Genomic DNA, 57,671 nt, shown 5'->3' on the forward strand with positions numbered 1-57,671 from the left:
AACTGCCCGACAAGGACCCGGGTGAAGCGCGGGATCTCCCGCAACTCGGGCATCGCGACGCGCTGGCAGACCTTGTTCGACGGGCAGCGCTGGCGTTCGTCCTTGAGGTCGGCTTCGATCCCCATATGAACGTCCTGGTAGAGGATCCGCGAAACGCTATGCTGCACGGTGACAAAGATCAGCAGGCCGAGAAGCGTGACCAGGGTGTCGATGCTGCGATCGCCGATACCGAGAGTCTGGTTCAGAAACGGCTGATAGACCGCGTGTGTGAGGAAAACCACGATAACCAGCACGGTTGCTGCTGCAAGGCCGGTGATCAGCGTGCGCTGGCGATACTGGTGATACTGTTTGCCAAGAGTTTTGGCCATGTTGAGACTTCTCCTATGTACAGCACACTCTGTGCGGGCAATTGCCCGAAGAATCTGCCAGGGAGAAGACTAGCGAGGCGCGCGCCAAGGCGCTATCCGGAAATCCACCCGGGACTCAGTATTACTACAGAAGTTCAAGGCGGGAGAGTAAGGGGAAGGAGTGCGCTTACTTTATGAAGCTGGCGACCATGCCGACCAGTTCGATGACGTTGCCGGCGCCGGACTTGGCCATGATGTGCGCGCGGTGGGTCTCGACCGTGCGCTCGCTGATGCCCAGGTCGGCGGCGATGACCTTGTTGCGCTTGCCGGTGACGATCGCGGCCAGAATTTCCTGCTCGCGCGGGGTCAAGGATTTTTGCCAGTCGTCACCCGCCGCCGGCACTGCTGCCGATGTCGCTGCCGCTTTCCTTTCGTCGGCCAGGTGCAGGGCGGCGTTGATCCGTTCGATCAGGTGCTGGACGTTGAAGGGTTTTTCGAGGAAGTCGAAAGCGCCAAGGCGCATGGCCCGCACTGCGGTCGGCACGTCGGCATAGCCGGAAAGAAAGATCACCGGGATCTCGGGATTGCGCTGACGCAACCATTCATGGACTTCCGGCCCGGTGATGCGCGGCATGCGGATGTCGAGCAGCACGCAGTCGGTATGGCCGGGTCGCCAGCGGCGCATGAAGTCCTCGCCGGACGAGTATTCCTCGGCGACCAGCCCGACGCTGGCCAGTACCTCCAGCAGAAAACGGCGAACTTGCGCATCGTCATCGACGATGCAGATGTACGGGTTCGAGATCTTTGCGTCCATGGGCGTGATCTACGGATTTCCAGGTGCAATGGCGGTAGACTGCGCTATTCTACCGAGGATTGGCAATCCTGCAGAGAATGACGAGAAAATGAGTGTGACTGCAAGTGTTGGAAGGGTCCGATACGGTGTGGACGCTTCACCATCGAACGGAGTACTTCGACTCACAATTTCATTCGCACCCGAAAAAATGGCTTTATCGATGGATCAGAGCCGCAGAACACGGCCGGTCGACCCTGTGGTCTGTCGTGTCTGCCGGCAGGGCGGCGCCTGATGAGTGTGTTCCTGGCGCGACGAGACGGCATGGAGTGGTGCTTGCTGACCGTTGCCTTGCTACTGTTCGGTGGCTCGAACGCCTGGTTGCTGCAGCAGCAGTATCGATATGTCGAGCAGGAAGAAGGAAATCGCCTGCAGGTCGCGGCACATCAGCTCGCTGACCTGATGGGACGGCGTCTGCCTGCGGAGGATTTCCGCGCCTTGATGGCCTCGGTGCGTTACGCGCCGGACCTGCGGGTGTCGGCGCAAGTGGATGGCGAATGGTTCGAGTGGGGGGCGGCCGGGTCCGATGGCGAGGGATGGAAGGTCGCGGGCGCGACGGCGTTCCTGCCGAGCCGCCACGAGAGCGGGCAGACGGCCTCGTTGCTGAGTGGTGTGTACGATACGGATGGTGAAGAGCTGCTGGTGGCGGTGCGCGCGCTGCCGGCCGGCAGCATCGATGCGACCCGGCTGGTCGGCATCGCCCGGCGGCGGGCCGTGATTCATGCCAACTGGTGCGGCATGGCGACCTGGCATCTCGGGCTGTTTCTGGCCACGCTACTGTCGTCGGTCTTTGCCCTGTTTGCGCTGCAGCGCCGGCAACGGCGTCTAGATACCCTGCGCGCGGAGCGCCATGTCGAGCAGCGGGCGGCTGCCGAGCGTTTGCGACTGGCGACCGACCTGGCCGGTCTGGGAGTGTGGGAATATGATCCGGTCAGCGGGCGCCTGCGCTGGGATGCGTCGATCTACGCGCTGTACGGGATCGACCCTGCCGTCTCGACCGTGACCACCTGCGAGGACTGGTCGAAGCACGTTCTGCCCGAGGATCTGCCGGCCGCGGAAGCGGCGCTGCATGCGTCGGTCCGCGATCGCCATCAGTTCCGGATGAATTTCCGGATTCGCCGGGGTGATGGGCAGATCCGCCTGATCAGGGCTCTGGCGCAGCCGCTTTTCGCCGTCGATGGTTCGCCGCTGTCGGTCATCGGCATCAACCAGGACATGACCGATTGCGTCGAGGCCGAGCGCGAGCAGGAGGAACTCAGGAACCGCCTCGCCAGGGCAGCACGCATGGAGATTCTGGGGGCGATGGCTGCCAGCATTGCCCATGACTTCAATAATATTCTGGTCGCCATCCTTGGTTTTTCCGGATTGGGCAGGGCGGTGGTACGCGCTGCCGGGGGTTCCGGGCGCGTGGCCTCGTATTTCAAGGAGATCGAGACCGCCGGTGAACGCGCCAGGGAGCTGGTGCAGCAGTTGCTGGTCTTCTCGCGTGGCGGCACCCTGCATGTCTCGGTGGTGTCGGTGGCCGACGGCGCGCGCGCGGTGGTCGATCTGCTCGCTTCGTCCTTCCCGATGGACGTGACCTTGTCGATGCGCATCGACGACGATCTGCCGACGCTCGACATCGATCGCTCGCACCTGTCTCGAATTCTGGTCAATCTCTGCCTGAACGCCCGCAATGCGATGGCCGGGCCGGGCGAGGTATGCATTTCGGCGCAGCGTGTAGGCGTCGATCCGGTCGAGGTCTGCGCTTCCTGCCATGCCGAGTTTGCCGGCGAGTTCGTGCGCATTGCGGTCAGCGACGAGGGCTGTGGTATCCCTCAGGCCATTCACGACCGCATTTTCGAGCCTTTCTTCACCACCCGCGAGCCGGGCATGGGAGCGGGCATGGGGCTGGCCGTCGTGCACGGTCTGGTGCACCTCTATCAAGGGCATGTGCAGATGCAGAGCGTAGCGGGTCAGGGAAGCACCCTGGCGATCCTGTTGCCGCGCAGCGTGTGGCACGCCGGGGCGGCGAGCGAAGGATCGCCCGCAGGCGCCGCTACCGACTGAAGGCCCTCATTCGCCAGGCGACGGTCGCAGCCAGCGCGTGACGACTTCGAGCAGCGCCGCCATTCGGAAAGGTTTGGCGATGAAGTCGTTCATTCCGACGGCCCGGCAGCGATCCTGTACTTCCTTGACGACGTTGCCGGTGAGGCCCAGGATCGGCACCTGCGCGTGTTTCGGCTGTTGGCGAATCCGGCGCGTCGCCTCGAATCCGTCCATGATCGGCATCTGCAGGTCCATCAGGATCAGATCGTAAACCCCCTTGCCGGCCAGCTCGACCGCTGTCGCGCCATTGGCCGCGCAGTCGGCGCGCAGGTCCCTGCTTCCCAGAATCGAAACGATCACTTCGCGGTTGATCGGCTCGTCGTCGACGATCAGGATACGTCCTTCCGCGGGTGCCTGCTGCGCCGCCGTATCCACGCTCGCGCTGGTGCCGCCGCCGGCCCGCTCGGGCGCCCTCCGCAGGCAGGCTGTGAACCAGAAGGTGCTGCCAATCCCCTCGGTACTGTCAACCCCGACGCCGCCCCCCATCTTCTCGGCGATCTGTTTGACGATGGCGAGGCCTAGACCGGTCCCGCCATGCACTCGGGTCATCGAATCATCGGCTTGTTCGAAGTGCCGGAAGAGCCGCCCGAGCGAGCTGGGGGCAATGCCGATGCCGGTATCGCGGACCTCGAAGCGCAGCATCAGATGGTCCTTTTGTTCCTCCTGGCGGCGGACGCTGATCCGGATGCTGCCCTGTGGGGTGAACCGGATCGCGTTGCTGACGTAGTTGAGCAGGGCCTGCCGAAGGCGTGTCGGGTCGCCGAGCAGTGGGTCGGGCAGGCTCTCGCAATCGCTCGATAGCGTGAGGCCCTGTTGCCGGGCGCGATCCGTGCTCATTTCAACGACACTGCTGACAATCCCGGCCACATCGCAAGGGACTTGTTCGAGAACCAGCTTGCCAGCCTCGATCTTCGAGAAGTCGAGTACGTCGTCGATGAGGCTCAGCAGGTGTTGTGCAGCGCCTTGCAACTTGTCAAGCCGCTCCGCCTGGCGGGGGCTGGGACTGTCCAGTTTGATCAAGTCGGCGAGGCCGAGAATGGCGGTCATCGGGGTGCGGATCTCGTGACTCATGTTGGCCAGGAATGCGCTCTTCGCCCGGCTGGCGGACCTGGCGATCTGCGTCGTGATGGCCAGTTGCCGGGTGCGTTCGGCGACACGTGCCTCGTGGCTCTCGTTCAGTTCACGCAGCCTGGCTTCTGCCTCCTTGCTTTCGGTGATGTCGAGATGGGTGCCGAACATGTGCAGTGGCCGGCCGTCGGCACTCCACTCCATGACCTTGCCACGGTCGCGGACCCATACCCAGTAGCCGTCCCGGTGGCGCATCCGGCACTCGCAGTCGTAAGCGGGCAACTCGCCGGCAAAGTGCCGGCGCAGCAGGGCGTTGGATTTTTCGAGGTCGTCCGGATGCGCGAAGCGCAACCAGGTGGCGATGCTCAGCGGCGCAATCTCCGCCAGCGTGTAGCCGATGATCCCGGCCCAGCGTTCGTTGAAGAGCACTGCGCCGGTCTCGACGTTCCACTCCCAGGTGCCGACGTCGGTGCCCGCGATGATGTTGGCCAGGCGCTGGCGCTCGGTGTGCAAGGTGTCGGCCAGGTTCCGGCTGCTGCTGATGTCTTCGTGCGCCACGACGACACCGCCGCGCTCGGATCGCAAGGGATCGACGCGCATCCGGAACCAGCGTTTCTGGTTGGCTGAGTGGCAGGGGTATTCCAGTTCGAAGTAATCGCGGTGCCCGGCCAGTACCGTGGCAATGCCGGCCCAGGCGGCCAGACCTTCGGCAGTGGCGAGACAGACCGCACGGTAATCGGCGCCGATCGGGTCAGCGAGCGACATCTCGCCGCCGTTTTCTGCGGCGAATCGCAACCACGCCTGATTGACTGCCAGGATTTTCCCGTCGCCGTCGAGGACCGCGACGTGTGCGCTCAAGGAATCGAGGATGGCGGCATTGAATGCTTCACTCGCGCGTAGCGCCGCCTCGGTCTGGCATCGCGCGGTGGTATCGCGCAGCGTTGCCGTGAATAGCTTCTGACCCTGCACTTCGACCAGCGAAATCGACGCTTCGAGCGGAAATTCCTCGCCATTGCCACGGCGGCCAAGAACCTGATGGGTTCTTCCCATCGGTCGCGAGGTGACCGAACTGGCGGCGAACTCCCCGACATGAATGCGATGGGCTGTATGGAAACGTTCGGGAATGAAACGGTCGAGCAGGCTTCCGAGGGCCTCGGCAACCGGACACGCAAACATTTTTTCGGCGGCATCGTTGAACAGGATGATCCGGTAAGATTCGTCGATGGTCACGATTGCATCGAGGGCCGAGTCGACGATCCTGGCCAGTATTTCTTCCCCGTCAATCATGGTGTGCTCCCGTACCCGCTCTGCTGCGAAGCGCTGTTCCCGATCGGCAAAGCATTGAATCTCCTCTCCCCCTAGCGGCAGGTTGGGGTTCACTACTCGAAGTGACAACGGTGTGTCACTTGCGATGTGTCCAGTAGCCAGGACGCCGCCTATGATGGGCAACGGCCAGGATTCGAAGCGCCTCTCCGGCTACTTGACAGATGATGCTGTATGGGAACCGACGGAAGAGATGTCGTCGACGAGTACCACCAAACACAGCGCCAAGCAGAGGATTGGATAGAACGAGATTGGCCGTTCTTGCAAATTCGGCCACAAACGCGAGCCCAAGCTCGACATTCCCTTCATGAGGATAGAAAGCGGCTGCGTCGTGTAGTTCGGTGAGTGCAGGTGGCGCAACATCGAGCTTCACTTCAAGGCTGCACGGACCTGAGCAAGTGCCTCGGCAAGGGGTATGACCTGTCCTGCCCCACTCTTGATGTCAGCAATCCTGCGCTCTGTTTCAACGGCCCAAGCTTCCTCAATGTCGGCATCCTCGTCGAGTAAGACCTGTGCGAACGCAGCGTGCTCGCAGGCCGTCAGCTTCAGTGCCTCAGCTTCGAGCAATTCGAGTTGATTTCCCATGGCTAATGCCTGCGTAGATATGGTCATGATTTTACTGCGAGTCCGGGGCCAAGTGATAAGCTCAATACTTTCATTCGCGCTCCACTTGACCTTGGTGTCGATGCCACTACACTCGCCGATATATGTTGGCTTGTCGTCGGTGACGGTGGAGGGTGGAGGATGTGGTTTGACTCTGGGTCAGCAAGCGGTTTCTCGCTGAATCCTTGCGCAGTGTCCTGCGTGCTTCCGGCACTTCGATCCGGCAGCGCAGCGCCTGGCCGTCGGATGCGGCGATGAACCCGCCGCGTCGCCGCGCCTTGCTCGCCACGCTCGCCGGCGGCGGCCTGCTTGCCTTGTCGGGCGTCGTTGCGCAGCCCTGGCGAGCCTGGTTCAATCGCTGTCAGGCGCAACTGCCGACAGCCGTTGCGGGTGGCGAGTGGGTGCGCAGCGCGTGGGACGGAGTCGATCCTGCGCAATTTCTGGATGGCCATGTGCACCTGGTCGGTACCGGCGATTCGGACAGCGGCATCGAGGTGAATCCGCAGATGGACAGCCTCCTGCATCCGCTGCAGTATGCGCAGCGCCTGTTCTACCTGAATGCCGGCTGCGTCCATGATGCACCGGGGCGAGTGGATGAGAGCTACGTCGACCGCCTGCAGAATCTCGTCGAAGGATTGCGGCCGGGGGCGAAGCTGCTGCTCTTCGCTTTCGACCGCTTCCACGACCTCGATGGTCGAGCCGACCCGCAGCGCAGTTCTTTCTACACACCCAACGCTTACGCACAGGCCGTGGCCGCCCGCCATCCGCAGTATTTTCAGTGGGCGGCGTCGGTTCATCCGTATCGCGGCGACTGCGTCGAGGCGCTGGCCATCGCCGTCGAAGGAGGGGCGCGGGCGGTGAAATGGTTGCCGCCGGCCATGGGTATCGATCCGTCCTCGAAACGTTGCGACCGCTTCTATGCCGCATTGGCGAAACATGGCTTGCCGTTGATCAGCCATGCCGGCGAGGAAAAAGCGGCCCCCGGTGGCGACCAGCCGGCCTTTGGCAATCCGCTCCTGCTGCGGCGGGCGATGGACCATGGTGTCCGGGTGGTGGTGGCGCATTGCGCCTCGCTCGGCAGCGCCGTCGATGTGGACCGGGGTGCGAACGCGGTGCCGCTTTCCTGTTTCGAACTGTTCGCCCGCATGATGGGCGAAGCGCGTTATGAAAAGCTGCTGTTTGGCGATATTTCGGCGCTGACGCTCAGAAACCGCAGCGAGGAAGTGCTGCGCACGCTGCTCGAACGCAGCGAATGGCATGCGCGTTTGCTGAACGGTTCCGACTATCCCTTGCCGGGCATCGTGCCGCTGATCCTGCCTGCCGAGTTCGCCGCGCGGGGCATGCTGCCGCAGTCGGCGGTCGCGGAGCTGGACGTGATCCGCCACCACAATCCCTTGCTTTTCGATTTCGTCCTCAAGCGACATCTGTCTTCGCGTGGACAGGGCTTTGCATCCACCATCTTCGAGACACGCGCCTTCTTCGCCACAAGGCCTGCTGGCTGAAGAGCCTGGCGACGGTTTTCATGCCGGCAATGGCGCCGGCATGAAGGGAGCCCGGCCGGTGGCAAGGTAGGCCTCGCAGCGTTCTGTATATTCGCGGGTACTCTTGGGCATCGGCGTGCGTGCACGAGCGATGTAGAACACCAGGTCGCGGCCGTTGCGGATCAACTGGAGGCCATCGGAAACGCGGTACAGCAGCCTGCCGGTTCGTTCTCCGAGCGGTTTGGGGACAGGTTTCGGCGTGAAGTTGGCCAGCCGCTCGCCAGCGGTCACCAGTTGCGACCAGACATCGAAAATATCCCGGTCGGTGCGCAGGGTTTCCGTCTTGATTCTGGCGGCGCAGGCAAAATCCCGTACCGGGACTTCGATGGCGGCGAAAGCGGGAATACGGCTGAAGGTGGCGATCATCACCTCGGCGATCCGGTCGATGTCGCGCATGCTCTGACCGATCTTGATGTAGCGGTTTTCGTAGAATTCCTCGATTGGTACCGAAAAGGCGCGGAAGGGTTCGCCCCAGAGCTCGTCGATACCTTCCTCGCCGCTGCGGTGAAGGACGACATGCCCGAGGTCCATCGCGTCGAGCAGGCATTGGCCGCATTCGCGCATCAGCGCGTCGTCGCTGTGGATCTCGATGCCGTCTGCCTGCAACTCGACCAGCTTCCGGAAGATGTCGGTGGCGCGGTTGAACAGGGCGCCGGCGAGCATGGCGGCCTTGACCCGACGCCGGCCGGGGTCGCTCTCCGCCTGGTAACTCTGTCGAGCCTCGCCAAGCCGGCAGCCCGGAATGTTGAGTCCATGTTCGGTATGGTTGAACAGGCGTCGGGTCAGTGCTTCGATCAGTTGCTTCTTGGCCTGCAAGGAATCGCCGGGAACCGGATAAGTCTTGATCCAGTAACCATCGTAGAGCACCCGTTCGGTATCGTTGATGATTCTGCGCGTTCCTTCGGGAGGGAAGGTGTCGTGATTAGAGACCGGTTCGAGTCGGTGGACATTGCTCATTGCTGTCAATCATGTGAAAGTCGCGTAAGAGATACACGACTCTTCCCTCTCCGCTTGCGGGGGAGGGTTTGGAAGAGAGGGAAACGGTCATGACGTTCATGATCGGGGGCTGCCTGGAAAAGTCCTGACCGTGTGTGCTGAAAAACGCCTGAACCAAAGCAAGAAACGTGCTTGCTCAAGATTGCTTCTGCAAGCCGCTGATTTCAATTTGATCCGACCGTATCGACCTTGGCTTTGCTGATCGGTACGCTTCATCACGGTGCATACAGGTCTCGCGGGGGCACTCTGCCGGTGCGCAGGATGGTCATCCGGGGTGCTGATCGCAGCATGAAAAAGGGCCATCGTTGCCGATGGCCCCTAGCTGACTCAAGAAGCAGTTCGTTCAGCCGATCTTGAACATCAACGCGTCGGCCCCGGAGTTTAGCGCGACGCTGATCGGCAGCTGATCCGTCGTTGGTCCCCAGAACTGGCGTGGACCCGGCGACGCGAAGAGATCACTGGCCGCCCAGGCCTCACGCCGTGAGACGAAGTACTGCATGGCCGGTGAATCCATCTTGACCAGCGCTTTCTCGATCACGAACTCATTCTTGCCGTGACGGCGTTCGATGTTGAGCAGGCCTGCGAGCGGGATGGCCTGTGGGGTGCCGCCGCTGGCGAGTCCGGTGATCGTCGCCATGTAGCCGGTACGGCCGTCGAGGATCAGCGAGCCGGCGGTCAGGCCGAGGTTGTAGGTATAGGCGGCATCGAACAGCGTTGGTGCGCCGCAGCGGCCTTCGTAGCCCAGGAAGTGGCTGTGCGCGGCGAAGGGGACATTGGCATCGAGTTCCCTGACGCGCTGTCTGGCCATGTCGATCAGCAACTGCTCGGTGGGAATCAGCGAGACCTGCAGGTTGCCGTGCGAGTCGCGTTCGGCGAGCAGCATGTTCACGATGTAATGCGGCAGCGAGGCCAGCAGGCTGGCATTCTCGGGGCTGAGCCGGCTGCCGACGAAAGCCGGTTTGGCGTCGTCAGCCTGGGCGGCGAAATCGGCGGCGTGGTGCGCGAGGACATCGTTGAGTTCGGCGATCATGGCGTTCATTTCCGGGATGAACTCGATCAGGCCTTCCGGCGCCAGCAGGACGCCGTAGTTCATTCCCCGGTGCGAACGTTCGACGATGACCCGCGCGACGCGGTCGATGATGCTCGCCAGCGACTCCTGGTTGGCGGCGATTTCTTCGGAGATCAGGGTGATCGCCGGCTTGGTCTGCAGTGCGACTTCGAGTGCGACATGCGAAGCCGATCGGCCCATGAGCTTGACGAAGTGCCAGTACTTGAGCGATGAGCTGGTGTCCTGCAGGATGTTGCCGACCATCTCGCTGTAGATCCGTGTCGCGGTATCGAAGCCGAACGAAATCGAGAGCAGATCGCCGATCTGCAGGTCGCCGTCGATGGTTTTCGGCACGCCGATGACCTGCACGCCGGAGCCGTCGGCCTTGACGCCGGTAAACAGCGATTCGGCGAGGACCGCGGCATTGGTGTTGGAATCGTCACCGCCGACGACGACGATGGCGTCGAGCTGGTGTTTGATGCAGGTCTCTCGGACCTGTGCAAACTGCTCGTCGCTCTTGATCTTGGTGCGGTCCGAGCCGAGAAAGTCGAAGCCGCCGGTATTGAGAATGAAGTCGACGTTGGCTTCGGTGATTTCGAACAGCGAGCCCTTGAGCAGGCCCTTCGGACCCGCCCGGACGCCAAGGAGCGTGTTGCCGGCGCCCAGCACCCGCTTGAGTCCGCAGACCACGTTGTGACCGCCCGCGGCCGGACCACCCGAGAACAGCACGGCGACGCGCTTTCCCTGCACGGTCGCGGGATTGCTGCCGGAGGAGGTGAGGACGATATTGTTGGAGGCGGCGACGCTCTGCGGAAACTGCGCGCGTACGGCGTCACTGTCCTTGGTGCTCAGGACGCGCCCGGTGTTCTTGAAGCTGACCGGCTGCGGGCTGCTCGACGAGCCAAATGCGGCGCAGACCGGCAGGGGGAGCTGGCGCACGGCCGATTCGAAGATCGATTGGTGCGCTTCTGTCTGGATGAGCTGCTCTACCAGGGTACTCATGGTTTGATCCTCGGTGTACTGTTGTACTTACGGTGTATTGATGGAAAGGTGATCTCCGGCAGGCACAAAAAAGGGCCAGCCCAGACCTGGACCAGCCCGTTTGCATGCGCCGGGAATCGCTTAGCCCAGCGTGCCGATGTTGTTCAGGTCGGCAAAAGCCTGCTTGAGTCGGGCCCGGAAGGCGTCTTCACCCTTGCGCAGCCAGGCACGCGGGTCATAGTACTTCTTGTTCGGTTTTTCATCGCCTTCGGGGTTGCCGATCTGACCCTGCAGATAGCCTTCGTTCTTCTTGTAGAAGCCCATCACGCCATCCCAGAACGCCCACTGCAGGTCGGTGTCGATGTTCATCTTGATGACCCCGTAGGAAATTGCCTCGCGGATTTCTTCGAGGGTCGATCCCGATCCGCCATGGAAGACGAAGTTGACCGGGAGGTTCTTGGTGCCGAATTTCTTCTGCACGTAATCCTGCGAGTTTTTCAGGATGATCGGCTGCAGCTTGACGTTGCCCGGCTTGTAGACGCCGTGCACATTGCCGAAAGCCGCGGCGATGGTGAAGCGGTCGCTGACCTGCGAGAGCGCTTCGTAGGCCATCGCCACGTCTTCCGGCTGAGTGTAGAGCCTGGAGCTGTCGACACCGCTGTTGTCGACGCCGTCTTCCTCACCGCCGGTGACGCCGAGCTCGATTTCGAGGGTCATTCCCATCTTGCTCATCCGTTCGAGATAGCGCTTGCAGATCTCGATGTTTTCCTCGATCGGTTCTTCCGACAGGTCGAGCATGTGCGAGCTGTAGAGCGGTTTGCCGTGCGTCTTGAAGTATTGTTCGCCGGCGTCGAGCAGGCCGTCGATCCACGGCAGCAGCTTCTTGGCCGCGTGGTCGGTATGCAGGATGACCGTCGCGCCGTAGAGTTCGGCCATTAGATGGATGTGCTGGGCGCCGGAGATTCCGCCGGCGATGCACGAACGCTGGTTGGTATTGTCGAGGCCCTTGCCGGCGAAGAACTGCGCGCCGCCGTTGGAGAACTGGATGATCGCCGGAGCATTGAGCTCCTTGGCGGTTTCCATGACCGAGTTCACCGTGCTGGTGTTGATGACATTCACCGCCGGCAGCGCGAACTGCTTGGCCTTGGCCAGTTCGAAAATGGCCTGCAACTCGTCGCCAGTGGCGACGCCGGGTTTGATTTGTGTTGCACTCATGATTGGCTTATTCCAGAGTCGGTTGATCAAAAAAGTCGGGAAGGTCGAGAAACGAGTCGAGAAACGAGGACAGAACGGACGCCCAAAACGCCCGCTTCGGTGGAAGTATCTCCGGCGTGCAGCGACTCGTCAAGCACCGTCTGCTGGGTCCTTGCAAAGACGCTGCGAGGCACCCGAAATGCACCGAAACAGTGCTCCCAACGGGTTCCGAACGGCTCTCGCGTCAGGCGTTTCAGCCGGCACGGGAGTCCAGATGTTCGATCAGCAATTGCGGCGTCTGGACACCGTTGTAGTCGTTGATCGCCAGCCGGTAAGCGGCGTGGATGGTGTTGCCGGGTGCCCGGTCGAAGTTGAACTGGATCGCTTCAAGGCATTGTGTTCCCTTGCGCAGGCGCAGCTTGAGGTGTTTGTCCTTGAGGATGCGCTGGCTCTCGACGACGAATTCATCCTGGAACAGCGGCGCCGGAAAGCCCTGTCCCCAGACTTCGGCCTCGAGCAGCCGCGCCGTGGCGATCGAGAAATAGGCGGCTTCGAGGCCGCCGTCGGTTTCCAGGGTGCGTGTGCGGTCGGCGGGCGACAGCAACTCATCGACGACGGCTGCGAACAGTTCGCGAAAACAGGCAAAGTCGCTTTCGCGCATCGTCACCCCGGCGGCCATGGCGTGCCCGCCGAAGCGCAGCAGTAGGCCAGGTGCGCGCCTGGAAAGCAGATCGAGGGCATCGCGCAGGTGCAGGCCGGCGATCGAACGGCCCGATCCCTTGATCTCGCCGCCACCCCCACGCGCGAAGGCGAATACCGGACGGTGCAGCCTTTCCTTGATGCGTGCGGCGACGATGCCGACGACGCCCTGGTGCCAGTCGGAGTCGAACAGCGAGACCGCTGCCGCGGCGTTCTCTTCCAGGTCGGGAATGGCCTTGGCGATCTGGGACAGCGCCTGCTCCTGCATGCCGGATTCGATCTCGCGGCGTTCGCGGTTGAGTGCGTCGAGTCGTTGTGCGATGTTCAGCGCGCGTCCTTCGTCGTCGGTGAGCAGGCATTCGATTCCCAGGGACATGTCGGCGAGGCGGCCGGCGGCGTTGACGCGCGGGCCGATCATGAAGCCGAGATCGTTGCCCGAGGCCTGCGCCGGATCGCGTCCGGCCGCGCGGAAAATGGCGCGCAGGCCGGGAGTGAGCTGGCCCTGGCGAATGCGTTTGAGACCCTGGCTGACGAGCACCCGGTTGTTGTGGTCGAGCCTGACGACGTCGGCGATCGTGCCGAGGGCGACCAGGTCGAGCAGGACGGCGAGCCGGGGCTCGCTGCGCGTCGAGAACCAGTGGCGCTCGCGCAATTCGGCACGTAGCGCCAGCATCACGTAGAAAATCACGCCGACGCCGGCCAGATGCTTGCTCGGGAAGCTGCAGCCGGGAAGGTTGGGATTGACGATGCAGTCGGCGGCTGGCAATTCGTCGCCTGGCAGGTGGTGATCGGTGATCAGCGTGGCGATGCCGAGCTGCCTGGCGCGGGCAACGCCGTCGATGCTGGCGATGCCGTTGTCAACGGTGACGATAAGCTTCGGCTTCTTCGTCGCGGCAAGCTCGACGATGTCGGGGGAGAGTCCGTAGCCGTAGGTGAAGCGATTCGGTACCAGATAATCCACATCTGCGCCGAAAGCCCGTAGTGCCCGGACACCCAGCGCGCAGGCGGTAGCGCCGTCGCAATCGTAGTCGGCGACGATGAGGATTTTCTGTTGTCCGGCGATGCAATCGGCGAGCAGGACGGCGGCTTCGGCGGCGTGCGTCAACCGGGCGGGTGACAGCAGCGACGTGAATTCGTAATCGAGTTCGCTGCGCAAGACGACGCCGCGCCCGGCGTAGATGCGCGCCAGCAGCGGGTGTACGCCCTGCTGTTCGAGCTGCCACTGGATGCGCGGCGAGACGCTGCGGCTACAGATTCGGGTCATGGCTCGTCCTGGTCATGACCCTTGGCCAGGGTCTGCACCGTGGCCGCCAGCGACTGTGGGCGGCGCCACAGCCGCCACTGCCCGCTACGGCTGCTTTCCCAGACCAGCATGGCGTAGGCGGTCGTGGCTGCGAGGCGCAGGTGCCGGATTCTGCCCAGCACAAGCGCCCTCTGCAGCGGCGCGAACCAGCGAGCTTCGAGTGCGAGCAGTTGCGCGCGGTAGGCTTCGCCATCTTCGTACTGTACCGGAGCTTGCAGCGAATCGAGGACGAGCAGTGGGCGGCTGCCGGGGCGGGTCTGCGCCAGCAAGGCGGCAGCATCGTCGGGGACGGCCTGCACCGGTACGCCGAAAGCGCGCCCCAGGCCACGCGCCAGCGGGTGGTCGCTCCAGACGGCGGTGCAGTCCTGCGCGCGGCCTGCCGGCAGGACCCCGGCACCCCACAACCACAGGCTGTTAATCGTCGACTGACCTGCGTCCTCTCGTCTGGTGTTGGCCGGGTGCTGATGCAGCACCATCTGCACTTCGTTGAGCCATTGGCGCAGCCAGCGCAACTCGGCGCTTTCCGGCAATTGCCGGCCGACGCTGCGGCCGGCGACGGCCGACAGCGGCAGCACGTCGAAGCGGCCGAGTTCGATATTGCCGGCAAGCTGCAGGTACCAGCGATCGGGCGTGCCGATGTGGAAGGTGCCGAGATCCGGGAACTGACGATTGAGTTCGTCAACGATGGCCGTCGCTTCGGTGGCGTTGATGTCGAGACGGCTACCGTCGGCAAGGATCAGACGTTCCTGGTGCAGGCGCAGATGCACCGGGTCGGCGCACAGCCAGCAGTCGCCGGCCACGGCCGGTCCGGCGACTTCACCGAGAGCCCGGAAGGCGGCGTAAGCGACATTCCCGGCAAGACCGAAAACATCGCAGAGCGTCGCTTCGAGCGACTGCGGCGGCCGACGCGTCCGCTGGCTGCGCGCGATCAGCGTGTTCAGGGCGTCGCAGCGAAGCGCGTCGAAACTTTCGCGGTCGTCGGGTTCGGGCCAGAGGAGTTCGGGTACGACCAGGGTGAGCTGCATGGGGGGTGTGGTGAGTGTGTGCCGGGGAGGGCAGCCACAGTCGAAAAAAGTGTAGCATAGCGCCTTTTGCCGTTTCGGCGCTTCGAACGGTTTCTTGAGACGAGTTTCCGCCGCTGATGGCCCTGCCCTACGAGTTGCTGGTCGGCCTGCGCTATACGCGCGCCAAGAAGCACAACCACTTCATTTCCTTCATCTCGCTGATCTCGATGTGCGGTATCGCGCTGGGTGTCGCGGCACTGATCGTCGTGCTGTCGGTGATGAATGGTTTTCAGACCGAATTGCGGTCGCGCATTCTCGCCGTCGTCTCGCATGTCGAGATTACCGGCGCCAGTGGCGAAATGGCCGGCTGGGAAGCAGTCGCGAAGCAGGCGGCCGAGCAGCCGCAGGTGCTTGCCGCCGCACCCTTCGTACAGGCGCAGGGCATGCTGGCCTATGGGCAATCGGTACGCGGCGCGGTGGTGCGCGGCATCCTGCCGGATCTCGAGGACCGGGTCGCAGACTTTCGCACGCACATGAAAAATGGCCGCTTCGACGCCTTGCAGCCGGATCACTTCAACATCATCCTCGGTTCGGAGCTGGCGCGCGCGCTCGGTGTTTTCATCGGCGACCGGGTGACGCTGATCGCACCGCAGGGCGTGGTGACCCCGGCTGGCGTGGTGCCGCGTCTGAAGACCTTTCATGTCGTCGGTCTGTTCGAGGTCGGGATGTACGAGTACGACAGCGGGCTGGCACTGATCCACCTCGCCGACGCGCAGCGCCTGTACCGCATGGATGACCGGGTGTCCGGCGTGCGCCTGAAACTCGACGACCTCTTTGTCGCGCCAAGGGTGGCGCGTTCGCTGGCCGGCAAGCTCGATACCCATGCCTTCATCAGCGACTGGACGCGCAGCCACGCCAATTTCTTTCGCGCCGTGCAGATCGAGAAGAACATGATGTTCATCATCCTGTCGCTGATCGTCGCCGTGGCCGCGTTCAACATCGTTTCGACGCTGGTCATGGCGGTCACCGACAAACAGTCGGATATTGCCATCCTGCGCACGCTCGGTGCCAGCCCGGCGAGCATCATGGCGGTGTTCATCGTGCAGGGAGCACTGATCGGCTGCATCGGCCTCGGCCTCGGCGTTGCCGGCGGTGTCGCCCTGGCGCTCAACGTCGATGTCGTGGTGCCGTTCATCGAGCGCCTGCTCGGCACGCAGTTCCTGGCCAAGGAGGTCTATTACATTTCCAATCTGCCTTCGGAACTGCAATGGAGCGATGTGACGACGATTACCGGCGTTGCTTTCCTGCTGGCGCTCGTGGCTACCATTTATCCCAGCTGGCGCGCGGCACGCGTCAATCCGGCGGAAGCGCTGCGTTATGAGTGAACGGGTTCTGGTCTGTCAGGGCTTACGCAAGATCTATCTGCAGGGCGACAGCAAAGTCCCGGTGCTGCTCGGTGTCGATCTCGAAATCCGGGCCGGCGAGCGGGTGGCGATCGTCGGTGCTTCGGGTTCGGGCAAGAGCACGCTGCTGCATCTGCTCGGTGGTCTCGATGCCGCCGACGCTGGCGAGGTGCAGTTGATGGGAAACGATCTGAACCGCATCGACGAGGCACAGCGCGGCAAGCTGCGCAATCGCCACCTGGGTTTCGTCTATCAGTTTCATCACCTGCTCGCCGAGTTCTCCGCGCTGGAGAACGTCGCCATGCCGTTGTACATCCGGCGCATGCCCAAAGCCGAAGCGGAAGCGCGCGCGGCGGCCGTGCTCGGCGAGGTCGGACTCGGGCATCGCTTGCGGCACACGCCGTCGGAGTTGTCGGGCGGTGAACGGCAGCGGGCAGCGATCGCTCGCGCACTGGTCACCGAGCCGGCCTGCGTGCTCGCCGACGAACCGACCGGCAATCTCGATCGGCAGACCGCTGCCGGCGTTTTCGAGCTGATGCTGGCGCTCAACCGTTCGCGGCAGACGAGTTTCGTGATCGTCACGCATGACCCGGTGCTCGCCGAGCGTGCCGGGCGCATACTGACGTTGCGCGACGGCTACCTGCATTCCGCCCGCCGTGCCCCGCAAGTTCCGGTACCGGTTGCCGATGACGGGAACTTATAGAATGAGAATGTAATAACCTGGAGGTGGCTGCCCATGAAAAGCTTGTTTACCCCGGCCATCGTGCTGCTCAACCGCGTCGGCTACACGCGAAAATTCGTCATCATGGGAGCGTTGGCGTTGGTGGCGATCGGCGTTCTATTGGTCAACCTTTACCAGAGCCTGCACCAGGTGATCGACAGTTCGCGGCAGGAATTGGCCGGTATCGAGGTGCAGAAGCCGATCAACCTTCTGATACAGCACCTGCAAATCCATCGTGGCCTCTCGTCCGGCGTGTTGAGTGGCAATGACGGAATGAAGGCCCCCCGTGCGGTGCGGCAAGAGGAAGTGAACAAAACGTTGAAGATCGTCGAAGGCAAGTTGCCAGCAGAGCTGACCGCCAGCGACTCGTGGAAGAAGGTCGTCGACAACTGGGCGAGCATCGAGCGTGACGGCCTGGATCTGATTCCAAGAGAAAATTTCCTGACCCATAACCGAACGATCGCCGAACTGCTGGACTTGCAGCGGGGTGTCGGCGATCACTTCTCGCAGTCCAACGATCCCGACATCGATCTGGTGAATTTGATCAACGGGATCATCGACCACTTGCCGAAGGCCATCGAGCACATGGGCCAGTTGCGGGCGCTGGGTACGGGAGCGCTTACCAAGAAACAGACGCTGACCCTGCAGCAAACAGTCGAAATGACGGTGCTCCTGAGCGGGCTCATCGACAACGTCGACGAAATACAGCATCACTTGGAGGCTGCCGCACGCCAAAACCCTGGTCTGAAACCAGTCATCGCCAAGGTGACGAAGGAACTGGCGGAAGCCACTGAAAAGCTGAGCGTGCTGGTAAACCAGGATGTACTCTCCGGTGCCTATGCAACCCCCCCGGGCGAGTACTTTGCGTTGACCACCGCGGCGATCGACACCGGTTACAAGGAACTCTTCGAAAGCCTCTTTCCGGCACTCGAGCAGCAACTGCAACGGCGGATCGACCGGATGGAACGCGACTTGATCTTCAGCTTCGCCGTATCGCTTCTCATGCTGATTTTATTTACCTACATTTCGATTGGCTTCTACTACGCAACGGTCGGCTGTATCCAGCAACTGGTCGACAACGCGCGAACGCTGGCGACCGGCGATCTTAGCGTACGCGTGGAACTCGGCACCCGCGATGAGCTGAAACTGGTCGGCGACGGTGTCAACGAAATGGCTGAGGCGTTTCGCCACCTTCTCCAGAACGTCCATCGCAGCGCGGGCGAAGTTCTTCAAGCGACGCAAAGGTTGTCCACGTCGGCAGCACAGGTAAAGCATGGCAGCGAGCAGCAGAGCGAGGCGGCGTCTACCATGGCCGCGGCAGTCGAGGAAATGACGGCCGGGATCGAACACCTGTCGAGCAATGCGCAGGACGCCGACCGGATTGCGGCGCTCGCCGATGGTCTGTCTTCCGATGGTGGCCGGGTCGTCGGCAACGTCATCGAAGCGATCGAAAGAATTGCCGAGGTGGTCAATCACTCGGCGTCGATTATCTCCGAGCTGGGCGGTCGGTCGGAACGGATCTCGTTAATCGTCAATGTGATCAAGGACATTGCCGACCAGACCAACCTGCTGGCATTGAACGCGGCCATCGAGGCGGCGCGCGCCGGAGAATCGGGTCGTGGCTTCGCGGTAGTCGCCGACGAGGTTCGCAAACTGGCGGAGCGCACCAGCCGCTCGACGCAGGAGATCACGGAAACCATTTCCGCCATCCAGGCGGGCACCAGCGACGCCGTGGCGAGCATGAAGATTGGCGTCAGCCGCGTTACCGAAGGCGTCACGCTGGCTCGGCAGGCGGGCAGCTCGCTCGCCGAAATCGGCGGCAATGCGCGGCAGGTCGTGCAAAGAGTGGCCGACATCTCCAACGCCCTGCGTGAGCAAAGTGTAGCCAACAACGAGATCGCCCACAGCGTCGAGCGGGTCGCCCGCATGGCGGAAGAGAACTCCTCCGCCGTTGCCGGCAACGCCGCCACGGCGGCACAGCTCGAACGTCTCTCGGAAAGTCTCGAAGCCGAGGTGCGGCGCTTCAGACTGAGCTGAGATCCCTCAGGGTCACGCACGCCGGGACCTTGACGGCAGCACCACCGGAAATCCCGATCGCGGGGGGTCGCCGGATGTCAGACGCACGGATGGCTGCCTGACGAGAGCAGAATCTGCTTTAATTCGTCATGCGCGGCAACATTCTTGCTTTTGCTCTCGGTGTCGGCTGCCTGCAGCTTCAGGAGACGCTGCCGGCGTTGTCGCTGGTCGCTGGCCTGCTGATCGGCGGGGCATTGCTGTTGCTCTGCTGCGGCCGCTGGCGGCACGCCCTGGGACGAATCGCCACGGCAATCGCCTGTGCCATGCTGGGTCTGGCCTGGGCGGCACTGCTCGCCGGGCAGCGACTGCTGGATCAGCTCCCGGCCGAGTGGGAGGGGCGTGATGTGCAGGTCGTCGGCGTCGTCGCGGCGCTGCCGCATGCCTTCGAGCGTGGTGAACGCTGCGCATTCGATGTCGAGGCGGTGGCAACGCCCGGCGCGCGTCTGCCGCGGCGGATCATGCTTTCCTGGTATCACGGCTGGCGCGAAGACGAGTGGCGTGATGCTCCGCTGATCCGCCCGGCCGAGCGCTGGCGCTTCACCGTTCGTCTCAAACGCCCGCATGGCAACGCCAACCCGCATGGCTTCGATTACGAGGCCTGGCTCTTCGAGCGTGGCCTGCGCGCCACCGGCTATGTGCGTCCGCTCGCCGAGGCACAGCGTCTCGACGACTTCGTGCTGCGGCCTGCCTACGTCATCGAGCGTTGGCGTGAGCACATTCGCAGTGCCTTTTTCAGGGTTTTGCCCGAGGCCCCGTATGTGGGCATTCTCGCTGCGCTGGCGATCGGCGACGAGCAGGCGATCCCGGCAGCGCAGTGGCGCTTGTTCCGGCAAACCGGAGTGACGCACCTGATGTCGATCTCCGGCCTGCATGTGACGATGGTGGCGGCGCTGTTTGGCGGTCTGGTTGGTTGGTTGTGGCGGCGCAGCGAGCGGCTGATGCTTTTTCTGCCGGCGCAGAAAGCGGCGATCGCGGCCGGCTGGTTCACGGCTTTCGGCTATGCCCTGCTCGCCGGTTTTGCCGTGCCGGCGCAGCGGACGGTCTACATGCTGAGCGTCGTCGCTCTGGCGCTGTACTCGGGCCGCAATCTCGGCGCCAGCCGCAGCCTGCTGCTGGCATTGCTGGCGGTGCTGCTGCTCGACCCCTGGGCGGTGCTGGCGCCGGGATTCTGGCTTTCCTTCGCGGCCGTCGGGCTGCTCTTCTTTGTCGGTACGGCCCGTCTGGGGGCTTCCCGTGGCTGGCGAGCAGCGCTTGCCAACTGGGGTGCAACGCAGTGGGCGGTGACCCTCGGGACGCTGCCGCTGCTGCTGCTGATGTTTCAGCAGTTCTCGCTGGTGTCGCCACTCGCCAACGCATTCGCGATCCCGCTGATCAGCTTCATGATCACGCCGCTGGCGCTGCTCTTCACCGTCCTTCCCTGGCCGCCGCTGCTCTACTTTGATCACTGGCTGCTGTCCGGTTTGATGGGCTTTCTCGAATGGCTGGCGATCTGGCCGGTCTGGGAACAGCCGGCACCGCCGCTGGCGGCGACGCTGGTGGCGGTGCTCGGAGTGATCTGGTTACTTCTACCACGCGGTTTTCCTGCACGCTGGCTGGGCCTGTGTCTGCTGCTGCCGGTGCTGTTCTCTCCCGCCGAGAGGCCCTTGGTGGGAGAGGCCTGGGTCGATGTCCTCGATGTCGGTCAGGGACTGGCGGTTGTCGTGCGTACCGCCGGACACAATCTCCTCTACGACACCGGGCCGCTGTACAGCGCCGAGTCGGACGCCGGCCAACGCATCATCGTCCCCTACCTGCGCGCCAGCGGGATCGGGCGACTCGATTCGCTGATCGTGACCCATCGCGACAAGGACCACTCGGGTGGCATCGTTGCCGTGCAGGAGGCCGTACCAATAGCGCGGACCTTGTCGTCGCTTCCCGAACTGCCCGGCGAACGTTGCCAGGCCGGGCAGGTCTGGGAGTGGGACGGCATTCGCTTCACGATCCTTCATCCCGATGCCGCTGCCTACGGGCATCAGGCCGCCAGAACCAACCACATGAGTTGCGTGCTGCGGATCGAGAATGCCTTCGCCAGCATCCTGCTCACCTCCGACATCGAGGCGCGCGACGAGCAGGCCCTGCTCGATCGGGCCGCTCCCCTGTTGCGCAGCGACGTGCTGCTGGTGCCGCATCACGGCAGCGCCACTTCGTCGACGCCCGACTTCGTGGCTGCCGTCGGTGCCCGTGAGGCGATCATTCCCGTCGGCTACCGCAACCGTTTCCAGCATCCCCGTCCAGAGGTCGTTGAACGTTATTCAGGCAGTCGGGTGTGGCGCACCGATCGGGATGGCGCGGTGCGCATCAGGCTGGCCAGCGGGCTGACTCTCTCCGCGTATCGGGCCGAGTATCACCGTTACTGGCACGGGCAGTGAAAGAGCCGGTATGCGATTCATCGCCGTCAGCCCCTGCCGATCCAGCTGGCCATCAGGGGCACCAGCAGGGCGGTCAGTCCGCCATTGAGGCCCATGGCGAGTGCCGCAAAGGCGCCGCTCTGCTCATTGACCTGAAAGGCTCTTGCCGTGCCGATCCCGTGCGAAGCCACGCCGATGGCAAAGCCGCGGATGGCCGGGTCGCGGACCTTCATGGCATCGAAAATGGTGCGGGCGCCAACCGCGCCCAGCACGCCGGTGATGATCACCAGTACGGCCGTCAGCGAGGGAATGCCGCCGATCCGTTCAGCGATGGCCATGGCAATGGGCGTGGTCACCGATTTCGGCGCCAGTGACAGCTGCGTCGGCAGGCTAGCGCCAAACCAGCGGCCGATCAGTACGGCCGATAGCACGGCCGTCAGGCTGCCTGCCAGCAGACCGGCAATCACGGGTAGCAGCATCGTCCTGATCCGTTTGAACTGGGTGTAGAGAGGAATGGCGAGCGCCACTGTGGCCGGTCCGAGCAGGAAATGGACGAACTGGGCGCCAGCGAAGTAGGTTTCATAGCGTGTCGCGGTCAAGGTCAAGAACAGCACCAGCAGCGATACCGCGATCAGTACCGGGTTGGCCAGAGGGTTCTGGCCTGAGCGCTGGTATAGCCAGAACGCACCCTGGTAGGCCAGCAGGGTCATGCTCAGGCCGAGCAGGGGCGAGGCCGACAGGTAGACCCAGATTTCGCTGAATTGCGGGTTCATGGGGTTTCTTCGGTGGATGGCGCCCGGCGCTGACAAAGGCGCATCACCAGCGCTGTGACGACAAGGGTGGCAGCGGTGCTGATCAGCAGGGATAGCAGCAGGGGCAGCCACTCATCGGAAACACGGTGCAAATGCACCATGATGCCGGTGCCAGCCGGCACAAAGAGCAGTGAGAGATGTTGCAGCAGGTTCTGGCCGGTCGACTGCAGTTCCTGGCCAGGGCCGCCGCGCAGCATGAGCGCGAGGAAGAGCAAAAGCATTCCGAGTACCGGACCGGGAAGTGGCAGGTTGATGCCTCGGGCGATGACTTCGCCGACGAGCTGAAAAAGCAGCAATTGGGTCAGGGCGGCGAGCATGGCGTCCTCCTTGAATGGTGGTCCGAAGAGTCTATTCGGTATTGGACCCGATCCGAGCGGGAGGTCTTTATTGCAGGGGGTGCGTCAAGACGACCGGACGCAGCCACACTTCCCTGTCCGGACTCGGCAATTTGGCCTACACTGCTGGCTATCCGTTGCTTTGCCTGAGCGGTGTCGGCCTGATGTCGTACGCTGCTCGGGAAATGGCTGGAATCATATTTTGTCGTTATGCAATGAGGTGAGGAATGGATGCCTTTCTGCTCCTGTCGGGACGTGTCGCCGGCATCGGTGGCCTGCTGTTGTGCATCACCGCCGCAGTACTGCGTCTGGCGGGCAATTACTACCTGGGAACGTTTCAACTCGCGACCGTCCTGCAGGGCGGCATGGCCGCGACCGTCGTTGGCTGTTTCCTGCTGTTGCTGTCACTGACAACGCCGGGGAAAGCCAGTCGTTCGCTGCGATCGCGTGAATGAGGCGTTGCGATAATGTCAGAGTCGCGTCGGTGATTCACCCATCGCCTCTCGCCCGCAAACGGGAGAGGAAACAGCGTCGGGTAGGGCAGAGAGATCCTTGATCTCGCCATCGGGTGTCTCGGGAATCCGTTCTCGCACCTGTCCGAAGCGGTTGCACCACAGGACTCGCAGGCCACTAGCCTTGGCCGAATAGGCATCCCAGGCATTCGACGACAGGAAACAGATCGCCGTCGGGGCGAGTTGCAGGCGTTCGCAGGCTAGCGCGTAGACTGCCGGGTGTGGCTTGAAGACGCCCACTTCCTCGACCGACAGCACGGCATCGAAGACATTCTCGAGGCCGCTGTGGCGGACCACCGCCGCGAGCATCGCCGGCGTGCCGTTCGAGAGGATCGCCAGCCGCATTCCCTCTGCCTGTAGCCGGTGCAGCGTTTCGGGAACCTCGGGGTAGCATCCGAGATGAAGATAAAGGTCCATCAGTCGTTCGCGCAGGCCGGGCCGGTCGATACCGAGGGTGTTCAGGGCAAAATCGAGCGCCTCGCCGGTGACTTGCCAGAAGTCTGCATGTCGGCTGGCGAGTCCGCGCAGCCAGGTGTATTGCAATTGCTTCTGGCGCCACAGTTCGGAAAGGCGCTGCCAGTTCTCGCCGATCTCGTCGCTGGCCGCGAGCGCTGCACTGTTGAAGTCGAAGAGCGTGCCGTAGGCGTCGAATACACACGCCTTGATACCGTCGAGGTGCTGGGTGCTCATGGTTCTGATCTCCTCCGTGATGTCGATAGAGTGCTTGCCTGGCTGGCGGGTACGGCTACAATCAGGCGCCGCAGGTCGGTGCAGCGGCCATCTCGCCACCCAGTGCGCCGCCGCAACTTGATCCTTGGCCTGCCGTGCAGCCATAACAGTGGTTGGCCACCTGGATCGGATATCCGTCGAGCGAGGCCGCCTGCACATCGGTGATGTGCAGGCGCCGGTGACCGCTTCCGGTAATTGGCAAACCCAGCTGCTGGTTGAAATCGCAGTCGTAAAGGTAGCCCTGCCAGTCGATTGAAAGCAGATTGTGACACATGACCTGCTCGATGTTCTCGTCCCGGTGCGCGCTGCGTAATAGTTGCATGTAACTGTTGAACTGGCCCTTCGAGACCAGCATCGATCCGAAGCGCTGGATCGGCATGTTGGTCAGCGTGAACAACTGGTTGAAAACGATGCCGAATCCGTGTCCGAGATGCGCACGATAGGCGACGGCTAGCGGTCCTTGCGGCGGCGGTAGCGTGGGGCCTTGCGGGTTGAAGACCAGATTCAGGATCAGGCCGCTGTCCGGCATGCCATAACCCAGCGCATTGAGGCGTTGCAAGCCCTTGATGCTCGCTTCGAAGGTGCCCTTGCCGCGCTGTCGATCGACGTTCTCCTCAAGATAGCAGGGCAGTGAAGCGATCACCTCGACACGGTGCCTGGCCAAGAAGTCGGCCAGATCCGCATGATCGGCTTCCTCCAGGATCGTCAGGTTGCAGCGGTCGATCACTCGCAGGCCGCGTTCGCGGCCGGAGATGACCAGGCGGCGGAAATGAGGGTTTAGCTCGGGTGCACCGCCCGTCAGGTCCAGCATCCCGACTTCGGGGCTGGCGCTGATGAAGGCGAGCAGCGCATCGATCGTTTCTGCGGTCATTTCTTCCTTGCGCTGTGGACCGGCATTGACATGACAATGTAGACAGCTCTGATTGCAACGATAGCCGAGATTGACCTGGACCGTTTCCACCGAGCGCCGGGTCAAGGCCGGGAAAGTGGTGGTCGCGAGAAGGGGCAGGGTGGCGTGCATGACTTTCATTCTCCGGTGGTTTGTCGGCATTGGTCGGGGTGACGCTGGCTTACCTTACACGCGCTTGGCAGGAGCTGCGGACCAGCGGAGCAGCGGCAAGCGGCTCTCACGATACGATATTTCAGAGGTTTCTGCAGCGCACGCGGCCTTGCTGTCGGAGTGTGTGCATGTGGCCAAAGACGAGTTGCCAAGTTGGCTACACAAGCCGACCTCATACACCCGCGCAGAACTCGTATTGCGGACCATGGCAGGTTGGATGTGCGCAACAGGTATCCCGGGGGGGCTGGTTGCACGGCAGTGTTTCGAGTCGTCCGATATTGCTGTAGAATCATCCGCTTTACGTGCGCGGAGACGCCATTGGCGCGCGGACATGGACGCAGAAGCGAACAAGGATTCTTAATGGAAACGAATGCTGTTATTTCTGACGCATCAGCCTCAGGCACACCGACTGTGAGCGCTCTCGAGCGCCGCCTTGACCTGTCGCTCAGCATTGCTGACTTCGAAAAGGAGGTTGACCAGCGTCTCAAGCGCCTCAGCAAGAACATGAAGATGCCGGGTTTCCGGCCAGGCAAGGTGCCGGCAAACATCGCCCGCCTGCAGTATGGCCAACAGGCGCGTCAAGAAGCCTTGAGCGAGGCGCTGGCGCAACTGTTCAGAACTGCCGTCACTGCGCAGAATCTGCGCGTTGCGGGCGTTCCAAAAATCGAGGTGAAAAACAGCGACAACCCAACGCATCTCGAGTTTTCGGCGACCTTCGAGGTCTATCCGGAGGTTGTACTGCATGATCTGAATGGCGTGGAAATCGAACGCCCGGTACTTGCCGTAGGTCCGGTCGAAATCGACAGGACGATCGAAATCCTGCGCAAGCAGCGCGTTCGTTACGAGCCGGTCGATCGTGCCGCCGCAAAGGATGACCAGGTGAGTATCGACTTCCTCGGGAAGCGGGATGGCGAGCCGTTTGCAGGTGGTCAGGGCAAGGACTACCACTTTGTGCTTGGCGAAGGTAAGATGCTGTCTGACTTCGAAAGCGCGGTCATCGGTATGCGCCCAGGCGAAGCCAAGTCTTTCGACATGACCTTTCCCGCCGAATATTTCTCGAAGGAACTGGCGGGTCAGTCGGTGACCTTCGACATCTCCGTCAAGGAAGTGGGCGAAGCGGTACTACCGGAAGTGAATGCCGACTTCGCCAAGACCCTTGGTGTTGAAGATGGCGATCTTGCCAAGATGCGTGCCGAGGTCGAGGACAATCTCAAACGCGAGGTAAGAAACCGTCTGCAGGCAAGAATTCGCAACCACGTGATGGATGCGCTACTGCAGGCCAACCCCGTCGAGGTGCCCGAGGGGCTGATTCACCGAGAGTGCGAACACTTGATGCAGACGACTCGCCAGGATATGGAGCGGCGTGGCTTGAAGGTCAAAGAGCTGCCGATGCAGTCCGAGTGGTTCGCCGATCAGGCAAGACGACGGGTTGGTCTTGGACTGATTCTTTCCGAGATCGTCAAACAGTGCGGATTGGAGGCGAAGCCGCAGCAGGTGAAAAGGATGGTTGAGGAAGTGGCGCAAAGTTATGAACATCCTGAAGAGGTGGTCCGTTGGCACTATGCACAGCCGGAACGCCTCGCCGAGTTCAACGCTGCGGCGATCGAGGACAACGTGGTTGACTGGGTGTTGTCGAGGGTGACGGTAGTCGACAAGCCGATTGCTTTTGCTGATTTGATGGGGCAGCAGTCCTGATCCGGTGATCTTGAATAGGCACGATTCTCCGAGTAAAGGAAACGAAATGAGCATTGACTACGAAAACCACAGGAGTCCGCAAGCGCTCGGCCTGGTTCCGATGGTGGTCGAGCAGAGTGGTCGTGGCGAACGGGCATACGACATCTACTCGCGATTGCTGAAGGAGAGGGTGATTTTTCTGGTTGGCCCGGTTAACGACGTGACCGCGAATCTGGTGGTGGCGCAGCTTCTTTTTCTGGAAGCCGAGAATCCGGATAAGGACATCCATTTCTATATCAATTCCCCCGGCGGTGCAGTGTCGGCTGGCCTTTCCGTTTACGACACCATGCAGTTCATCAAGCCTGACGTATCCACCCTGTGCATGGGGCAGGCCTGCTCAATGGGAGCTTTTCTGCTCGCAGCGGGTGCCCATGGCAAGCGATTCGCCCTCCCCAATTCGCGTGTGATGATTCACCAGCCAATGGGAGGTTTTCAGGGACAGGCGTCGGACATCGCGATTCACGCCAAGGAAATTCTTTCCTTGCGTGCCAAACTCAACGACCTGATGGCTCATCACACGGGCCAGGCAATCGAGCGCATTGAACGCGATACCGATCGCGACAATTTCCTTTCCGCGCAGGAAGCGGCAGAATACGGTCTGATCGACAAGGTGCTGACCAATCGGGAGGCGATTTGATCGCGTATCCGGGCAACCGACATCAGGCTTGAAAGTGAGGTAGGTCGACATGACGGAAAAGAAAAGTGGCACTGAAAAACTCCTGTATTGCTCGTTCTGCGGCAAGAGCCAGCATGAGGTGAAGAAACTCATTGCCGGGCCATCGGTATTCATCTGTGACGAATGCATCGAGCTTTGCAACGATATCGTGCGGGATGAAATCGCCAGCGAGCCGGGTGGCAAGGGCGTAAACAGCGATCTGCCAACACCCAGGGAAATCTCGGCACTCCTCGACCAATATGTGATTGGTCAGGAGCCGGCCAAACGAATTCTGTCGGTGGCCGTCTATAACCACTACAAAAGGTTGCGTCACTTTGGCAAGAGCAGGGACGAGATTGAACTCGCCAAGAGCAACATCCTGCTTATCGGTCCCACCGGATCGGGCAAGACGCTGCTCGCGCAAACGCTGGCGCGCATGCTCGACGTGCCTTTCGTGATGGCTGATGCGACGACGTTGACCGAAGCCGGCTATGTCGGCGAGGATGTCGAGAACATCATTCAGAAATTGCTCCAGAAGGCGGATTACGATACCGAGAAGGCGCAACGCGGCATCGTCTATATCGACGAAATCGACAAGATTTCGCGCAAGTCCGATAATCCTTCGATCACCCGTGACGTTTCGGGCGAGGGTGTGCAACAGGCGCTGCTCAAGCTGATCGAGGGTACGGTAGCTTCTGTCCCGCCACAGGGGGGGCGGAAGCACCCGAATCAGGACTTCGTGCAGGTGGATACCACCAACATCCTGTTCATTTGTGGCGGAGCCTTCGACGGTCTCGAAAAGGTCATTCGCAATCGATCCGAGCGTGGCGGTATGGGCTTTGGCGCCGAAGTGAAGAGCAAGGATAACAAGAAAGCGGTCGGTGAGGTGTTGCGTACCGTCGAACCCGAGGATCTGATCAAGTTCGGCTTGATTCCGGAACTGATCGGGCGCTTGCCGGTGCTTGCTACACTCGAGGAATTGTCCACGGCAGCGCTGGTGCAAATCCTGGTCGAACCCAAGAATGCGCTGGTGAAGCAATACCAGAAGCTGTTCGCCATGGAAGGGGTGGCGCTCGAAGTCCGTCCTGCGGCGATGCAGGCCATTGCCAAGAAAGCCCTTGAACGCAAGACCGGTGCGCGCGGCCTGCGGTCGATTCTCGAGTCTGTATTGCTGGATACCATGTACGAACTTCCCGGAATGGAGAATGTCTCAGAGGTGGTTCTCGACGAGAACGCGATCCTCGGCGACGCACGGCCCATCCTGATCTATGCTGATCAACCGAAGGTTTCTGGCGGCAACTGATGTGCTGGCCGCCTCCTGTGCGGCTTGAAATACAGGTTCTTGCCACCATTTTGGGGCTTGAACTCTCACCTAAAGGGCACAATTGATGTCTGTAACCCCCAAGCTGTCAGCCGAGCCAGTCGAATTACCCCTGCTTCCTCTGCGCGATGTAGTGGTTTTCCCGCACATGGTGATTCCACTGTTTGTCGGGCGCCCGAAATCGATCAAAGCGCTTGAAGTGGCCATGGAAGCCGGCAAGAGCATCCTCCTGGTGGCCCAGAAGTCGGCGGTCAAGGACGATCCGGAAGCCGATGATCTGTACGTTGTTGGTTGCGTGGCCAATATTCTGCAAATGTTGAAGCTGCCCGACGGCACCGTGAAGGTGCTGGTCGAAGGGGCGCAGCGCGCTCGTTTGGAGGCCATCGATTCGCGCGAGGAGATGTTTTTCGCGGGTGCTCGTCCGGTGATCGCTGATGAGGGCCTCAATCATGAGGTTGAGGCGTTACGCCGGGCTGTAATCGGGCAATTCGACCAGTATGTCAAGCTCAACAAGAAGATTCCGCCGGAGATCCTGACTTCGATCGCGGGCATCGAGGATGCCGGGCGACTTGCCGATACCATCGCCGCGCATTTGCCCCTGAAGCTCGAACAGAAGCAGGAAGTTCTCGAAATGTTCGATATCCGCGCACGCATCGAGCGTCTGCTGGCACAACTCGAATCCGAGATCGACATCCTGCAGGTCGAGAAACGCATTCGCGGTCGCGTCAAGCGCCAGATGGAGAAGAGTCAGCGCGAGTATTACCTCAACGAGCAAGTGAAGGCGATCCAGAAGGAACTCGGTGAAGGTGAAGAAGGTGCCGACCTGGAGGAACTGGACAAAAAGATCAAGACCGCCGGAATGAGCAAGGAAGGACTTGCCAAGGCGCTGGCGGAATTCAGGAAGCTCCGGTTGATGTCACCGATGTCGGCGGAAGCGACGGTGGTACGTAATTTCATCGAGACACTGATCGGCCTGCCGTGGCGCAAGCGGACGCGCATCAGCAAGGATCTCGCCGCTGCCGGCAAGATCCTCGACACCGATCACTGGGGTCTGGAAAAGGTCAAGGAACGCATCATCGAGTATCTGGCCGTGCAACAGCGGGTCGAACGCCTCAAGGCGCCGATTCTCTGCTTGGTGGGTCCTCCTGGGGTCGGCAAGACTTCGCTTGGACAGTCGATCGCGCGAGCAACCGGTCGCAAGTTCGTCCGCATGAGCCTTGGCGGCGTACGCGATGAGGCTGAAATCCGTGGTCATCGCCGGACCTATATCGGTTCGATGCCGGGCAAGATTCTGCAGAACATGAGCAAGATCGGTGTCAAGAACCCGCTTTTCCTGCTTGATGAAGTGGACAAGATGGGCCAGGACTTCCGGGGCGATCCGAGTTCTGCGCTGCTCGAAGTCCTTGATCCCGAGCAGAATTCGACCTTCGTCGATCACTATGTCGAAGTCGAGTACGATCTGTCGGAAGTGATGTTCGTCGCGACCGCCAATACGCTGAACATCCCGGCGCCTTTGCTTGATCGTATGGAAGTGATCCGGCTTTCCGGTTATACGGAGGACGAAAAGGTCAATATTGCCCAGCGCTATCTGGTCCCCAAGCAGATGAAGAACAATGGCCTGAAGACCACCGAACTGACGATGGCGGAAAGCGCCCTGCGAGACATCGTTCGCTACTACACGCGAGAGGCGGGTGTGCGATCGCTTGAACGCGACATCTCCAAGATCTGTCGCAAGGTGGTGAAGACGCTGCTGCTCAGAAAAAACCAGGGGAAGGTTGCCGTCAGTGCGCGCAATCTCGACAAATTCCTGGGTGTTCGTCGTTTCAACTACGGAGTTGCCGAGCGCGAGAACCAGGTGGGGCAGGTGACCGGTCTGGCCTGGACCGAAGTGGGCGGCGAACTGCTGACCATTGAGTCGGTGGTCCTGCCGGGCAAGGGTAAGACGACCACCACCGGCAAACTCGGTGAGGTCATGCAGGAGTCGGTTCAGGCGGCTCTGTCGGTGGTTCGCAAGCGCGCGCAGTCGCTCGGCATTGATCTTGATTTCTATCAGAAGAGCGATATTCATATTCACCTCCCGGAAGGGGCCATCCCGAAGGATGGCCCGTCAGCGGGTGTCGGGATTTGTACGGCGCTGGTTTCCGTCCTCACGGGCATTCCTGTCTGTTGCGATGTCGCGATGACGGGCGAGATTACGCTGCGAGGCGAAGTCCTGCCGATTGGCGGACTCAAGGAGAAATTGCTGGCGGCCGTGCGCGGTGGCCTGGCCAGAGTGTTGATTCCGGAGGAGAATGTCAGGGATCTGGCCGAGATTCCGGACAACATCAAGAACAAGCTGGAGATCATTCCGGTCAGGTGGATCGACCAGGTCCTTGAGCATGCGCTGGAGCGCAAACCCGAACCCGTGTTGACCGGGGAGCCGGCTACCCCACCGGTTGCAGCGCCCACTCCGGAGAATGTATCCACCGTCATCACGCATTGAACGTCAGTGCCAGCCTGTCGGCGGGCGCGCGCATCGTTTGGTCCTGCCTGCTGACCCATGGTCAAGGGATGTAGTTTCGGTCTGGCCAAGTGGGGACGGATGCGGTAGACTTCAAACTTCATGCTTTGGTCACACGAAGGGTGCTTAGCTCAGTTGGTAGAGCGCTAGCCTTACAAGCTGGATGTCGGCGGTTCGAGCCCGTCAGCACCCACCAGAAAGAACGGTGTTGCAGAGCGTTCGGGAGTGGTAGTTCAGTTGGTTAGAATACCGGCCTGTCACGCCGGGGGTCGCGGGTTCGAGCCCCGTCCACTCCGCCACAGCCGAAAGGCGAACGCAAGTTCGCCTTTTTTGCTTCAACGTTCCAGTAAGTTAGCGAGCTACCCCCATGTTCTTTGATGCCGTTCGCAACAACAAGAGAGTTGTTCAGATATTCCTTGCCTTGATCACCCTGCCTTTTGCCTTCTGGGGCGTTGACTCCTATGTGCGCAACACTGGGGCGGGGGCCGATCTGGCCAGAGTGGGGGACACCAAGATCACCATACTGCAGTTCGACCAGGCCTGGCGTGCCCAGCAGGATCGCATGCGGCAGGTACTGGGCGCCAGTTTCCTTCCAGAGTCGATGAATACGCCGGCAGCCAGGCTGGCGGTTCTGAATTCACTGGTGGATCAGCGACTGCTGCTCCTTGAGGCATCGCAAGGACGACTGGGTGCCGGCGATGACCTGCTTCGCGATGTCATCGCCAAGATCCCGGCCCTGCAGGAAAATGGTCGGTTTTCAATGGCTCGCTACCAGGCTGCGCTTGCCGCCCAGGGCATGTCACAAGCCCAATTCGAGGCGCAGATGCGACAGGATCTCACGCTCCAGCAACTGGTCGGCGCAGTTGGAGATACCGGCATTGCTGGCAATAAGGTGGTCGATAAGCTGCTGCGCATACAGACCGAGGAGCGGCAGATTGCCGAGTGGCGATTCACCCCGGGGCAGTTTGCCGACCAGGTGAAAATCACGCTGCCGGCCATCGAGAAATACTATGCACAGAACCTGAAGCGCTTTGAAGTGGCGGAGCAAGCCAAGGTCGAGTACGTGCTCCTGTCTCTCGAAGGATTGCTGGCGCAGGTCAAGCCCAGCGATGGAGAAGTGACAGCTTGGTACGAGAGCCACCAGGATCGTTACCAGCAAGCCGAGGAGAGGCGAGCCAGTCATATCCTGATTCTGGCGAGCGGCGAGGTGGACCGGGAAAAAGCACGCGCCAAGGCGGAAGATGTGCTGAAGGAAGTCCAGAAGTCGCCGGCGAAATTTGCCGAGCTGGCCAGGCAGCATTCGCAGGATCCCGGATCTGCCGAAAAAGGGGGAGATCTTGGCTTTTTTGGGCGTGGCATGATGGTCAAGCCGTTCGAGGATAGCGTGTTCGGCCTGCGAGAGAATGAGCTTTCCGGTCTGGTGCAGTCCGAATTCGGCTATCACATCATCAAGCTGACGGCAATCAAACCGGGCAAGTTGCGTTCGCTTGCCGACGCGCGTCCGGAGATCGAAGAGGAACTGCGGCGGCAAGCAGCTTCACGACAGTTTGCCGAGGCTGCCGAGACCTTCAGCAACATGATCTACGAGCAACCGGACAGCCTGCAGCCGGCCGCCGAGAAGTTCAGACTGAAAATCCAGCAGTCCGGCTGGTTGCCGCGCGGCCTTTCCCCGGATAAGTTGGCTGGCTTGGGCCAGCTGGGTAACCAGAAAGTGCTTGCCGCGGTGTTTTCGGACGATTCACTGAAGAACAAACGAAATACCGAGGCGGTCGAGGTTGCTCCCAATACGCTTCTGGCCGCCCGGGTGATCGAATACCGGCCCGCGAGCACGCAGCCCTTGGCGATCGTCAAGGCTGAGATTGAAGCGCTGCTCAAGGCTGAGGAAGAGGCGGTACTGGCCCGTGCTGCAGGCGAGTCGAAACTCCGCGAGTTGCAGCAGGGGGCGGAGGATAAACTTGCCTGGGCGCCAGTCAGGAGAGTTTCCAGGCAGGATGGCCGTCAGTTGCCGGAGGCGTCGCTGAAGGCGATCTTTAGAGCCGATGTCCGCCAGCTGCCGGCCTATGTGGGTGCTGATGCGGAAGGCGGGGGCTATATGCTCTACAAGATCATGACGGTCAGCCATCCGGAAAAGGTGGACGACAACCGGCGCAAGGCCTTGCAAGCCGAATACGGCACGATCCTTGGGCAGGAGGATTTTGCTGCCTACCTTGCCGGACTACGCCTGCGCTACAAGATCGACATCAACAAATCGGCGCTGGAAAGCAAGGAACGGTAGCCCCCGTTTTACCCAATAAAAAAACCCCGCCGAAGCGGGGTTTTTTTCAGGAACGATGGCCCTGCGGACATTACATGTCCATGCCACCCATACCACCCATGCCACCCATACCACCACCCATGCCGCCGCCGCCCATGGCCGGCTTTTCCTCAGCCAGTTCGGCGACCAGGCAGTCGGTGGTGAGCATCAGGCCGGCGATCGATGCCGCGTTCTGCAGTGCCGTACGCGTGACCTTGGTCGGATCGAGAACTCCCATTTCAACCAGGTCGCCGTACTCACCGGTGGCGGCGTTGTACCCGAAATTGCCGGTACCCTGAAGCACGGCGTTGACCACGACGGACGGTTCGTCGCCGGCGTTGGCGACGATTTCGCGCAACGGCTGCTCCATTGCCCGCAAAACGATCTTGATCCCGGCTTCCTGGTCGTGGTTATCGCCCTTGAGCGAGGAAAGCGCCAGGCGGGAACGCAGCAGTGCGACACCGCCGCCAGGAACGATTCCTTCTTCCACAGCGGCACGAGTGGCGTGCAGCGCGTCCTCAACGCGTGCCTTTTTCTCCTTCATCTCGACTTCGGTAGCGGCACCCACCTTGATCAGAGCGACGCCTCCCGCGAGTTTGGCGACCCGCTCCTGCAGTTTCTCTTTGTCGTAGTCACTGGTGGCGGTCTCGATCTGCGCGCGAATTTGCTTGACACGCGCTTCGATGTTCGCGCTGACTCCGGCGCCGTCGATGATCGTCGTGTTTTCCTTGCCAATCTCGATGCGCTTGGCTTGGCCGAGGTCCGCCAGGGTAGCCTTTTCCAGGGTCAGGCCGACTTCCTCGGCAATCACCTGACCGCCGCTCAAAATCGCAATGTCTTCGAGCATTGCCTTGCGGCGGTCACCAAAGCCCGGTGCCTTGACGGCGCAAGTCTTGAGGATGCCGCGGATGTTGTTGACCACCAGGGTGGCGAGTGCTTCTCCATCGACATCTTCAGCGACAATCAATAGCGGGCGGCTGGACTTGGCGACCTGTTCGAGAATCGGCAGCAAATCACGGATATTCGAGATTTTCTTGTCGAAGATCAGGATGAACGGGTTTTCCAGAATCGCGTTCTGTTTTTCGTTGTTGTTGATGAAGTAGGGACTCAGGTAGCCACGATCGAACTGCATGCCCTCGACGACGTCGAGTTCGTTGTTCAGGGATTTGCCGTCTTCGACGGTGATCACGCCTTCCTTGCCAACCTTGTCCATCGCCTTGGCAATGATGTCACCGATGTCCGCATCAGCGTTGGCCGAGATCGCGCCGACCTGAGCAATTTCCTTGCTGGTCGAGCAGGGCTTCGAGAGCTTTTTCAGCTCGTCGACGGTGGCCACGACTGCCTTGTCGATGCCGCGCTTGAGGTCCATCGGGTTCATGCCTGCAGCAACGTACTTCATGCCTTCGCGAACGATTGATTGTGCCAGCACGGTAGCGGTCGTGGTTCCGTCCCCGGCGATGTCGGAAGTCTTGGAGGCCACTTCCTTGAGCATCTGGGCGCCCATATTGGCGAACTTGTCTTTCAGTTCGATTTCCTTGGCGACCGAAACACCATCCTTGGTCACGGTTGGAGAGCCGTACGAGCGCTCCAGAACAACATTGCGTCCCTTCGGACCGAGCGTAATCTTGACTGCGTCGGCAAGGATGTTCACGCCTTCGACCATGCGAGCGCGTGCGGTATCGCCAAATTTGACGTCTTTAGCTGCCATCGAGATAACTCCTAAGTTTCTGTGATGATTTGATTCTGAATTGAAAGGAAAGATTGTGTGCTAAGGCTGTGCGGGCGGAGATCGTGCGAACGCGACCTCTACGCCTCGATGACGCCCATGATGTCTTCTTCACGCATGACCAGCAGTTCCTCTCCATCGACCTTGACGGTCTGACCGGCGTATTTGCCAAACAGGACCCGGTCGCCAACCTTCACGGCCAGGGCGCGGACGCTGCCATCATCAAGAATCTTGCCATTGCCAACGGCGCGAATTTCGCCTTGGTCAGGTTTCTCGGCAGCTGTATCGGGAATGACGATACCGGAGGCGGTCCTGCGCTCCTCTTCAAGACGTTTGACAATCACGCGATCATGCAACGGGCGAATTTTCATGCAGTTTCTCCTTGGGGTTAAGCATATAAACGGATATCGACGGTCAGATCCTGTAGCCCTGGGTAAAGACTCAGGAGTAAAAATATTAGCACTCGCCGCTAACGAGTGCTAATAATAGATCCGGGTGACGTGAATTTCAAGGCCTGCGAGATGACCTTCCGGGCTGATTGCACGGTTTGCAACTTTCCGGCATTGATTGCCCAGGAAAGCGTAGAAACCGCAAACTTGGCAATGGATTGACAGCATACTGATTGAAAGATAGATTCCTCAAGCAGGTGGATCGTCACCTACAGTTTTTATTCAATCGTCAGAAGGGGGGAGGCATGTCGAAGGAGAGGGTTTATGGCCGTTCGTTGCTGGTGCTTCTGGTCACGGCAGGTGTGTCGGGCTGCTCAAGCAATCCCGGTAAGAGCGACGGTGCTCAGTCTGCTGTACCGGCCCAAGTAACACAGGCGGAGAATAGCGTGGCAGTGCCGCAGACGGTGCCGGCAACACAGATGAACCAGCAGGCCAGGCCAGCCAAGAAAGGCTCCAAGACTGCGAAGGCCGAGCAGCCCACTCCGCCCGTCCAGTCTGCGCAGCCAGTAGCAGCCGCCCAGCCTGCGGCGCCGACCCCGGAAACTCCATCGGGCAAGATCGGCCCCGGAATGAACAGCAAGGGTGAGGTCGTGGATTCCTCCAGGGTCGAGGCGGGTTACGGCCAGTCCGTCAAGGGATTGCGCGACTGGGAAGGGGAGATCACCGGCAAGCCGGCACCGGGCAGCAAGTTCACACAGCTACAGATTGGCATGCCCATGAAACAGGTGACCGACCTTGTCGGACAGCCCAGCGACCAGGGTGCATACCTTACCGGCAAGGCTTTCATCCCCTTCTTCTTTGGGAGCGACAAGCACCGTCAGGAACTGGTCTACAAGAACCAGGGCCGTCTGATTTTTGCTGGAGGTTCGATGGGCGATATTGGCAGTGCTCATCTGGTATGGATAATTCATAACGCCAGCGAGCCGGCCTACCGCTGACGCCGGCGGGGACGCATTTCGCGGCACGGAAAAGACTGAACAGCGCTCATGGCCATGGTTACGGGCGAGTGCGTGGCCGTTGGCGCGCTGATCGATCGGGTCCGGTCGGTGTTCGCCAATTGGATCATTCTCGAGATTACCGCCATGAAATGGACATTGCATACACGTTGTCTGAGCGGCGCTCTCGTCGCTGCCCAGGTCAGCGCGCAGCCTGAGTCTACACGTAGTCGGGTTGTGCTTCCCTGAGGATGGTGCGCTGGTCACCGGCACTTCGTGGTAAGTTCTGCTTGGTGTGCCGACCAGACCGATTCACGCCTGCGCTCAGGGCAGAAGGCAGTTCTAGGCGGCCGGGCAGTCTGCAGATGATCACGCAGGCCGCCTTGGCCGAAACATTTCCAGCAGGATTCGGGGACGTTTGTCGAGGAGCAAAGCGTGCGCGTAACCTTGGTTCACCCAGCCGGTTTCAATTTCGTTCCGGGGCAGCCCGATTTTTCGGTGCTGGCCAACCGCATGCCGCCGATCGGCATCATGCAGCTCGCGAGCTGGCTGGAGAAGCATGGCCATCCAACCGAGCTGCATGACTGCCTCGGCCCGTATGCGCCGCCGGGAATAGCGGCCAACGCCGAAATCGTCCTGGCGAGCCGGCCGGATCTCGTAGGCATCAGTGCAACAACTTCCAGCTTCATGGACGGGGTCGACCTCGCTGCCTTCATCAAGAGGAAGCGGCCGGAGATCAGAATCGTCTTCGGGGCCGTGCATGTGTCATCAATTGGCGCGCCGATTCTTGAGCACTTTCCCGAAATCGACTACCTGTGCATCGGTGAGGGTGAGGGCTGCCTGCTCGACCTTGCAAACGGCAAGGCACTGGCGGAGATCGACAACCTCGTATTCCGCAACGGCGACGGCCAGGTCGTCTGCAATCCGCGCCGACACCGTATCCTGAATCTCGACGAGCTGCCCTTTCCGGCGTACGAAAAGCTGGCCGGGTTTCCGCATGGCTATCACTTGCCACTGTTTGCCTACGAGAAACGCCACGGTGCGACGATGATCACTTCGCGTGGCTGCCCCTACACCTGCTCATTCTGCGACCGCACGGTTTTCGAGCGCCTGTACAAGACCAACTCGGCTCAGTACACGTACGAGCACATGAAATACCTTCGGGATAGCTTCGGTGTCCGCCACATCAACTTTTACGATGATCTGTTCACGGCCCACAGGAAACGAGTCACCGAACTGTGCGAAATGCTGATCGAGCAGCCGCTGGGCATGAACTTCAACTGCGCCATCCGTACCGGTCACACCTCCGACGAAATGCTGGCCATGCTGAAGAAGGCCGGCGCGCTGATGGTGTCGATGGGCATCGAATCGGCCGATCCGGGAATGATGGAACGCCACAAGGCCGGGGTAACACTGCCCGAAGTGAAGAAGACTGTCGAACGGATCCACGCCGCCGGTTTGCGCGCCAAGGGCCTGTTCATCTTCGGATTGCCGGGAGAAACACCGGAAACGCTCAGACATACGAGTGACTTCATTCTGTCTCTCGATCTCGACGAAATGAACATGACCAAGTTCAGCCCGATGTATGGTGCGCCGATCTGGGACGAGTGCGTCAGTGGCAAGGAAGGAGACTTCATCGAAGACTGGCGGCTGATGAACTGCCTGAATTTTGTCTTCAAGCCACACGGGTTCTCGTCGCGCGAGGAGATGGACGCGCTCTACAACTGGCACGTCAAGCGCTACTACGACAGCCGGGGCTATCGCCATCGCTTTGCGAAGCGACTCTGGCAGCATCGCTGGAGCCTCTGGCATGTCGTCCGGCACCTGCCGGAAACCGTCGCCGCGGCTCGTTACTTCAGTGCCAACAAGGAGGAGCTGGAACTTGCCCGGCGGGAGTTTGTCCGCCATCCGCGCCAACCGGTCGGCCTGCAGCCCTTCCTGAGTCCGGAGCTGAAAGCGGATGCCATCGCCGCCATGTCGCCGATCAGGATTTCCCGCCGTCCAGCGCGTCCGGCAACGGAACCGGATGCGTGCTGCACGCCGCAAGCGCTGGGATCAACCATGCCGTGGACAGTATAATATATGGTTCTTGGCGACTTTCGCCGCTGGAGCAGTGACTAACAGGGGTTGAGGGCATGCAGCTTGAGTCTGGGGGAGGGGAGTACCGGGAATGCGATGTCCTGGTGATCGGTGGCGGTCCGGCCGGGTCGACGATTGCTCCTTTGCTCGTCGAGAAAGGCTATCGTGTCGTCCTGCTCGAGAAATCGCGACACCCTCGCTTCCACATTGGCGAATCCCTGCTGCCGGCCAATCTGCCGCTCTTCGAACGGCTTGGCGTTGCCGGTGAGGTTAGGGCCATCGGCATGGAAAAATGGGCAGCCGAGTTTGTCTCGCCGCAGCACCCCATGCCGCAGACCTTTCATTTCGCAGATGCCTGGGACAAGTCGATGCCTTACGCCTACCAGGTGAAACGGGCGGAGTTCGACGCCATCCTGATCCGCAATGCCGCGCGCAAAGGGGTCGAGGTCCACGAAGGTTGCAAGGCAAAGGCAGTCGACTTCCTGCCCGACAACAGCGTGCGGGTCCGCGCCCGCCAGGAAAATGGTCGCGAACTCGAATGGAAGGCACGTTTCGTCGTCGATGCCTCCGGGCGTGACACCTTCCTGGCCAATCGCTTCCAGATCAAGCACCGCAACCCGCGGCACAACAGTTCGGCCGTCTATGGGCATTTCGCTGGCGCCAGCCGCAGCGCCGGGCAGGCGGAAGGCAACATCACCATCTTCTGGTTCGAGCATGGCTGGTTCTGGTTCATTCCGATGCAGGGCGACGTGACCAGCGTCGGCATGGTCACCTGGCCGTATTTCATGAAGACCAGGGGGCAACGGAGCATCGAGCGCTTCCTGCACGACGGCATTGCCTTTTGCCCGGCACTCGCCATGCGCCTCAAGGAGGCCAGGCTGATCAACCAGGTCGAGGCAACCGGAAATTTTTCCTACGTGTCCGAGCGCACGCATGGCAGCAACTACCTGTTGCTCGGCGATGCCTATGCTTTCATCGACCCGGTTTTTTCTTCCGGCGTACTGCTGGCGATGCATAGCGGCCTGATTGGCGCCGAAACCATCGACACCTGTCTGCGGCGGCCTGACGAAGCGGCGGCGGCGCTCAAGCACTTCGACCACCTGATGCAGCACGGTCCGAAGCAGTTTTCGTGGTTCATCTACCGGGTCACCAATCCGATCATGCGAGACTTCTTCATGGGACCCAAGAACATCTTCCGGGTCAAGGAAGCGCTGCTGTCGGTGCTCGCAGGCGACATTTTCGGCAAGACGCCGATCTGGCGCTCGCTACGGATGTTCAAGCTGCTCTACTATTTCGCCAATGCCATCCAGCCCCGGCGCGCCTTCATGGGTTGGAGGCGCCGGCGTTTCAACATCCGCCGGGTCGATGATCCTGCCCTGAACGCCACCCCGTGAGCCTCGCTTTTCGTTCCGATGTCTGTCGTCGGCGACCGCTCGTGGATGCCGAAGTCCCAGTCCGGGAGATCCTCGGCGGCACGCTGATCGGCTGCCGGCCATCCGCGCCTCCGGCGGAGTGCTGGCCGATGCAGACGGTGGTTGCGCCGCTGCTCGGTTATCCTGGCGAAGCCGTCCATGAACTGTGGATCAGTGCGGGCGACAGTCACCCCGGCGAGTTTGAAGGAATCGCTTTCCGGCGCAGCCGGGAAGTCCTGTTCGGTGTCATCGAACTCGAAGAGCAGGCCTTTTCGACCACCGGCCGGGAAAGCACCCTGCAGCAGGCAACCGGGGAAGCCTACCGGCGTATTTTCCGGCTACTTGCCGCGCAGGAGTTGCCACACCTCTGGCGCGTCTGGAATTATCTTGCCGACATCAACGGCGAAACCAATGGCCTCGAACGCTATCGCCAGTTCAACATTGGCCGGCACGATGCATTTGCTGCCTGCGCTCGGGCGGCCACCGGTGACGTTCCCGCGGCCTGTACGATCGGTCTGCCGCAGGGACCGCTGAGCATCGCCTTCATTGCTGGTCGAACGCCGGTACAACCGGTCGAGAACCCACGCCAGGTGAGTGCCTACCACTACCCGATGGAGTACGGGCCACGCAGCCCCACTTTCTCACGTGCGGTGCTCGTGACCCTGCCCGAACGGGATTGCCTGTTCATTTCCGGAACGGCGAGCATCGTCGGACACCGCACGGTGCACCTCGGGGATATCTGCGGGCAAACGCGCGAGGCGCTGGCCAATATCGAGGCCGTTCTCGCTGAAGCCAACCGTCTGAGCCGCCACACGACATTTACGCTGGGTGGGCTTGCGTACCGTGTCTACATCCGCCATGCGGAGGATTTTCCGGTGGTGCGGGATATGCTGAGTGCTCCGATGGGTGCGGCAGCGGTTCTATTCGTGCAAGCCGACATCTGCCGACAAGACCTTCTCGTCGAGATCGAGGCGGTGGCCGTCAATGTTCCAGGGAGTGCCTGATGCATGCATTGAGTTCGAATGGTCGCCGGATCAGCCGTCTGACGGCAGCGGGCTTAGCTTGTCTTTCGCTCGTCGCGCCGGCAGCCGAGGAAAAGCCGCTGTGGGAACTGGGGGCCGGTGTTGCGGCCTTCAGCTTCCCGTATTACCGGGGGTCGGATCAAACCGACCATTTTGTTCTGCCGGTCCCCTATTTCACCTATCACGGGGATTTCTTCAAGGCCGACCGGCACGGCATCCGCGGCAGCTTCTTCGATTCCGACCGCCTCGACCTGAGCGTCAGTCTGGCGCTGTCGCCTCCGGGCCTGAGCGACGACATCCGGGCCCGCTTCGGCATGCCAAATCTTGATGCGACCTTCGAGATCGGCCCGCAGATGGATATCACCCTGTGGCGGTCGGAAAACCGCGCGCGCTTCCTCAAGCTATTGCTGCCGCTGCGCGCCGCCTTCACCGTCGAGAGTTCGCCGCGGGATGTGGGCTGGGTCTTTCATCCCCGGCTCAACATGGATATCACCGACCTTCCGGGGATGCCCGGCTGGAACATCGGACTGCTCGCCGGCGTGGTGTTCGGCGACCAGCGGCAAAACGCCTATTATTATTCTGTGGCGCCGCAGTACGCGACGGCGACGCGTCCCGCGTATCAAGCCGGCGGCGGCTATGCCGGCACGCAGTACCTGATGGCGATCTCCAAGCGTTTCCCGAAAGTCTGGTTCGGTGCTTTCGCCCGCTACGACAACCTCAGCGGAGCCACTTTCGAGAACAGTCCGCTGGTCCGGCAGAAGGATTATTTTGCCGCCGGATTGTCCGTGAACTGGATCCTCGGCGAATCGTCGACGCGCGTGCGGGTCGATGACTGATTCGCGTGCTGGCAAGCCGCTGTGGGGTGCCTATGAATGTCTCGCGATGGCGCTCGGGTTGGGGACGCTGGCGCTTGGCTGCCTGATCTGGCTGCCGTTTGCGATGCTCTTGCATCCGCTGCTCCCCCGTCGCATCGGCCAGCCGCTCGGGCGCTTCGTCGCGCGTATCGGCTTTCGGGGCTATCTCGGGGTGTTGAGCGCGCTTTGTGCCTGCCGCTTCGATCTCGACGAACTCGATCAACTGCGCGACGCGGGGCCGCTGGTGCTGGCCGCCAATCATCCCTCGCTGCTCGACGCCGTGCTCGTGCTGGCGCGTGTGCCGAATACCGTCTGCGTGATGAAGGCGGACCTCATGGACAACCTCCTCTTCGGTGCCGCAGCACGTCTGGCACGCTTCATCCGCAACGATGCGCCGCTGGCGATGACTCTCGACGCGGGCGAGGAACTCGATCGCGGTGCCCGTCTGCTGATCTTTCCGGAGGGCACCCGTACTACCGCCTTCCCGGTAGACCCCTGCCTGGCGACGGCCGGTCTGATCGCCCGCCGCAGCCAGGTGCCGGTGCAGGCCCTGCTGATCGAATTTTCCACCCCCTACCTCGGCAAGCACTGGCCACTGTTCAGAAGGCCGACCCTTCCCCTGCGCTGCCGTATCCGCCTGGGCCGACGCTTCAACCCACCGCAGGATGTCGCCGCTTTCGCCGCCGAACTCGAAAGCCATTTCCGCGCCGAACTTGGGCCGCCATGGCCCAGCACCGTCGCCCGCCCGGCTTGTTCGCGCGCCCGCAACGCCCACTGAAAGGCTGCTGAGCGTACGCCATGACGCTTGCGTCGTCCACCCATCTCGTCATCATCCCGAGCTACAACCCCGGGCCGCAGGTCGTTGACACGGTTCGCGCCGCGCGTGCGCAGTGGACGCCGGTATGGGTGGTCGTCGACGGCAGTACCGACGGTAGCACCGCCAGCCTGCAGGCGCTGGCGCGCGACGACGACGGGCTGCAGGTGATCGTGCTGCCGAAAAACTGCGGCAAGGGCGCGGCGGTGCTGGCAGGCATCAGCCAGGCGCGGGCAGCCGGGTTCACGCACGCTTTGACGATGGATTCCGACGGCCAGCACCCGGCCAATCTGATTCCGGCCTTTATGGCGGCCTCGCAGGATCGTCCGGAAGCCATGGTTCTCGGTAAACCGGTGTTCGCCGCCGACGCGCCGGCGCTACGCGTCAATGGGCGCAAGGTCTCGAACGGCTGGGCGAATCTCGAAACGTTGTGGATGGGCATAGGCGACTCGCTCTACGGTTTTCGCGTCTACCCGATCGTCCCGCTGCAGCAGATCATGCAGGCCAACCGCTGGATGCGCCGCTTCGATTTCGACCCCGAGGCTGTCGTTCGCCTGTGCTGGGCCGGCGTGCGGCCGCTCAACCGTGACGCGCCGGTCCGCTACCTTCGGCCAGACGAAGGCGGCGTCTCGCATTTCCGCTACCTGCGTGACAATACCCTGTTGACCTGGATGCACACCCGGCTGTTTCTCGGTTTCCTACTCCGCCTGCCCTGGCTACTGGCCAGGAAACGCGGTGGTTGAGCGAGCGGTCACCCTGAAACAGTGTCCGGCGCGATGACGCGATGAGCCTATGAATACGACGGAAGTCTTCCTGATTGCCATGGCGATCATTTTCACGCTACCCTGGCTGATCTGGCGGGTCGGCCGGACCGATTACTACGCGCCGCTGGTCGTCGTGCAGATCGTCACCGGCATCCTACTCGGGCCAGGAGTCCTTGGACGCTTCTCTCCCGACGCTTACGCCTTCGTCTTCAACCCGGCGGTGGTGCAGTCGCTGAACGGCATCGCCTGGTGGGCCGTGATGCTGTTCGTGATGATCGCCGGTATCGAACTCGACCTCCGACAGGCCTGGGCGCATCGTCGCGAGAGCAGCCTCACCGCCGGACTGGCGCTCGGCACGCCGCTCGCCTTCGGCTGCCTGGCCGCCGGCCTGATGCTGCTGCACGACGGCTGGATCGGACCGCGAGCGATGGCCTGGCAGTTCGTCCTCGGCATCGGCATGGCCTGCGCGGTGACGGCGCTGCCGATCCTGATCCTGCTGATGGAAAAGCTCGCCATCCTGCGCCAGCCGATCGGTCAGCGCATCCTGCGCTACGCCAGTCTCGACGATATCGCCATCTGGGGGGTGCTGGCGCTGATCCTGATGGACTGGGGCCGCGCAGGCAGGCAAATCGGTTTCCTGGTCGCCTTCGCGCTGCTCGGCTACGCCTTCCGGGCGCTGATGGGGCGGCTGGCGGAACGCGACCGCTGGCATATGGCGCTGATCTGGCTGACCGTCTGCGCCTTCGGCGCCGACTGGTCCGGACTGCACTTCATGGTCGGCGCCTTCCTGGCGGGAGCGATCATGGACACCGAGTGGTTCGATCAGGAGCGGATGGACCTGTTGCGCCACCATGTGCTGCTGGTGGTCATGCCGGTCTTCTTCCTGAGCACTGGCCTGCGCACCAACTGGACGCTCGGCGGTGAGGCGGTGTTCGTCGCCGCCGGCATCCTGCTCGTCGCGTCGGTCGGCGGCAAGCTGCTCGGCGCGCACCTCGCTGGCCGCCTGCTCAACTGGGCGCCGGGCGAGGCAAGCCTCATCGGCTGGCTGCTGCAGACCAAGGCGCTGATCATGATCATCTTCGCCAACATTCTGCTCGACCTGCAGGTCATCAGTAGCGAGACTTTCACCGCCCTGCTGCTGATGGCAGTCGCCAGCACCATGCTCACGGTACCGGTCGTGGCGCCGAAACTGCAGCGGCTGCGGAAAACCTAGGGCGTGTCCTCAATTAAGCGATTCACAAACTGTAACTACTCATGTCGGTGAAGGGGACGTTGTGATCGGTGGCGAAGTTCCAGACATCATCGGCGTATTGGCGCAGGCAGAGCAGGAGGTTCGCGGCTTTACTCTGCCGTGTTCGCCCGCGTTTCCCCGATTTCGGAACGAGCAGATTCAAGGCTTCCCCCTTTGGCGAGCAGGTCTGCGTAACGTGCACACAAGCTGGTGATTCGTGGCATGGGCAATGGACCGCCCAATTTGTTCACCTCGTGACAGGCAGCCGCAGCAGGTCGATCATGCCCCCCTCGCACTTGCGCTGAATCTGTCCGTCGGCTCTGGCGAGGTCAAGAGTTCTCATTGCTACCTCGTGCAGGCCCCCCTCAAGTGTCCAGGGGCTGGGCGGCGTACGGACAGGGCTCAAGCCATGATCAACCTGCATGTCATGCGACATGACCGGCTGTCGGAAACCTATTGGGAAAAGCGCTGGGCTGAGCCTCTACGCAGAGCAGCTTAATAGCGAGACTCCCCGTCCGACACTTTCGTTCGCACCGCTTCCTCGCTGGTATCGCGATCAAGGATCGTACGCCTTCCTCTTTTCGAGCAGTTCATTGATTTTCCACCTGATAGGGGTCTGGATATCCCAGCGCAGCCAGTACCCGGCGCTCCTGGTTTTCCATTTTACGGGCATCTTTCTTGCACGCTTCATGGTCGTAGCCCTGCAGATGCAGCATGCCATGGACGATCAGATGGGCGTAATGGGCTTCGAGAGACTTGCCCTGGGCGTTTGCCTCGCTCGCGACGACTGGCGCACAGAGCACAAGATCACCGCAGAGAGAGGGTTTCTGCTGATAGGGAAAGGATAGGACGTTGGTCGCGTAGTCTTTGGACCGGTAGGTACGGTTCAGGTTGCGGCCTTCGTCTGCATCGACAAAGCGTACGGTGATCTGTCCGCTATCACCGTAAGGGGCTGCTGCGGCCCTTGCCCAGATTCGGACCTGCGATTTTCTGGGGAGATTCGGCCAGTTACCGGCGCTCTGGACGCTGACCTGCAGCCGCCGCTCATACTTCGCCATGCTCGTCCGGCGCGGCTGCGTGAACTTCCCGTGCAGCGGTGTGCGCTTCGTAGGCCGAGACGATGCGTGCCACCAGCGGATGGCGCACGACGTCTTCCTTGAGGAACTCTGTAAAGGCGATGCCGCGGACTTCCCTGAGGATCTGGCGGGCCTCGATCAGACCGCTCTTCTGGCCACGCTGCAGGTCGATCTGGGTAACATCGCCGGTGACAACCGCCTTGGCGCCGATGCCGATGCGCGTCAGGAACATCTTCATCTGTTCGGGTGTCGTGTTCTGCGCTTCGTCGAGAATGATGAAAGCGTGGTTCAGGGTGCGGCCACGCATATAGGCCAGCGGTGCAATCTCGATGGCGCCACGTTCGAACAGCTTGCCGACGCGCTCGAAGCCCATCAGATCGTAGAGTGCATCGTAGAGCGGTCGCAGATAGGGATCGACCTTCTGGGCGAGGTCACCCGGCAGAAAACCGAGGCGCTCGCCAGCCTCGACTGCCGGGCGGGTGAGCACGATGCGCTGCACCAGTTCGCGTTCGAAGGCGTCAACCGCCGAAGCGACGGCAAGATAGGTTTTGCCGGTACCAGCCGGGCCGGTGCCGAAGGTGATGTCGTGTTCCTGGATGTGCTTCAGGTATTCGATCTGGCGTGGGGTGCGGCCGTGCAGCTCGGTCTTGCGGGTCAACAGCGCCGGCTCCGGGCCACCACTGGACGCGCTGTGGCGTACCGGTCGGTTGAGCAGTTCGATCAGACCGAGCTGGATGTCATCGAGCGATAAGGTGTCTTTGGCCTGTGCGTAGAATTGCTGCAGTGCCTCGGAGGCGCGTGCCCGCTGTCCGGCTTCGCCGCGCAGTGTAAAACGTTCGCCGCGGCGGGCAATCGATACGTCGAGGGCAGTCTCGATCTGACGCAGATTCTCGTCGAGGGCGCCGCACAGATTGGCCAGTTGCTTGTTGTTGACTGGCGACAGCAGCAGTTCGGTGGCCCGACTTTTCGGCGGCGAGGAATGTGCAGCCGGGCGCTCGGAAGTATGAGTGTTCATGTGCTGGCACTGACGATCTCGCCGCGCAGCGAATGCGGCAGGGCGGAAGTGATGCGGACATTGAGAAAGTGATAGAGAAGGGGCGTGTTGTCGCCAGCCTTGCCGGCAAAATTGACGACACGGTTGTTGTCCGTCCGCCCCGCGAATTCCCGGTGGTCCTTCTTCGAAACGCCTTCGACCAGCACCCGCTGGACGCTGCCGATCATCGCTGCCGAAACCGCTTGCGCCAGTTCATCGATACGCTGCTGCAGGCGCTGCAGACGCTCAAGCTTGAGCGATTGCGGCGTATCGTCGGCAAGCTCGGCGGCCGGCGTCCCTGGGCGCGCACTGTAGAGGAACGAGAACGAGGCGTCAAAGCCGACCTCGTCGATCAGCTTCATCGTCTTGTCGAAATCGTCGGCGGTTTCGCCCGGGAAACCGACGATGAAGTCCGATGACAGCGAGAGATCAGGACGCGCAGCGCGTAGCTTGCGCACCAGGCTCTTGTATTCAAGCGCCGTGTAGCCACGCTTCATCGCAGACAAAATCCGATCGGACCCCGATTGTACCGGCAGATGTAGGTGCGAGACGAGCTTGGGCACACGGGTATAGGTGTCGATCAGCCGTGCCGACATCTCGCGGGGATGCGAGGTGGTGTAGCGAATGCGCTCGATGCCCGGAATTTCAGCGATGTATTCGATCAACAAGGCGAGGTCGGCCGTCTCATCGCCAGCGAGTGCCTGCCCGCTGCCCAGCATGGCGCCGCGGTAGGCGTTGACATTCTGTCCGAGCAGGGTCACCTCCTGGACGCCCTGTGCGGCCAGCCCGGCGACTTCGGTCAGGACATCTTCGAAAGGCCGCGACACCTCTTCGCCGCGCGTGTAAGGAACGATGCAGAATGAACAGAACTTGCTGCAGCCCTCCATGATCGAGACAAAAGCAGCAGCGCCTTCGACCCGCGCTGGCGGCAGATGGTCGAACTTCTCGATTTCCGGGAAGGAGATATCGATCTGCGACTTGCCCAGGCGACGCCGGTCGGCAATCAACTGCGGCAGCCGATGTAGGGTCTGCGGTCCGAAAACCACATCCACATAAGGTGCGCGGGCAACGATCGCCGCACCTTCCTGGCTCGCTACACAACCGCCGACACCGATCACCAGATCGGGATTGGCGAGTTTCAGCAGGCGTACCCGGCCGAGGTCGTGAAAAACACGTTCCTGCGCCTTCTCACGTATCGAGCAGGTGTTGAAGAGGATGATGTCCGCATCATCGGGTGTGTCGGTGTGGACGATGTCTTCGGATGCAGCGAGCACGTCGGCCATTTTGTCCGAATCGTACTCGTTCATCTGGCACCCGAAGGTGCGGATGAAGAGTTTTTTGGCCATGTCTACCATGCCTGCTTTGTTGTTTGCGTTAATGCCAAAGTCCCGTCAGGGACTCATGAATCTCCTCTCCTCACGCCTGGGGGAGAGGTCGGGGGCGGGGATACGGTCATGGCTGTCATGATCGGGGGTGTCTGGAAAAGTCATGACCGTCAGCGTGGTCGTGATACCGAAGCTTCGCTCGGAGTCAGCATCCAGACGCGATAGATCGCGCCGGAAGTATCGGGCAGATAGACGACTTCGACGGGGTCCTGAATCTGTATCGGCAGGACCAGCAGGTTCTGCCGATTACGAAACTGCGCAGTCGGGGCGAGTGGCCATTGCTGGCCATTGATGGTCAGGAAACCGTCTCCGGTCGGTGGCTGCAAGACCCCCTGTTTGGCCTGTTCAGGCAGTGCTCGCGCCATGGCCATCGGTTCATGCAGTACCTGCGTGTCAGGGGAGGGCGTCAGTGCGGCTTCGATGATGGAGCTGAGAATGCTGTACAGGAGTGTTGTGGGGAGATCCATCGGCGCATTATAGACAAGCCGGCGCCCCGCTGTCAGCCCATCTTGCGCAAAGCTTCGCTGTGCGGGCATGGCTGGGCGCCCTTGCAGTACAATCATGTTTTACCCTAGTTACAATCTTTGAGAAAGGACGTCGCTGTGCTGGAATCCTATCGTGCCCATGTTGCCGAACGCGCTGCGCTCGGCATTCCGCCGCTGCCGCTGACTGCCAAGCAGACCGAGGAGCTCATCGGACTGTTGAAGAACCCGCCACAGGGCGAAGAAGCGACGCTCGTCGAGCTGATCACCTATCGCGTGCCGGCCGGTGTCGATGATGCCGCCAAGGTCAAGGCCGAATTCCTGGCGAGGGTCGCCAAGGGTGCAGAGTCCTGCGCGCTGATTTCGGCGGACAAGGCTACTGAACTGCTCGGCACGATGCTGGGCGGCTATAACGTCAAGCCGCTGATCGACCTGCTCTCCGGTCCCACCGGAACGATCGCCGCAGCAGCCCTCAAAAAGACGCTGCTGGTCTTCGATTTCTTCCATGATGTCAAGGAACTTGCCGACCAGGGTAATCCGAATGCTCGATCCGTGCTGCAGAGCTGGGCCGACGCCGAGTGGTTCACCTCGCGTCCCGAAGTGCCAGCTGCGCAGAAGCTCACCGTCTTCAAGGTGACCGGAGAAACCAACACCGACGACCTTTCACCGGCGCCAGACGCCTGGTCGCGTCCCGACATTCCGCTGCATGCGCTGGCGATGCTCAAGAACCCGCGTCCCGGGATCGACCCCGACAAGGCCGGTGAGCGTGGTCCGATCAAGCAGCTCGAAGAACTCGGCAGGAAGGGCAACCTGATCGCCTATGTCGGCGATGTCGTCGGCACCGGTTCGTCGCGCAAATCGGCGACCAATTCGGTGCTGTGGTTCACCGGCGAAGACATTCCCTACGTTCCGAACAAGCGTTTCGGTGGCGTCTGCCTGGGCTCCAAGATCGCGCCGATCTTCTTCAACACCATGGAAGACGCTGGAGCGCTGCCGGTCGAAATCGACGTCGGGCAGATGGACATGGGCGACGAGATCGAACTCAGGATCGACGCCGCCACCTCGAAGGTCACCGCCTTGAAAAACGGTGCCGTGATCGCCGAATCACAACTGAAGACGCCGGTGATCCTCGACGAGGTGCGCGCCGGTGGCCGCATTCCGCTGATCATCGGGCGAGGCCTGACGATGCGTGCGCGTGAAGCGCTTGGCCTGCCGGCATCGACATTGTTCTGCCTGCCGCAGAATCCGGCCGATCCGGGCAAGGGCTACTCGCTGGCACAGAAAATGGTTGGACGCGCCTGCGGTCTGCCCGAAGGCAAGGGCGTGCTGCCCGGCACCTATTGCGAACCCAGGATGACCACCGTCGGCTCGCAGGACACCACGGGTCCGATGACCCGCGATGAATTGAAGGATCTCGCCTGCCTCGGTTTTTCGGCGGACATGGTGATGCAGTCGTTCTGCCACACTGCTGCCTATCCGAAGCTGGTCGATGTCAAGATGCACCGCGAGCTGCCGAGCTTCATCAGCACGCGTGGCGGCGTTGCCCTGCGTCCGGGCGATGGCGTCATCCACTCCTGGCTCAACCGCCTGCTGCTGCCCGATACCGTCGGCACCGGTGGCGATTCGCACACGCGTTTCCCGATCGGCATCTCGTTCCCGGCCGGTTCGGGCCTGGTTGCTTTCGCCGCTGCCACTGGCGTGATGCCGCTCGACATGCCGGAATCGGTGCTGGTGCGCTTCAAGGGCTCGCTCGCCGAGGCCGGTCAGCGCGGCGTGACGCTGCGCGACCTGGTCAATGCGATTCCCTACTACGCGATCCAGGCCGGTCTCCTGACGGTCGAGAAGAAAGGCAAGAAGAACATCTTCTCGGGCCGCATCCTCGAAATCGAAGGGCTGCCGGATCTCAAGGTCGAGCAGGCCTTTGAACTCTCCGACGCCGCTGCCGAGCGTTCGGCCGCAGCCTGCGCGGTGGCGCTGAACAAGGAACCGATCATCGAATACATGCGCTCGAACATCACGCTGATGAAGTGGATGATCGCCAACGGCTACTCGGATGCGCGCACCCTCGGTCGCCGCATCAAGGCGATGGAAGCATGGATCGCCAATCCCGAACTGCTCAAGGCCGACGCCGACGCGCAGTACGCGGCAGTGATCGAGATCGACCTCGCCGGGGTCACCGAGCCGCTGGTTGCCTGTCCGAATGATCCGGACGACGTCAAGCTGCTCTCCGCTGTCTCCGGCACCAAGATTGACGAAGTCTTCATCGGTTCGTGCATGACCAACATTGGCCATTTCCGCGCCGCCGGCAAGGTCCTCGAAGGCAAGACCGACATCCCGACGCGGCTGTGGATCGCGCCGCCGACCAAGATGGACGCGATGATCCTCAACGAGGAGGGCTATTACGCGATTCTCGGCAAGTCTGGCGCGCGCATGGAAATGCCCGGCTGTTCGCTGTGCATGGGCAACCAGGCGCAGATCAGGAAAGGCAGTACCGCGATGTCGACCTCGACGCGCAACTTCCCTAACCGCCTCGGCATCGACACCAACGTCTTCCTGGGATCAGCCGAACTCGCCGCCGTCTGCGCGCTGATGGGCCGGATCCCGACGCCGGCGGAGTACCTCGAGCAGGTGCAGACGGTCAACGCCAAGGCCGCCGATGTCTATCGCTACATGAATTTCGACCAGATCAAGGAGTTCAGCGACGTGGCGGAGACGGTGACGGTGTGAGTTTCACCTGAAGGAGCAAGGGGCCTGCTCTTAGAGCTGCCAATCAGCAATCGAAGTCCAGATTGCTGGTCGACAGGATGGCCGTCCGGCAGCGACTTTAGCGCTCGGATGCGGCGCTGTTGCCGGGCAGGCCGCGGAACATCGCCGGCGTCAGCTCGTGCTTCTGCAGCAGGCGGTAGAACTCTGTACGGTTGCGGTCGGCGATGCGGGCCGCGTCGGCGACATTGCCGTCGGTCAGTTTCAGGAGTTGCACCAGATAGTTCCGTTCGAAGCGCTGCTTCGCCTCGGCGTAGGATAAGGCCTCCATGGCCGGGACGCGCAGGGCGCGCTGGATCAGAGCCAATGAAATCAGTGGCGTGGTGGCCAGAGCGCAAGATTGTTCGACCACGTTGTAAAGCTGGCGGACATTGCCTGGCCAAGCCGCACTGGCCAACGCCTCGAGTGCCTCCGGGGCGATGCCGGCGATGGGCTTGTCGTATTTTCTGGCCAGTTGCTGCACGAAACAGGTTGCCAGGAGCGGGATGTCCTCGCGCCGCTCGTCGAGGCGCGGCAGCGTCATGGTGACAACGTCGAGGCGGTAGTACAGATCCTCGCGAAACTGGCCTTCGGCCATGGCGACTTCAAGATTGCGATGGGTGGCGGAAAGTACCCGCACGTCGACAGGCTCGGCACGTGTTGCGCCCACCGGCCGCACTGCTCGCTCCTGCAACACCCGCAGGAGCTTGACCTGCAGTGCCAGTGGCATGTCGCCGATCTCGTCGAGGAACAGTGTCCCACCGTCGGCGGACTGAAAAAGGCCGAGGTGCGTGGCGGAGGCTCCAGTGAACGCCCCGCGCACATGGCCGAACAGCTCCGATTCGAGCAGTTGCTCTGGGATCGCGCCACAGTTGATGGCCACGAAAGGAGCTTTGGCACGTGCGCTGGCGCGGTGGATCGCGCGGGCCAGAATTTCCTTGCCGGTACCGCTTTCTCCCCGGATCAGGACGCTGGCGTCCGAGGCGGCCACCACACGGGCTTCCTCGATCAACTCGCCCATGCGGCTGCTGCGAAAAACAATGCCCTCGCGCCAGGCTTCGTCCTTGCCGGTTTCGTGCTCCGCACCGGCTGCTGAGAGTTGCAGTGCTTGCGCAATCTTTTCAAGCAGGTGCTTGCTGTCGAAAGGCTTGGTCAGATAGCCGAAGACTCCCCGTGACATCGCTTGCACCGCGTCGGGAATCGTTCCGTGGGCGGTCAGCAGGATTACTGGCAGGGTCGGTCGGGTGGAGCGGATCTCATCGAACAGGGCCAGCCCATTTTTGCCTGGCAGACGGATATCGCTGATCACCAATTGCGGGGGTTCGACGGCAATGCGTGCCAGACCCTCCTCGGCAGAGGCAGCGGTCGATACCCGCAGGCCTTGGACATGCAGACGCATCGAGAGCAGTCGCAACAGGTCTGCGTCATCGTCGATGAGCAGAACATGGGCGGCATGGGGTTTGGGAACGGGGTTCATCGCGGGGCTCCGGGCGGTTTTTTGCCACTGCTTGGACGGACGGTCAGCGAGCGTTCGATATCGCTCAGGGCATCGAGTTTCTCCTGGAGTTCGCCGTTGCGGTGCTGGCTTTCCTTCAACTGCTGAAGGATTTTCTCGTTCTGTGTTGCCAGTTTCAGCCGTTCCTGGTATTGACTGGCCAGCAGCCGGGCCAGTGGGTGCAGGCTGGCCACTGCCGGGTCGTTGCTTTTCAGCATGCCTTCCAGCAAGCCCAGTGCCCGAACGAGATCCTGCGGAGCACGCGGCTGTCCCAGGAGCAAGGCAAGGCGGAGCTGGGTGACAGGGGTAGGGGGGGCCACCGTCAGTATGGCACGTTCCCTCAGCAGTTGCTGTGGCGAGATGCGCTGTAGAAATTGGAGATAGCTCAGTAGCGGCAGGATTGCCGCTGCCGCTTCATCGATCTGGGCCACAGCAGCTGTCGGCAGCGCCTCCTGCGGCGGCTCCGGTGAGGTGGCACAGCCACTGAGCAGTATGACGGCGAGCAGCCTTGGCCAGCCGCTGTGCATGTCGTAGGTCTTCATGAGGTTGTCTCCTCAACCTGACGATTCACACGGCACCTCGATCCAGAAATGCGCCCCGGGCGCTTTCCCGTCATCGGACAGCAGCATCACCCGCCCGCCCATCGCCGTCATCAGTTCGCGAACGATCGATAAGCCGACGCCGCTGCCCTGGCGTGGAGTCGGCGAGGTTCGGGAACCCTGGACGAAGGGTTCGAATATCCTTTCAGCATCGTCGTTGGCTACCCCTGGTCCCTGGTCGATACAGGCGATACGGACGATCTTGCCGAGGACCACCGCTTCCAGGTGGATGACGCCGGCTTGAGGGCTGAAATCGATGGCGTTCGAGAGCAGGTTATCGAGAACGACCAATAACTTCTCGGCGTCGAGTTCCCTTGTGACTGCTGGTGCATTGCAGAGTACCGTCAGTTGCCGCGCCTGAATCTGCAGGTCCCGTCCCTGTACGACATCGGCCAGCAACTGTTGCAGCAGCAACGGCCGAGAGCCTGAGCGGCGGGCTTCGAAGGAGGCAGCATTGAGCCGCAGCAGGCTTTCGATATGCCCCTGGAGACCCATCACATTGTGCTGCAGGATATCGACCACTTCCTGTTGCGACCCGTCCAGAGGCCCAAGCACCTGTTCCTGCAGCAGGGCGATGCCTTCCCTCAGGGCCGTCAATGGCGTTTTCAGTTCATGCGAGACATGTCGCAAGGTCCGCTCGCGCTCGGATTCCAGTTTGTCCAGGCGCTGTCTCAGCCAGTCGAGGCGACGCCCCACCCTTCTGAGATCGGCAGGCCCGGGAACCGTCACCGGTTCGTCGAAGCGGCTCTCCCCAAGACGTTCGATCGCTTGCTCGATACTGCCGAGCGGTCGGGACAGCCACCAGTTCATCGCCAGGGCGACCAGAAACGCTCCGACGACCGCAGCGGCCACCAGGCTGGTGAGCTTCCGGCGGCCCTGTTCCAGTTCCGACAGCAGTGCGGCATTTTGCTGGTCCATCCAGTGTTGGCCCGCATGCTCGAGCGCTCTGTTGAGTTCAGCAAGGCGATTCAGCAAAGGGAGCAGCTCGGTTCGTGGTACGGATTGGTGAAGTTCATGGCTGAGCCGGTCGACGGCCTGGTGCCAGTCACCGGGGAGGGCACCCCAATTCCCTGCGGGAATCGACTCGAGACGTTTGATTGCGGCCAGGGCATGGGCAACATTCTCGTCGAAGCGTTCGAGCAAGACGGGTTCATTGAGGACCGTGAACTGCCGCGCGCTACGTTCGAGCCCGACCGTCCGGTCAGCGAGTTCCTGGAGCGAGGCACTGAGTTGCAAAGCGTATTCGCCGTGCTGCCGGCTTTGCTGAACAAACTGTTCTAGCAGTAACCAGCTGCTCACGGCTGCCCAGCTCAGGAGCAGGGCAATCAACAGGAATCCAGCCAGCATGCTCTGGCGGAACGAGATGCGAATCACGGCAAATGCCTTCTCCGGGCAATGGTGGCGCAACGGCGATGGGTCTGCTTCGTGCAGGACAGGACAAAAATGCCGCAAGCGCCGATCAGTGTCCGGCACATGGCGCGACGAGAGTAAAGGCCACCGCCAGGATGAACCGCCCGGGGCCAGGGTGGCCTGCCGGGCTTCTCGAATGCAAAGCAGGTGGCCAGTTTACACCGCTGGCAGGAGCGCTTGCGCAACAAATTGCCATCGAGCAGGCCGGCGGAAGCGGCAACTGGAAACCGTCATTTCCAATGAATCAATGTTTTGCAAAGCATGTCGCTGGCTGACGACAAGATAACTTCTTGTCCGTGCAGCCCTTTTCGATAGAGTTCGACAAGTTTGTCTCTTTTTCACGACATGTTCCGGGTGAAAGTGAGGCCGATGATTCAGGGTTTCGACGTAGATAACTGTTTTGTTTATGAAACTTGTCATGGCACGAATATCGCTTTTGTTCTCCGGAGGTTAATCCCGTCACTCTGCCCAAAAGGAAAAGCCGTGTTCAAGAAACTCAAGGTCTGCAGCCGGAGCGAGCCGATCACCCACCACAAGGCACCTCCCATCCTCGGCTCCACCTCCCGGCCTGCTGCGCCAACACCAGACAGCATCGCCTCTACCGCCAGAGAGCTTGCCCAGAATCCATCTGCCGCTCCACTCTCTCCCGCCGCAAGAGCGGCCGTCCAGACGTCGCCAGCTGCTCAACCGGCAAGAACCGTGAAGGCCCCGTCTACGAAATCCATCCTGGCACGCATATCGTTCTTGTTTTCCCAGAATTAGCCTAGTCGGATGGAAGTATCTTAGGCCAATGACCATCGGCACCATGGGTTTTCACGAAACGCTTCTTGCACCGGACGGAACGAACCGGTGTTTGGTCGGTGCTGCGTGCTGGCGAGTGAAGCCTGATCGGCTCTCGGGGGCTCTCGTGCCGGGCCGTGGTGGCTACGACACTCGCTTGGCGCGAACGCCGAATGAGCACGGCATGGCAGGCATGCTGGTGCGCCGGATGTATGCTTGGCGCGGTTACGACACAGCATCGCTCGGGTGGCAAGCGGACGATCCGAATCGGCTGACGCTTGTGGCCTGGCATCACGGGGAGGTAGTGGCGACACTGACTTTGGGTCGCGATTCTCCTGCCGGCCTGTTGGCGGACGGTCTTTACGCTTCGGAGCTGGCCCTCCTGCGCTGCCCCGGCCGGGTTGTCTGTGAAGTGACGAGGTTGGCGATAGACCCGGAATTCCGGTCGTCGGATTTGCTGTTTTCTTTACTTCAGTCGGCCCATTGCTACGGAAAGCAGTTTTTTGCTGCCAGTGACGTCGTGATCGAAGTCAATCCGCGCCACGCCCGCTACTATCAGCGTCTGCTGGGCTTCAGACCGTTCGGCAGTCGCCGCCAGTGCCCGCGCGTCAACGCTCCGGCAGTCCTCTTGCATCGGGAACTGCATGACTTTGCCATTCCTGCCGACAAGATCGGTTGATCCGCCCTGCTGAACCTTCTGGCAGGCGCGTGCCGAAAAACCTGCGGCTCCTTGAATTCACACGGTCTGTCCCCACATGTTCGGCATGAACATACTTCTGCCGAGGATTTCAGCATGCGTTTGGATAAACTGACCACCAAGTTCCAGCAGGCGCTGGCCGATGCGCAAAGCCTTGCGGTCGGACACGATAATCAGATCATCGAGCCGCAGCATCTTTTGTTGGCGCTGTTGCAGCAGGAAGACGGTTCGAGTTCGTCCCTGCTGGCCCGCGCCGGGGTCAATGTGCAGGCGCTCAAGACGGCACTGGCGCAGACGATCAACCGTTTACCGAAGGTGCAAGGGCATGGCGGTGAGGTGCAGGTCGGTCGTGACCTGACCAATCTGCTGAACCTTACCGACAAGGAAGCCCAGAAACGCGGTGACCAGTTCATCGCTTCGGAGATGTTCCTGCTTGCCCTCTGTGACGACAAGGGCGAGTGCGGTCGCCTGGCAAAACAGCACGGACTGGTCAAGCAGTCGCTGGAACAGGCGGTGGCTTCGGTACGTGGTGGGCAGGGAGTGGATTCCCAGGAAGCCGAAGGGCAACGCCAGTCACTGAGCAAGTACTGTATCGACCTGACCGATCGCGCCCGCCAAGGGAAGCTCGACCCGGTGATCGGTCGCGATGACGAGATCCGCCGGGCCATCCAGATTTTGCAACGGCGCACCAAGAACAATCCGGTGTTGATCGGCGAGCCGGGTGTCGGCAAGACCGCAATCGTCGAAGGGCTTGCGCAGCGTATCGTCAATGGTGAGGTCCCGGAAACGCTCAAGAACAAAAAGGTGCTCAGTCTTGACATGGCGGCGCTGCTGGCCGGTGCCAAGTATCGCGGCGAATTCGAGGAGAGACTGAAAGCGGTGCTCAAGGAAATTGCCCAGGAAGAAGGGCGCATCATCGTTTTCATCGATGAGCTGCATACCATGGTCGGCGCCGGCAAGGCGGAAGGCGCGATCGACGCCGGCAACATGCTCAAGCCGGCTCTGGCACGTGGCGAATTGCACTGCGTTGGCGCAACGACGCTCGACGAGTACCGCAAATACATCGAAAAGGATGCTGCGCTTGAACGCCGCTTCCAGAAGGT

The 57,671-nt window shown here is 61.5% G+C and carries 45 protein-coding genes, 2 tRNA genes and 1 pseudogene (1 of these 48 running past the window's edge); 25 read left to right on the top strand and 23 right to left on the bottom strand.

Annotated elements, in window-relative coordinates; translation table 11 throughout:
• Both AW06_RS15260 and AW06_RS15265 read right to left on the bottom strand, forming a co-directional pair.
• A pseudogene (locus AW06_RS15260) lies at nt 1-368 on the bottom strand (chemotaxis protein); the annotation flags it as partial.
• Nucleotides 369-534: 166 nt separating this feature from the next.
• Entirely contained in the window at nt 535-1,161 is a 627-nt protein-coding gene (locus AW06_RS15265) for a response regulator (protein WP_034951721.1), read from the bottom strand.
• A 270-nt stretch (nt 1,162-1,431) separates the two neighbouring features.
• Between AW06_RS15265 and AW06_RS20920 the strand changes: the two genes are divergently transcribed.
• On the top strand, nt 1,432-3,246 hold the full coding sequence (locus AW06_RS20920; RefSeq protein WP_273704774.1) for an ATP-binding protein: 1,815 nt from the start codon (nt 1,432-1,434) through the stop codon (nt 3,244-3,246).
• A 6-nt stretch (nt 3,247-3,252) separates the two neighbouring features.
• On the opposite strand, the gene AW06_RS15275 is transcribed toward AW06_RS20920, so the two are convergent.
• From AW06_RS15275 to AW06_RS15280, 3 genes are all read right to left on the bottom strand, one after another.
• A complete protein-coding gene (locus tag AW06_RS15275) occupies nt 3,253-5,640 on the bottom strand; it encodes a PAS domain S-box protein (protein WP_273704775.1) in 2,388 nt (795 codons plus the stop codon).
• A 115-nt stretch (nt 5,641-5,755) separates the two neighbouring features.
• Nucleotides 5,756-6,049: a type II toxin-antitoxin system RelE/ParE family toxin gene (locus tag AW06_RS20925; protein ID WP_273704776.1), complete on the bottom strand. Its 294-nt coding sequence runs from the start codon at nt 6,047-6,049 to the stop codon at nt 5,756-5,758.
• Nucleotides 6,046-6,261, bottom strand: coding sequence for an addiction module protein (locus AW06_RS15280; RefSeq protein ID WP_034951722.1), 216 nt, complete (start codon nt 6,259-6,261; stop codon nt 6,046-6,048). The genes AW06_RS20925 and AW06_RS15280 overlap by 4 nt, the downstream gene beginning before the upstream one ends.
• 272 nt (nt 6,262-6,533) lie before the next feature.
• Here AW06_RS15280 and AW06_RS15285 point away from each other — a divergent pair, with 272 nt between their 5' ends.
• The gene (locus tag AW06_RS15285) at nt 6,534-7,781 is read left to right on the top strand and encodes an amidohydrolase family protein (RefSeq protein WP_034951776.1); all 1,248 of its coding nucleotides are present in this window, start codon (nt 6,534-6,536) and stop codon (nt 7,779-7,781) included.
• An 18-nt stretch (nt 7,782-7,799) separates the two neighbouring features.
• Here AW06_RS15285 and AW06_RS15290 read toward each other — a convergent pair whose 3' ends face one another.
• From AW06_RS15290 to AW06_RS15310, 5 genes are all read right to left on the bottom strand, one after another.
• The gene (locus AW06_RS15290; protein WP_034951724.1) at nt 7,800-8,777 is read right to left on the bottom strand and encodes a hypothetical protein; all 978 of its coding nucleotides are present in this window, start codon (nt 8,775-8,777) and stop codon (nt 7,800-7,802) included.
• Between the two features lie 382 nt (nt 8,778-9,159).
• Nucleotides 9,160-10,866 (bottom strand): diphosphate--fructose-6-phosphate 1-phosphotransferase, encoded by a 1,707-nt coding sequence (locus AW06_RS15295; protein WP_034951725.1) that lies wholly within the window; start codon nt 10,864-10,866, stop codon nt 9,160-9,162.
• A 120-nt stretch (nt 10,867-10,986) separates the two neighbouring features.
• Entirely contained in the window at nt 10,987-12,060 is a 1,074-nt protein-coding gene (gene fbaA, locus AW06_RS15300) for a class II fructose-bisphosphate aldolase (protein WP_034951727.1), read from the bottom strand.
• 232 nt (nt 12,061-12,292) lie between these two features.
• On the bottom strand, nt 12,293-14,002 hold the full coding sequence (gene recJ, locus AW06_RS15305) for a single-stranded-DNA-specific exonuclease RecJ (RefSeq protein ID WP_034951729.1): 1,710 nt from the start codon (nt 14,000-14,002) through the stop codon (nt 12,293-12,295).
• A complete protein-coding gene (locus AW06_RS15310; protein ID WP_273704777.1) occupies nt 13,999-15,066 on the bottom strand; it encodes a hypothetical protein in 1,068 nt (355 codons plus the stop codon). Before AW06_RS15310 ends, recJ begins: the two co-directional genes overlap by 4 nt.
• 116 nt (nt 15,067-15,182) lie before the next feature.
• Between AW06_RS15310 and AW06_RS15315 the strand changes: the two genes are divergently transcribed.
• From AW06_RS15315 to AW06_RS15330, 4 genes are all read left to right on the top strand, one after another.
• Entirely contained in the window at nt 15,183-16,430 is a 1,248-nt protein-coding gene (locus AW06_RS15315; RefSeq protein WP_034951731.1) for a lipoprotein-releasing ABC transporter permease subunit, read from the top strand.
• Complete coding sequence (gene lolD, locus AW06_RS15320; protein ID WP_273704778.1) at nt 16,423-17,151, top strand: lipoprotein-releasing ABC transporter ATP-binding protein LolD; 729 nt, start codon at nt 16,423-16,425, stop codon at nt 17,149-17,151. Before AW06_RS15315 ends, lolD begins: the two co-directional genes overlap by 8 nt.
• 33 nt (nt 17,152-17,184) lie before the next feature.
• A complete protein-coding gene (locus AW06_RS15325) occupies nt 17,185-19,206 on the top strand; it encodes a methyl-accepting chemotaxis protein (protein ID WP_034951733.1) in 2,022 nt (673 codons plus the stop codon).
• Between the two features lie 128 nt (nt 19,207-19,334).
• Nucleotides 19,335-21,653 (top strand): DNA internalization-related competence protein ComEC/Rec2, encoded by a 2,319-nt coding sequence (locus tag AW06_RS15330; protein ID WP_034951735.1) that lies wholly within the window; start codon nt 19,335-19,337, stop codon nt 21,651-21,653.
• Nucleotides 21,654-21,679: 26 nt separating this feature from the next.
• Here AW06_RS15330 and AW06_RS15335 read toward each other — a convergent pair whose 3' ends face one another.
• Nucleotides 21,680-22,405: an LrgB family protein gene (locus AW06_RS15335; protein WP_034951737.1), complete on the bottom strand. Its 726-nt coding sequence runs from the start codon at nt 22,403-22,405 to the stop codon at nt 21,680-21,682.
• Entirely contained in the window at nt 22,402-22,761 is a 360-nt protein-coding gene (locus AW06_RS15340; RefSeq protein WP_034951739.1) for a CidA/LrgA family protein, read from the bottom strand. The genes AW06_RS15335 and AW06_RS15340 overlap by 4 nt, the downstream gene beginning before the upstream one ends.
• Before the next feature lie 245 nt (nt 22,762-23,006).
• Here AW06_RS15340 and AW06_RS15345 point away from each other — a divergent pair, with 245 nt between their 5' ends.
• Nucleotides 23,007-23,234 (top strand): hypothetical protein, encoded by a 228-nt coding sequence (locus AW06_RS15345; protein ID WP_034951741.1) that lies wholly within the window; start codon nt 23,007-23,009, stop codon nt 23,232-23,234.
• A 15-nt stretch (nt 23,235-23,249) separates the two neighbouring features.
• Here AW06_RS15345 and AW06_RS15350 read toward each other — a convergent pair whose 3' ends face one another.
• Together AW06_RS15350 and arsS are read right to left on the bottom strand one after the other, a co-directional pair.
• Entirely contained in the window at nt 23,250-23,981 is a 732-nt protein-coding gene (locus tag AW06_RS15350; RefSeq protein WP_273704779.1) for a haloacid dehalogenase type II, read from the bottom strand.
• Nucleotides 23,982-24,042: 61 nt separating this feature from the next.
• Nucleotides 24,043-25,041, bottom strand: a complete 999-nt coding sequence (arsS, locus tag AW06_RS15355; protein ID WP_034951743.1) for an arsenosugar biosynthesis radical SAM (seleno)protein ArsS — start codon at nt 25,039-25,041, stop codon at nt 24,043-24,045.
• Between the two features lie 399 nt (nt 25,042-25,440).
• On the opposite strand from arsS, the gene tig reads away from it, so the two are divergent.
• The 7 genes from tig to AW06_RS15390 all read left to right on the top strand — a co-directional run bounded on the left by tig (nt 25,441) and on the right by AW06_RS15390 (nt 33,565).
• Entirely contained in the window at nt 25,441-26,775 is a 1,335-nt protein-coding gene (gene tig / locus AW06_RS15360) for a trigger factor (protein WP_138677750.1), read from the top strand.
• Between the two features lie 46 nt (nt 26,776-26,821).
• Nucleotides 26,822-27,451 (top strand): ATP-dependent Clp endopeptidase proteolytic subunit ClpP, encoded by a 630-nt coding sequence (clpP, locus tag AW06_RS15365; RefSeq protein WP_034951747.1) that lies wholly within the window; start codon nt 26,822-26,824, stop codon nt 27,449-27,451.
• Nucleotides 27,452-27,500: 49 nt separating this feature from the next.
• On the top strand, nt 27,501-28,772 hold the full coding sequence (gene clpX / locus AW06_RS15370) for an ATP-dependent Clp protease ATP-binding subunit ClpX (RefSeq protein WP_034951749.1): 1,272 nt from the start codon (nt 27,501-27,503) through the stop codon (nt 28,770-28,772).
• 85 nt (nt 28,773-28,857) lie between these two features.
• A complete protein-coding gene (gene lon / locus AW06_RS15375; RefSeq protein WP_034951750.1) occupies nt 28,858-31,272 on the top strand; it encodes an endopeptidase La in 2,415 nt (804 codons plus the stop codon).
• Between the two features lie 138 nt (nt 31,273-31,410).
• Nucleotides 31,411-31,486 (top strand) — tRNA-Val (locus AW06_RS15380).
• Between the two features lie 26 nt (nt 31,487-31,512).
• Nucleotides 31,513-31,589: transfer RNA gene (locus AW06_RS15385), tRNA-Asp, on the top strand.
• Nucleotides 31,590-31,657: 68 nt separating this feature from the next.
• Entirely contained in the window at nt 31,658-33,565 is a 1,908-nt protein-coding gene (locus AW06_RS15390; protein ID WP_034951752.1) for a SurA N-terminal domain-containing protein, read from the top strand.
• A gap of 70 nt (nt 33,566-33,635) precedes the next feature.
• Here the strand turns inward: AW06_RS15390 and groL are convergent, their stop codons facing one another.
• Nucleotides 33,636-35,291, bottom strand: coding sequence for a chaperonin GroEL (groL, locus tag AW06_RS15395; RefSeq protein ID WP_034951754.1), 1,656 nt, complete (start codon nt 35,289-35,291; stop codon nt 33,636-33,638).
• 98 nt (nt 35,292-35,389) lie between these two features.
• On the bottom strand, nt 35,390-35,680 hold the full coding sequence (gene groES, locus AW06_RS15400) for a co-chaperone GroES (protein ID WP_034929008.1): 291 nt from the start codon (nt 35,678-35,680) through the stop codon (nt 35,390-35,392).
• A 635-nt stretch (nt 35,681-36,315) separates the two neighbouring features.
• Here groES and AW06_RS15405 point away from each other — a divergent pair.
• The 8 genes from AW06_RS15405 (at nt 36,316) to AW06_RS15445 (ending at nt 44,851) form a co-directional block, all read left to right on the top strand.
• Entirely contained in the window at nt 36,316-36,696 is a 381-nt protein-coding gene (locus AW06_RS15405; protein WP_046535298.1) for a hypothetical protein, read from the top strand.
• Between the two features lie 432 nt (nt 36,697-37,128).
• Nucleotides 37,129-38,772, top strand: a complete 1,644-nt coding sequence (locus tag AW06_RS15415; RefSeq protein ID WP_034951758.1) for a radical SAM protein — start codon at nt 37,129-37,131, stop codon at nt 38,770-38,772.
• Nucleotides 38,773-38,828: 56 nt separating this feature from the next.
• Nucleotides 38,829-40,166 (top strand): NAD(P)/FAD-dependent oxidoreductase, encoded by a 1,338-nt coding sequence (locus tag AW06_RS15420; RefSeq protein WP_034951760.1) that lies wholly within the window; start codon nt 38,829-38,831, stop codon nt 40,164-40,166.
• A 41-nt stretch (nt 40,167-40,207) separates the two neighbouring features.
• Nucleotides 40,208-41,188, top strand: a complete 981-nt coding sequence (locus AW06_RS15425; protein ID WP_034951781.1) for a Rid family hydrolase — start codon at nt 40,208-40,210, stop codon at nt 41,186-41,188.
• Nucleotides 41,188-42,042: a MipA/OmpV family protein gene (locus tag AW06_RS15430; RefSeq protein ID WP_138677752.1), complete on the top strand. Its 855-nt coding sequence runs from the start codon at nt 41,188-41,190 to the stop codon at nt 42,040-42,042. The genes AW06_RS15425 and AW06_RS15430 overlap by 1 nt, the downstream gene beginning before the upstream one ends.
• Nucleotides 42,035-42,838: a lysophospholipid acyltransferase family protein gene (locus tag AW06_RS15435; RefSeq protein WP_034951761.1), complete on the top strand. Its 804-nt coding sequence runs from the start codon at nt 42,035-42,037 to the stop codon at nt 42,836-42,838. Before AW06_RS15430 ends, AW06_RS15435 begins: the two co-directional genes overlap by 8 nt.
• Nucleotides 42,839-42,858: 20 nt before the next feature.
• Nucleotides 42,859-43,617, top strand: coding sequence for a glycosyltransferase family 2 protein (locus AW06_RS15440; protein WP_034951763.1), 759 nt, complete (start codon nt 42,859-42,861; stop codon nt 43,615-43,617).
• 49 nt (nt 43,618-43,666) lie between these two features.
• Nucleotides 43,667-44,851 (top strand): cation:proton antiporter, encoded by a 1,185-nt coding sequence (locus AW06_RS15445; protein WP_034951764.1) that lies wholly within the window; start codon nt 43,667-43,669, stop codon nt 44,849-44,851.
• Between the two features lie 608 nt (nt 44,852-45,459).
• Here AW06_RS15445 and ybeY read toward each other — a convergent pair.
• From ybeY to AW06_RS15470, 4 genes are all read right to left on the bottom strand, one after another.
• The gene (gene ybeY, locus AW06_RS15455) at nt 45,460-45,927 is read right to left on the bottom strand and encodes an rRNA maturation RNase YbeY (protein WP_034951767.1); all 468 of its coding nucleotides are present in this window, start codon (nt 45,925-45,927) and stop codon (nt 45,460-45,462) included.
• On the bottom strand, nt 45,914-46,960 hold the full coding sequence (locus AW06_RS15460) for a PhoH family protein (RefSeq protein ID WP_046536603.1): 1,047 nt from the start codon (nt 46,958-46,960) through the stop codon (nt 45,914-45,916). Before AW06_RS15460 ends, ybeY begins: the two co-directional genes overlap by 14 nt.
• The gene (miaB, locus tag AW06_RS15465) at nt 46,957-48,324 is read right to left on the bottom strand and encodes a tRNA (N6-isopentenyl adenosine(37)-C2)-methylthiotransferase MiaB (protein WP_034951768.1); all 1,368 of its coding nucleotides are present in this window, start codon (nt 48,322-48,324) and stop codon (nt 46,957-46,959) included. Before miaB ends, AW06_RS15460 begins: the two co-directional genes overlap by 4 nt.
• Before the next feature lie 149 nt (nt 48,325-48,473).
• Complete coding sequence (locus AW06_RS15470; protein ID WP_138677753.1) at nt 48,474-48,830, bottom strand: hypothetical protein; 357 nt, start codon at nt 48,828-48,830, stop codon at nt 48,474-48,476.
• 135 nt (nt 48,831-48,965) lie between these two features.
• Here AW06_RS15470 and AW06_RS15475 point away from each other — a divergent pair, with 135 nt between their 5' ends.
• Nucleotides 48,966-51,572: a bifunctional aconitate hydratase 2/2-methylisocitrate dehydratase gene (locus tag AW06_RS15475; protein ID WP_034951770.1), complete on the top strand. Its 2,607-nt coding sequence runs from the start codon at nt 48,966-48,968 to the stop codon at nt 51,570-51,572.
• 97 nt (nt 51,573-51,669) lie between these two features.
• On the opposite strand, the gene AW06_RS15480 is transcribed toward AW06_RS15475, so the two are convergent.
• Genes AW06_RS15480 through AW06_RS15490 form a run of 3 tightly spaced genes read right to left on the bottom strand, consistent with a single transcriptional unit; the run spans nt 51,670 to nt 55,055 of the window.
• Nucleotides 51,670-53,064 (bottom strand): sigma 54-interacting transcriptional regulator, encoded by a 1,395-nt coding sequence (locus AW06_RS15480; RefSeq protein WP_034951771.1) that lies wholly within the window; start codon nt 53,062-53,064, stop codon nt 51,670-51,672.
• The gene (locus AW06_RS15485; protein WP_273704780.1) at nt 53,061-53,624 is read right to left on the bottom strand and encodes a permease; all 564 of its coding nucleotides are present in this window, start codon (nt 53,622-53,624) and stop codon (nt 53,061-53,063) included. The genes AW06_RS15480 and AW06_RS15485 overlap by 4 nt, the downstream gene beginning before the upstream one ends.
• Before the next feature lie 12 nt (nt 53,625-53,636).
• The gene (locus tag AW06_RS15490; protein ID WP_273704781.1) at nt 53,637-55,055 is read right to left on the bottom strand and encodes an ATP-binding protein; all 1,419 of its coding nucleotides are present in this window, start codon (nt 55,053-55,055) and stop codon (nt 53,637-53,639) included.
• A gap of 1,000 nt (nt 55,056-56,055) precedes the next feature.
• Between AW06_RS15490 and AW06_RS15500 the strand changes: the two genes are divergently transcribed.
• On the top strand, nt 56,056-56,550 hold the full coding sequence (locus AW06_RS15500) for a GNAT family N-acetyltransferase (RefSeq protein WP_273704782.1): 495 nt from the start codon (nt 56,056-56,058) through the stop codon (nt 56,548-56,550).
• Between the two features lie 114 nt (nt 56,551-56,664).
• A protein-coding gene (gene clpB, locus AW06_RS15505) for an ATP-dependent chaperone ClpB (protein ID WP_034951773.1) crosses the window boundary here: on the top strand, nt 56,665-57,671 show its 5' end (the start). Its footprint extends 1,603 nt past the window's final position; 1,007 of the gene's 2,610 nt are visible here — the first part of the coding sequence; its start codon is at nt 56,665-56,667; its stop codon lies beyond the right edge, outside the window.

Source organism: Candidatus Accumulibacter cognatus (genome assembly GCF_000584975.1).
Classification (GTDB): Bacteria; Pseudomonadota; Gammaproteobacteria; order Burkholderiales; family Rhodocyclaceae; genus Accumulibacter; species Accumulibacter cognatus.

Excerpts from the sequence above, each read along its gene's own strand:
- AW06_RS20920 (WP_273704774.1), top strand. The coding sequence starts at position 1,432 with ATGAGTGTGTTCCTGGCGCGACGAGACGGCATGGAGTGGTGCTTGCTG.
- AW06_RS15335 (WP_034951737.1), bottom strand. The coding sequence starts at position 22,405 with ATGAACCCGCAATTCAGCGAAATCTGGGTCTACCTGTCGGCCTCGCCC.
- AW06_RS15350 (WP_273704779.1), bottom strand. The coding sequence starts at position 23,981 with ATGAGCACCCAGCACCTCGACGGTATCAAGGCGTGTGTATTCGACGCC.
- AW06_RS15280 (WP_034951722.1), bottom strand. The coding sequence starts at position 6,261 with ATGGGAAATCAACTCGAATTGCTCGAAGCTGAGGCACTGAAGCTGACG.
- AW06_RS15435 (WP_034951761.1), top strand. The coding sequence starts at position 42,035 with ATGACTGATTCGCGTGCTGGCAAGCCGCTGTGGGGTGCCTATGAATGT.
- AW06_RS15485 (WP_273704780.1), bottom strand. The coding sequence starts at position 53,624 with ATGAAGACCTACGACATGCACAGCGGCTGGCCAAGGCTGCTCGCCGTC.
- clpX (WP_034951749.1), top strand. The coding sequence starts at position 27,501 with ATGACGGAAAAGAAAAGTGGCACTGAAAAACTCCTGTATTGCTCGTTC.
- AW06_RS15310 (WP_273704777.1), bottom strand. The coding sequence starts at position 15,066 with ATGCAGCTCACCCTGGTCGTACCCGAACTCCTCTGGCCCGAACCCGAC.
- AW06_RS15420 (WP_034951760.1), top strand. The coding sequence starts at position 38,829 with ATGCAGCTTGAGTCTGGGGGAGGGGAGTACCGGGAATGCGATGTCCTG.
- AW06_RS15265 (WP_034951721.1), bottom strand. The coding sequence starts at position 1,161 with ATGGACGCAAAGATCTCGAACCCGTACATCTGCATCGTCGATGACGAT.
- AW06_RS15460 (WP_046536603.1), bottom strand. The coding sequence starts at position 46,960 with ATGAACACTCATACTTCCGAGCGCCCGGCTGCACATTCCTCGCCGCCG.
- miaB (WP_034951768.1), bottom strand. The coding sequence starts at position 48,324 with ATGGCCAAAAAACTCTTCATCCGCACCTTCGGGTGCCAGATGAACGAG.
- AW06_RS15330 (WP_034951735.1), top strand. The coding sequence starts at position 19,335 with ATGCGCGGCAACATTCTTGCTTTTGCTCTCGGTGTCGGCTGCCTGCAG.
- AW06_RS15430 (WP_138677752.1), top strand. The coding sequence starts at position 41,188 with ATGCATGCATTGAGTTCGAATGGTCGCCGGATCAGCCGTCTGACGGCA.
- AW06_RS15345 (WP_034951741.1), top strand. The coding sequence starts at position 23,007 with ATGGATGCCTTTCTGCTCCTGTCGGGACGTGTCGCCGGCATCGGTGGC.
- AW06_RS15315 (WP_034951731.1), top strand. The coding sequence starts at position 15,183 with ATGGCCCTGCCCTACGAGTTGCTGGTCGGCCTGCGCTATACGCGCGCC.
- AW06_RS15285 (WP_034951776.1), top strand. The coding sequence starts at position 6,534 with ATGAACCCGCCGCGTCGCCGCGCCTTGCTCGCCACGCTCGCCGGCGGC.
- fbaA (WP_034951727.1), bottom strand. The coding sequence starts at position 12,060 with ATGAGTGCAACACAAATCAAACCCGGCGTCGCCACTGGCGACGAGTTG.
- AW06_RS15295 (WP_034951725.1), bottom strand. The coding sequence starts at position 10,866 with ATGAGTACCCTGGTAGAGCAGCTCATCCAGACAGAAGCGCACCAATCG.
- arsS (WP_034951743.1), bottom strand. The coding sequence starts at position 25,041 with ATGCACGCCACCCTGCCCCTTCTCGCGACCACCACTTTCCCGGCCTTG.
- AW06_RS15445 (WP_034951764.1), top strand. The coding sequence starts at position 43,667 with ATGAATACGACGGAAGTCTTCCTGATTGCCATGGCGATCATTTTCACG.
- AW06_RS15340 (WP_034951739.1), bottom strand. The coding sequence starts at position 22,761 with ATGCTCGCCGCCCTGACCCAATTGCTGCTTTTTCAGCTCGTCGGCGAA.
- AW06_RS15470 (WP_138677753.1), bottom strand. The coding sequence starts at position 48,830 with ATGGATCTCCCCACAACACTCCTGTACAGCATTCTCAGCTCCATCATC.
- groES (WP_034929008.1), bottom strand. The coding sequence starts at position 35,680 with ATGAAAATTCGCCCGTTGCATGATCGCGTGATTGTCAAACGTCTTGAA.
- lon (WP_034951750.1), top strand. The coding sequence starts at position 28,858 with ATGTCTGTAACCCCCAAGCTGTCAGCCGAGCCAGTCGAATTACCCCTG.
- lolD (WP_273704778.1), top strand. The coding sequence starts at position 16,423 with ATGAGTGAACGGGTTCTGGTCTGTCAGGGCTTACGCAAGATCTATCTG.
- groL (WP_034951754.1), bottom strand. The coding sequence starts at position 35,291 with ATGGCAGCTAAAGACGTCAAATTTGGCGATACCGCACGCGCTCGCATG.
- clpP (WP_034951747.1), top strand. The coding sequence starts at position 26,822 with ATGAGCATTGACTACGAAAACCACAGGAGTCCGCAAGCGCTCGGCCTG.
- AW06_RS15440 (WP_034951763.1), top strand. The coding sequence starts at position 42,859 with ATGACGCTTGCGTCGTCCACCCATCTCGTCATCATCCCGAGCTACAAC.
- AW06_RS15325 (WP_034951733.1), top strand. The coding sequence starts at position 17,185 with ATGAAAAGCTTGTTTACCCCGGCCATCGTGCTGCTCAACCGCGTCGGC.
- AW06_RS15390 (WP_034951752.1), top strand. The coding sequence starts at position 31,658 with ATGTTCTTTGATGCCGTTCGCAACAACAAGAGAGTTGTTCAGATATTC.
- ybeY (WP_034951767.1), bottom strand. The coding sequence starts at position 45,927 with ATGGCGAAGTATGAGCGGCGGCTGCAGGTCAGCGTCCAGAGCGCCGGT.
- AW06_RS15500 (WP_273704782.1), top strand. The coding sequence starts at position 56,056 with ATGGCAGGCATGCTGGTGCGCCGGATGTATGCTTGGCGCGGTTACGAC.
- recJ (WP_034951729.1), bottom strand. The coding sequence starts at position 14,002 with ATGACCCGAATCTGTAGCCGCAGCGTCTCGCCGCGCATCCAGTGGCAG.
- AW06_RS15275 (WP_273704775.1), bottom strand. The coding sequence starts at position 5,640 with ATGATTGACGGGGAAGAAATACTGGCCAGGATCGTCGACTCGGCCCTC.
- AW06_RS15480 (WP_034951771.1), bottom strand. The coding sequence starts at position 53,064 with ATGAACCCCGTTCCCAAACCCCATGCCGCCCATGTTCTGCTCATCGAC.
- tig (WP_138677750.1), top strand. The coding sequence starts at position 25,441 with ATGGAAACGAATGCTGTTATTTCTGACGCATCAGCCTCAGGCACACCG.
- AW06_RS15290 (WP_034951724.1), bottom strand. The coding sequence starts at position 8,777 with ATGAGCAATGTCCACCGACTCGAACCGGTCTCTAATCACGACACCTTC.